Consider the following 56297-nt stretch of genomic DNA (forward strand, 5'->3'; position numbering starts at 1 on the left):
GCAGATCGCGCCCACGGTGATGGCGCTGTCGGCGATGTTGAAGGACGGGAAGTACCAGCCGCCCCAGTGGAACTGCAGGAAGTCCACCACATAGCCGTGCAGCGCGCGGTCAATCACGTTGCCCAGCGCGCCGCCCAGGATGCAGGCCAGCGCGAAGCAGAACAGCTTTTGCCCCGCATGCGAGCGCAGCATCCACAGGATGAACAGGGCCGCCGCGACGCCTATGGCGGTGAAGAACCAGCGCTGCCAGCCCGAGGCTTCGGCCAGGAAGGAAAAGGCCGCGCCGGTGTTGTGCACCCGCACCACGTTGAAGAAGCTGGTCACGTAGGTGGAGTCGCCCAGGTGGTAATAACCCAGGATCAGCACCTTGGTGAACTGGTCGGCGATCAGGATGATGAGCGCCAGGCCCAGCCAGGGCAGCAGCGAACTGGGGGAGCGCGTGAAGGTGGTTTTGGCCATTACGCGAACTTCCGCGCTTCGCCGGCGCCGAACAGATTGCTGGTGCAGCGGCCGCAGATCGTCGGGTGGGCCGGGTCATGGCCCACGTCGGCGCGGTAGTGCCAGCAGCGCTCGCATTTGGCGTCGGTGCTGGGCGTCACCCTGGTGGCAACCGCGCTGGCGGCGGCCACTTCGATGGCGGAGGTGATGAAGACGAATTTCAGGTCTTCACCCAGGCCGGCCAGCAGCGCATGGTCCTCGGCCGGCACTTCGAGCACCACATTGGCCTGCAGCGAGGAGCCGACCTTGCCGTCGGCGCGCAGGGTTTCGATGTCCTTGTTGACCGCGTCGCGCAGTTCGCGAATGCGCGACCACTTGGCCAGCAGCGCAGCGTCGGGCGCGGGAAACTCGGAGTATGTTTCCATGAAGATGGACTCGGACGCACCGAACACCTTCCAGGCCTCTTCCGCCGTGAAGCTCAGGAAAGGCGCCATCCAGCGCAGCATGGCGTGCGTGATCTGCCAGAGCGCGGTCTGCGCGCTGCGGCGGGCCAGCGATTTGGGGCCGGTGGTGTAGAGCCGGTCTTTCAGGATGTCGAGGTAGAAGGAGCCCAGGTCTTCGCTGCAATAAATCTGCAGCTTGGAGACCACCGGGTGGAATTCATAGACCTCGTAATGCGCCAGGATGTCGGCCTGCAGCTGCGAAGCACGGCTCAGCGCGTAGCGGTCGATTTCCAGCATCTGGTCAAACGGCACGGCGTCTTTCGCCGGGTCGAAGTCGCTGACGTTGGCCATCAGGAAGCGCAGCGTGTTGCGGATGCGGCGGTAGGCATCGACCACGCGGGCCAGGATCTTGTCGTCTATGCCCAGGTCGCCCGAGTAGTCGGTGGAGGCACACCACAGGCGAATGATCTCGGCGCCCAGCTTGTCGCTGACTTCCTGCGGCACCACGACGTTGCCTTCGCTCTTGCTCATCTTGCGGCCCTTGCCGTCCACGGTGAAGCCGTGCGTGAGCAGGCCCTTGTAGGGCGCGCGGTCGTACATGGCGCAGGCGGTGAGCAGCGAGGAATGGAACCAGCCGCGGTGCTGGTCGTGGCCCTCGAGGTAGAGGTCGGCCGGCCAGGTCGATTGCGCGGCGTGGCTGTGGCGCAGCACATGGTCGTGCGTGGTGCCCGAGTCGAACCAGACGTCGAGGATGTCGGTGCTCTTGATGTAGTCAGCCGCCTCGGCGCCCAGGATGGATTCGGCGCTGGCCTTGCTCCAGGCCTCGATGCCGCCGGCTTCCACCATGCGGGCGGCCTGGTCCATGATCTCCATGGTGCGCGGGTGCAGCTCGCCGGTGGCGGTGTGGATGAAAAAGGGCAGGGGCACGCCCCAGTTGCGCTGGCGGCTGATGCACCAGTCGGGCCGCCCGGCGATCATGTCGCGCAGCCTGGCCTTGCCGTTTTCGGGGTAGAAGCTGGTTTCCTCGATGGCGGCCAGGGCCAGCTCGCGCAGGGTCTTGCCGGCCTTGTCGCTGGCGAACACGCCCTGGGTGCCGGCGGTTTCGCCGTCCATGCGGATGAACCACTGGGCCGCCGCGCGGTAGATGACCGGCGTCTTGTGGCGCCAGCAGTGAGGGTAGCTGTGCTGGATGTCCTGCGTGGCGAAGAGGCGGCCGTGTTCGCGCAGCTTGTCGATGACCAGCGGCGCGGCCTTCCAGATATTGAGGCCGCCGAAAAACGGCAGCTCGTCGACATAGCGGCCGTTGCCCTGCACCGGGTTGAGGATGTCCTCATGGGCGATGCCGTTGGAGACGCAGGAGTTAAAGTCTTCCACGCCGTAGGCGGGCGAGGAGTGCACGATACCGGTGCCGTCGTCGGCGGTGGCGTAGTCGGCCAGGAACACCGGGCTGAAACGGCGATAGCCCGGGTCGGCGTCGTAGAACGGGTGCTCAAAGTTGATCTTCGCGAGGTTTTCGCCCTTGGTGACGGCGATGACGCGGCCTTCCAGCTGGTAGCGTTCCAGGCATTTGTCGACCAGCACCGAGGCCAGCACCAGCAGGCCGCGCTCGGTGTCCACCAGCGAATACTCGAGATCGGGGTTCAGGTTCAGCGCCTGGTTGGCAGGGATGGTCCACGCGGTCGTGGTCCAGATGACGGCGAAAGCATCCTTGCTGAGCGCGGCCTGGCCGAAGGCCAGCGCCAGCTTTTGCGGCTCGGCGCATTTAAAGCCGACGTCCAGCGTGCTGGACTTCTTGTCGGCGTATTCGATCTCAAACTCGGCCAGCGAGGAGCCGCAGTCGAAACACCAGTACACGGGTTTCAGGCCGCGGTAGACAAAACCGCGCTCCATGATGCGTTTGAGCGCGCGGATTTCATTGGCCTCGTTGCCGAAGTCCATGGTGCGGTAGGGATTGTCCCACTCGCCGAGCACGCCCAGGCGCTTGAAGTCGGCCCGCTGGCCCTCGATCTGCTCGGTGGCGAAGGCGCGGCTCTTGGCCTGCACCTCGTCGCGCGGCAGGTTGCGGCCGTGCAGTTTTTCGATCGCGTTTTCGATCGGCAGGCCGTGGCAGTCCCAGCCGGGCACGTAGATCGCGTCCAGGCCCTTGAGCTGGCGCGCCTTGACGATCATGTCCTTGAGGACCTTGTTGACGGCGTGGCCGATGTGGATCTTGCCGTTGGCATAGGGCGGGCCGTCGTGCAGCACGAACTTGGGCTTGCCGGCGCGTACGTCGCGCAGCTTTTTGTAAATGCCTTTGTCGTCCCACTCCTTGGCCCAGCCGGCTTCGCGTTTGGGCAGGTCGCCGCGCATGGGAAACGGGGTGTCTGGCAGGTTCAGGGTGCTGCGGTAATCGGTTTTGGTCTCGGACATGGGATGCTCTTGTTAGGGCGGCCCGGGAAAGCGGGGCGCCGGCCATACGGTGGGGAGGAAAGCCATCCGCCGTGAAAGCAGGGCGGGGCCAGAGGCGACGAGATCGTCTAAATTCGGTCGCGCGTGGTCTGGCGGCTGGTTTCCGTGTGCATGGCGGCTGAAAACGACTGGGGCACCTGGGCAAAAAACGCCCGCGCCTCGTCGCAGTCCTTGGCGATGCCTGTTTTCAGGCTCTCCAGGCTGTCGTATTTCAGTTCGTCGTGCAGTTTGTGCAGCAGTTCCACACGGATGATTTTACCGTATGCCCCCTCGGGGCCCAGGCCGGCGGGCCATTCGAGGCAATGGGTCTCCAGCAGTACCCGCCCGCCGTTGACGTCGGCCGGGTCCAGCGAGGGCCGTATGCCCAGGTTGGCTACGCCCGGGATGGCCTTGTCGGCCAGGCCGTGCACCTGCACCGCAAAAATCCCGCCGGCGGCCGGTTTCCAGTGGGAAAAACGCAGGTTGAGGGTGCGAAAACCGAGGTCGCGCCCCAGTTTGCGGCCATGCACCACATGGCCGGAAACGCTGTAAGGCCGGCCCAGCAGGCCGGCGACGCGGTCCATGCGGCCCTGGGCCAGGGCCTCGCGCACGGCGGAGCTGGAGACCCGGGTGCCGTGCACCTCGTAGCTGTTCATGCGGGCCACGTCAAAACCCAGGTGCTCGCCGGCGGCGTCCAGCATGGCGTAGTCGCCCACCCGCTTGGCGCCGAAGCGGAAGTCGTCGCCCACCAGCACGTATTTCACCCCCAGGCCGCGCACCAGCACGTCCTGGATAAAGGCTTCGGCCGGCTGGGAAGCCAGCGCGGCGTTAAAGGGCAGGACCACGCACTGGTCTATGCCGCAGCGCGCCAGTTCGGTGAGCTTGTCGCGCAGGGTGGCGATGCGGGCCGGCGCCAATTCGGGCTTGCGCGCCACGGCCGCGAAATAGTCGCGCGGGTGGGGTTCAAAGCTCATCACGCAGCTGGGCACCCCGCGGTGCTGGGCTTCGTTTTTCAGCAGCGCCAGCATGGCCTGGTGGCCGCGGTGCACGCCGTCGAAGTTGCCTATGGTCAGGGCGCAGTGTTCGGCCAGCTGGGGATGGTGGTAGCCACGGAAAACTTTCATGGGGGCAATTATCGTTTTTGTAGCGCCGGAGCCCGGTCAAGCGGGGCTTGAACGTGGTTAATGGGGGATTTGGGGGCGTTTTTCACAATTTCACTGTATATTGATACACAGTACCGTGTCTCATGCGTCGTCCACCTTGATGGAGGTTCGTTTTGAAGGTCTTGAAGCTCTCAGCCCAGGGATTGCCACAGTCGTGGATCAGCCTTGAACAAGCCGTGCTGCATTACGCGGCCGACGAGGTGCGCTGGGAGATGGGCGCGCGGGTGGTGGTCTTCCACGGCGGCCACAACGCGATCACGGGCCAGCAGTCCATCATCACGGTCAACAGCATCATAGGCACCAAGGGCGTGCCCAACATCAATCCCTTCGACCTCAAGCCGGGCCTGACCAACGGCAAGCTGTTTGCCCGCGACCGCAATGTGTGCGCCTACTGCGGCGGGCATTTCCATGAGGAAGACCTGACGCGTGAGCACATCATCCCCTTCGCCCAGAACGGGGTGGACACCTGGATGAACGTGGTGACGGCCTGCCGCGCCTGCAACCACCGCAAGAGCAGCCGCACGCCCGAGCAGGCCCACATGCCGCTGCTGTACACGCCTTATGTGCCCAGCCTCTGGGAAGACTTCATCCTGCGCAACCGCCGCATCCTGGCGGACCAGATGGAGTTTTTGATGGCGCATATCCCCAAAACCTCACGCCTGCACGCCTAGCGTCCGGGGCATGGGGAGGCGCCTCGGCATCCTGGCATGCATCGCGGCGATGGCCGCCGTAGCCGCGGTCGCGGCGCCCGACGAGGACGCGCTGGGCAAGCCGCGCGGCTACCCGGTTTCGTCTTTCGGCCCTCACTTCAGCCTGTTCGACGAAACCCACAAGGTGGGCACTTTCAGCCACATGGACGAGATCCTGTGGCCGCGCCGCGTGAAGTCGGGCGCCGCCTCGCCCTTACCGCCCTCGCCGTCCATGGCGGCGCAGGCCCTGGCGATCAGCTATCCCTTTGAGGGCAAGACCTACACCCTGGAGGACTTCCTGGCGCGCCAGCGCATCACGGGGCTGCTGGTGATCAAGGATGGCGCCGTCGTCATCGAGCGCTACCAGTACGAGCGCACCGCGCAGATGAAGCTGGCCTCGTTTTCCATGGCCAAGACCGTGACGGCCTTGCTCACGGGCATCGCGCTGCGCGACGGGCTGATCGCGTCGATCGACGACCCCGCGGAAAAGTACGCGCCCGCCCTCAAGGGCTCGGCCTGGGGGCCGGTCTCCATCCGCAACCTCCTGCGCATGTCATCTGGGGTGAAATGGAACGACAAGGTCATGCCCGGCGTGACGACGGACGGCGCGCGGCTGGCGGCGGAATCGTTTTACCAGCGCGGGCAGGGCGGCGCGGCCGCCGTCGCGTGGGTCAAGGACAGCGAATTCCCGCAAGGCACGCGCTTTAACTACAACTCCGCGGAAACCTTCGCCCTCGGCGTGGCCCTGCGCGGCGCCATCAAGCGGGACTTGGGCGGCTACCTCGCGGAGAAGATCTGGCAGCCCATGGGGGCGGAGGCGGATGCTTCGTGGCTGATCGACCGCTCCGGCCTTGAGGCCGCCAACTGCTGCCTGAATGCCCGGCTGCGCGACTATGGGCGGCTGGGTGTTTTGCTCGCCAACGACGGCATGGTGGACGGCCGCGAGATCATCCCCCGCGAGTTTTTGCTGGACGCGACCGATGCGGGCCGCCAGCCCGACCACCTCAAGCCCCGCAAGGCCACCCCCTTCTTCGGCTATGGCTACCAGACCTGGCTTTATCCCTACCACACGCGCACCTTCCAGGCGCGCGGCCTGTTCGGCCAGGAACTGATCGTGCAGCCGGAATCCAAGGTGGTGATCGTGATGACTTCGGTGCTCAAGTCGGCCGATGTTCCCGGCGACATCTTTGTCGAGCGCAACTACTTCACCGGCGCCCTTCTCAAGGCGCTGGGCGGGAAGACCGACCTCTACCAGCGCTGAGGGCCGCAGGGCTTCAGGCAAAAACCCCGGCGGTGTCCTGCATGCGGCTGGACACCTCGCCCAGGTGGTGCAGCGTGTCGCCAAAGGTCATTTCGAGCTGGGTCAGCTTCTTGAAGTAGTGGCTCACGATGTATTCGTCGGTCACGCCTATGCCGCCGTGCAGCTGCACCGCCTGCTGGCCGACAAAACGCATGGACACACCGAGCTGGTACTTGGCGCGGGCCAGGGCCCGGCGGCGCTCGTCGGCCGGGGCGTTGAGCTTGAGCGAGGCGTAATAACTCATGGAGCGGGCCAGCTCCAGCTGCATCTTCATGTCGGCCACGCGGTGGCGCAGGGCCTGGAAGCTGCTGATGGCTACGCCGAACTGCTTGCGGGTGTTCATGTATTCGACGGTGATGGACAGGGTCTTGTCCATCACGCCCACGGCTTCGGCGCAGGTGGCGGCGATGCCGATGTCGACCGCATGGGCCAGGGCGGTGAGGCCGTCCAGCGTGAGCAGGGCGGCGGGCGCGTTCTTGAGCGTGAGCTCGGCGGCGCGGCCGCCGTCCTGCGTGCCGTAGCCGCGCGTCGCCACGCCAGCTGCCGTGCGTTCGACCAGGAACAGCGCAAGCTTGCCCTTGGCCATCGCGGGCACGATAAAAGCCTCGGCCTGGTCGCCGGCCGGCACTATGCTTTTGCCGCCGTCCAGCGTCCAGGCATCGCCGGCCGCTATTGCCGTGGCCTGGCATTTTTCAAAGTCGTAGCGCGCCGCGCGTTCCTGGTGGGCCAGCACCACCAGGGCTTGGCCCGAGGCGATGTTCGGCAGCCAGGCGGCCTTGAGGGCTGCGGGCGCGTAGCCGGAGAGCACGGCGCCGGCGATCAGCGCCTGGGCAAAGGGCTCCAGCACGATGCCGCGGCCCAGTTCCTCCATCACCACCATGCCCTCGACCGGGCCCATGCCCAGGCCGCCGTCGGCCTCGGGGATGTAGAGGCCGGTCAGGCCCAGTTCGGCGATCTGGCCGTAGGCTTCGCGCGAGAAACCGCCGGCTTTGGCGATGCCGCGGCGGCGCTCGAAGCCGTAGCCCTTGTCCACCCATTTGCGCACGGCGTCGCGCAGTTGTTCCTGGTCGTCGGTGAAATCGAAATCCATGATGTGTTTCCTGTGTGCTTGTGCGACCGGTATCAGCCGAGAACGACTTGCGAGACGATGTTTCGCTGGACTTCGTTGGAGCCGCCGTAAATCGTGGTCTTGCGCAGATTGAAGTAAGTGGACGCCAGCGGCGCGTCGCCGGCCAGGCCGCCGGGGAAGTCGCCCTGCCAGCCGGCTTCCATGGCCTCCTCGATCAAGGGCAGGCTGAAGGGGCCTGCGGCCAGCATCATGAGTTCGCTGTAGCGCTGCTGGATCTCGCTGCCGCGTATCTTGAGCAGGCCGGCGATGTCCAGCGAGTTCTTGCCCGATTTCTCGGCCGAGAGCACGCGCAGCACCAGCATTTCGAGCGCCACCACATCGACCTCGAGCTTGGCGATCTCGTCGCGAAAACGCGGGTCGTCGTACACGCCTTCGGCCTTGGCGATGCGCTTCAAGCGCTCGAGTTCGCGCTTGGCGCGGTTCACGTCGGCGATGTTGGTGCGCTCGTGGCTCAGCAGGTGCTTGGCGTAGGTCCAGCCCTTGTTCTCTTCGCCGATCAGGTTTTCGGCCGGCACCTCGACATTGTCGAACCAGACTTCATTGACCTCGGCCTCGCCGTCCAGCAGCACGATGGGGCGCACCGTCACGCCGGGCGACTTCATGTCGACCAGCAAAAAGGAAATGCCCGTCTGCGGCTTGCCTTCATTGCTGGTGCGTACCAGGCAAAAAATCCACTCGCCGTACTGGCCCAGCGTGGTCCAGGTCTTCTGGCCGTTGACGATGTATTTGTCGCCCTGGCGCTCGGCCCGGCATTTGACCGAGGCGAGGTCGGAGCCCGAACCGGGCTCGCTATAGCCCTGGCTCCACCAGACCTCGCCGCTGGCGATGCCGGGCAGGAAGCGCTTTTGCTGTTCAGGGGTGCCGAAGGCCATGATCACGGGCGCCACCATCACCGGGCCGAAGGGCACGACGCGCGGTGCGCCGGCCAGGGCGCATTCCTCTTCAAACAAGTGCTTTTGCACCGCGTTCCAGCCCGGGCCGCCGAATTCCTTGGGCCAGCCATGGCCCAGCCAGCCTTTTTTGCCGAGTATCTTGGCCCAGCGCTGCATATCGTCACGCGTGAGCCGCAGGGCGTTGTGCACCTTGTGCGAAATGTCGGCCGGCAGGTTGGCGCGGACCCAGGCGCGAATTTCTTCGCGGAATGCCTGTTCTTCAGGGGTGAAAGCTAAATCCATGGCGGGATGTCTCCGGGGTTGTCGGGCTGCCGCAGCGACTTGCCTGCGGTGGATTTCTTATTTTTAGCACGGTCGTTCGCAATTTTATGTCTCAGTTGGGACATGCGCCTGAAGTCGGGCGGCAGGCCAGTCCGGCCCCTCTAAACTAGAGGGCTATGGCCAGCGCGAACAAACCGAACAAAAACATCGTCATCCTGATTTCCGGCAGTGGCTCCAACATGGCCGCCATCGCCCGGGCTGCGGACAAGGAAGGCTGGCGCGGGCTTTTCGGCGCCCAGGTGGCGGCCGTCATCAGCAACCGGGCCGACGCCGCAGGGCTGGAACTGGCCCACAGCCTGGGCATCGCCATCGACGTGGTGCCGCACAAGGATTTTGCGTCGCGCGAGGCCTTTGACGCCGAACTGATGGCGCGCATAGACGCCCATGCGCCGGCCCTGGTGGTGCTGGCCGGTTTCATGCGCATCCTGACGCCCGGCTTTGTGCAGCACTACGCGGGGCGGCTCATCAACATCCACCCTTCGCTGCTGCCGGCCTTCACCGGCCTGAACACCCACCAGCGCGCGATAGACGCCGGATGCACGGTGGCGGGCGCCACCGTGCATCAGGTGACGGCCGAGCTGGACCATGGCGCCACCCTGGCCCAGGCCGTGGTGCCGGTGCTGCCGGGCGACACGGCCCAGAGCCTGGCCGCGCGCGTGCTGACTCAGGAACATTTGATTTATCCGCGGGCCGTGCGCGGGTTTTTCGAACGCGGCGGCTGAGGCCTGCGGGCTTCCTGCGGCCGTGAAGGCCTTGAAAGTGTTGAAACCGAACCTGTTTTGAATCCAGCGGGCCGCGCGCCCCGTATTCATCACAGCCGCTTGAATCATGGTGATTTCGGCTCTTGGTTCAACTTCTTTCAAAGGACTTCACATGCAGACTCAACACAAACTCGCTTCCCTGGGCGTCGCGCTGGCCCTGTCGTTCGCGGCCCTTCCCTCCTTCGCGCAAGTCATGGTGGGCGGCGCGCCCATGCTGGCCAGCAAGGACATCATCGACAACGCGGTCAACTCCAAGGACCACACCACGCTGGTCGCGGCGGTCAAGGCCGCGGGCCTGGTCGACACGCTCAAGGGCCCGGGCCCGTTCACGGTGTTTGCGCCCACCAACGCGGCCTTCGCGGCGCTGCCCGCCGGCACGGTGGACACGCTGCTCAAGCCCGAAAACAAGGGCATGCTGACCGGCGTCTTGACCTACCACGTGGTGCCCGGCAAATGGGACGCCGCGGCCATCAGCAAGATGATTGCCGACGGCAAGGGCATGGCTTCGATCAAGACGGTGGCCGGCGGCACGCTGGTGGCCAAGTCGGCCGGCGGCAAGGTCACGGTGACCGATGAGAAAGGCGGCGTGGCCACCGTGAGCATCGCCGACGTTTACCAGTCCAACGGCGTGATCCACGTGGTGGACAAGGTGCTGCTGCCCAAGTAAAAAGGCAAGGCTTTGGGGCCCGCGCGCGGCATGGCTGTGCGCGGGCCTTGTTGCGCCCGCTGCCGGCCGGTATCAGCTTGCTGAAGGCAATGCCTCCATAGGCGCCAGCCGGGCCGCTTGCACCACCGACAAATAGGCTTCTTCCAAGCCGCCCGGCCCATGCTGCACCAGCCATTCGTCGACCGTGCCTATGAAGCGCAGGCTGCCCGCATGCAGGATGGCGACGCGATCGGCCAGGTCCTGCACGTCGGCCAGCGAATGCGTGCTCATTAGCACCGCGCAGCCGGCATCGCGCTGCAGGCGCAGCTGTTCGCGCACGCGTATGCGCGAGAGAGGGTCCAGGCCGCTCATGGGCTCGTCCAGCACCAGCAGGCGGCGCCGCGCCAGGAAGGCCGCGGCCAGGCCGATTTTTTGCGCCATGCCTTTGGAGCATTCGCGCAGCGGCCTGTCCAGCACGCTGGCCTCCAGGTCCAGTTCGGCCAACATGCCGGGCAGTCCCAGCTGCGGAAACGGCAGGCCGTGCAGATGCGCCGCCAGCCGGAAATAGTCGCGCGCATGCAGCCAGCCCGGCGGCGAGAAACGCTCGGGCACATAGGCCAGCTGCTCGCGTGAAATCGGCCGGCCGTGGTCCTGTCCAAAAATGGACAAGGTGCCCGAGGTCGGCGCGGCCAGGTCCAGCAGGCATTTGATCAAGGTGGTCTTGCCCGCGCCGTTCATGCCCAGCAAGGCCAGGCATTCGCCGGGATGGACTTGCAGTGACACGCCGGCCAGCGCCGTGCGCGCCCTGGATGCGCCATAACGTTTGTGAACCTCGCCGGCCTGCAGCGCCGGATGTTGTTGCGGGGCTTTCATTTCTGCTCCAGCTCCTTGAGGGTTTGCGTGAGAAAGCGCAGTTCGTTGTCGTCGTGGATCTGCCCGCTGGCCAGCAGCGCGCCCAGCAGTGCCCTGGCGGTGTCCAGGTCGTTCTGGCCCATGCGCAGGAAGATTTCCATCTGCCGTGCCCAGGCCGGCACCTGCGGCAAACCTTCGGCGTACTGCCGCAGCTCGGCGGCATAGCGCAGGGCCAGCGCCGGGTCTTTCATCTGCACCTTGGCCACATAGGCCACATGCGCCATCCAGCGCCAGCGGTGCAGTGGGTCTTGCGGATACTGGCCGGCGACGAAGTCGGTCATCAGGCGCTGGCGCTGCAGGTCGGGCACCTGGGTATAGAGCCGCGCGGCGGCCAGCAGCGGATACTGCCCCAGCGGGTCGAGCTGCAGGATGTGGCCCAGCCAGGCCACCACGTCGCCGTAGTCGAGTTCGCGCCAGGGCAGGCTGAGGCCGGGCTGCACGTCGTGGGCCTGCAGGTACAAGTCCAGCATCTTGGCCAGCGGCACGGGATCGTCGAGAGACGCGAGGCGCGATGCGGTGACGCTGGGCGGACGGCCCAGCGGCTGCGCGCCGGCCTCAGGCACGCCGCGCCATAGCGCCAGCGCCACCTGGCCGGCCAACAGCACGGCGAACACGGCCACCACACGCGCGGGCGCGCGGCGTGGGGTTCCGGTGCGGCGTAATTCAAACTTCACGGCGGTACAGGTCTATCAGGGAGGCACCCGCGCACAGCGCCGCATACCAGAGCGCCCAGCCGAACTGCAGCGCGAGCAGCGCGCCCTGCACAGGCCCGCCCAGCGCCCAGGGTGAGGGCGCAAAACCCGCCAGCGGCGGCAGCAGCCAGCCCAGCAGGTCAAAGACGGCGCGGCCCGCCACCACGTCCCACGAAGCGGCGTCCTGCCCCACCGGGTGTGCCGCCATGAAGCGCGCCACGTCCAGCAGCCGCGCCCACAGGTAAAACGCGCAACAGCCCGCATAAGCCGGCAACACGCGGCGCAGGCCCAAGGCAAAGAACAAGGCGGCCGCCACGACAATGCTGAGTTCCAGCGCCAGCGATGCGCCCCAGGCCAACACGGCGGCGTGGCCGCCCGGCACGGCCATGGCCAGCATCACGCCCGTGGCCCCCGCGGCCGCAAGCCAGGCCAGCAGCATGTAGCCGGCCTGCCGCCCCATCACAAACTGCGCGCGCGATAAGGGAAAAGCCAGCAGCACTTGGAAGAAGCCGCCTTCCATGTCACGCACCGTGCTGGAGACCACAATGAGCGCGAGCGCCAGCACCAGGCCCAGGCGGTAAAGATGCGCGGCCAGCGCGAGCCGGGTCTCCTGGCCTTCGGTCACCGCCATCGAAGCGGCGAAGGCACCGAGCGCGTAGACCGCTGTGAGAAAAAGCAGCAACAGCCGCGCGCTGCGGCCGCGCCAGGCTTCGATGAGGGTGAGGCGGATGAGGGCGGTGAGGGGGGGTAGCTTGGGTAGAAAGGTTTGCATCATCATGGCGTCCACTTTTCGGCGGCGAGGAGCTTGGCGGCCAGCAGGTTGGCGGGCATCCAGACCATGAGGTCGTCGAACTCGCCTGCAGGGTGTGTCGCGTCGGTACGAAATCGGAACACGAAGTTGCGGCGGCTGGCTGCGGTACCACCTGATGCACTCGGAAGGTTCTGGATTTCGTCGCTGAGTGCAGGAGGCGCGGCAACGTTGGTTTCGCCGTCCATCGAGATTGCTCCCCGCCCGTTTTTTCCGTGCGAATACACCACGAATGTTGCATTGGTTGCCGGTTGCATCGAGGTGGCGCCGGAAAAACAGCTGGGAATGTTACCGATCACCTGCGTGGTACACGTGATGGTCAGGTTGCTGTTACGGAGCTGGGTAGCCGTCAAGGCACCGGTATTGGTTAGTGGCGTTGAGACCGCGTAGCGCAACCTATTGCCCCACGCGTCCGCACCAGAGACACCCAAGGTCGCCCAGGGCAGGTACCCCCAGCTGGCGTCCGTGAGATCAGAAAATGTTGGAGCAGGGTGAGGAGCGCATCCGTTCACTGCATCGTACGTGCTTGCCACGCCATCACTTCCAGCAGCAGGGCAAGGCAGGCGCTGATTCAGCAAGGCGTAGCCCAGAATGGCCTGCTGAGCGGTTTCCAGTGCTGCCTGAGTGGTGGCTGTTGCCTTCTGCTCGAGCATTCGCGCCACCGGAACCATCAGCCCGCCTAGCAACAGAGCCACAATGCCCATCACAAGGGCCAATTCCACCAAAGTAAAGCCTTGCTGTCGCGGGCATGGAAGCACACGCACTGTCATTTCAACTCCTTCAGAACGTCGTTGGACTGGGGTTGTTTGTCGGGTGTGATTAGCTTTCTGGTTTGCGTCGAGACTTTTGGGTTGGTGACTAACTCTATGCCGTTGTCCGTGCCATTAACGCCAGCTTCGATGCACTCCAATTTCAGCACCGCATCGAAGAGCAATGTCTTACTACAGTCTTGACCGGACAACGCTCGGCCGCGCGCGAGAATCACGCCGCTCACAGGGAGGCTCGCGGCGCTCAGTAATGTGCCGGGGAGACAAGTCGACGCAGTAGTCGCCACCGGCATATCGAAGGCGCAACCCGGGGCAACCGCATAGAAGGCCAATTTGTGCCATTCATCCGTCTTCAGAGGTCCGCTGAGATCAAAACTCAGCATTGAGCCCACTGGTGCACCGGGGTCGGGATCGGGATAGTGACAATAAAGCGGGAAGAAGCCACTGTACTGCCCAGCCATGCAGCCACCTCCCGGTGTATTCGCCGCGAGCGGAAGCCGGCCCTTTGTTGTTGACGACAGCGAATTCAGCGCGGTTTTTAATGCCTCGGAATTAGCTCGCATGGCGACTGCCGCGAATTCCTCAGCGGTGATCCAGATGAGTTGATGGGTCAATGAGGCCTTGTCCGGTGCGAGTTCCGTCGCGCTCGAGAAATTGACCAAAGTAATCGCGTTAGTCGCGGGTGCGGCATTACTGGAACCCAGGTAGCCCGCCGCGTCCTGGGCTGCGTCTTCTGTCGGGCTTGTCGCGCAAGGCGGCGCGCCGCTGGTGCTGGTGCCGTGCGACTGCAAACCTGTCTGGGCTGACCGGGCAAACACTACCGCAACCACCTTGTCTGCCAGGATATGTCCCGCTTCATCTTTGATGGTGATCCCGCCATCGGTATCTGCGTTGACGCCGGTTGTTGTTTCAGATGCGGGGGCGTTCTTGAACTGGCCGTCAACGGCATACCAAAGACATTCACCATAAGCGTCCCGCAGGGGCGGCAAGCTCAGCGCGTTCCAGGGCAGCAGTCCCAACTGGGTATTGCCCGCGAGCCCGCAGGGCTTGGCCGTGCCTCCAGGAATTGGATCTACGTCGGCCTTGCCATCACCGGTAATGTTGGGGCAGGGCAAGCGCGTATTCTTGCTGCTCAAAGCAGTTTCCACCACATACGCCAGCAAGGCTTCTTTGGCCTGCCCCAGGACTACCCGGTTGATGGCTTGTTTCGACGGCGGCGGGTCACTCGCCACCCAGGCGGCCATGACGCCAAAAACGCCAACCGCGATCAGCACGATCATCAGCAGCGCGACAAACCCCCTTTGCGCTTTCATCTCGCAGCCTCCGGTTTCACCGCCCCCGATGGCGCTGAGGCCGCGGCGGCCGCGCTGCTGAGCGGCCGCATCAAGGTCTCGCCAATCGCCGCGCGTTCAATCTCGCCGTCCTGCAGCGGCATTTCCACGCCCAGCACCCGGCCCTTGGGATCGCGGCGCACGCGTACGCCAAAGGGCAGGTCGTGCTCCAGGTAGGGCGTGCCGTTGATCCAGACGGTGGTCTTGCCCTGGGGGCGGACCGCGATTCCGTCTATACGCAGCATGGAGGCCAGGGCGCGCGCGGCCGCTTCCTGCGGCGCGGGCTGGCCGAAGCGCCTGGCTTCCATTTCGGCCCGATCGGCTGCCGTGTAGAACAGCCGCCCCAAGCCATCCGGTGCGGCCGCGGCGTACAACGGCCATATGCAGCCGCCAAGCACCAGGGCCCTTGCTATCGCCTTCATGCTTTGCCCCCCGCCGCGCGCGCCGGCGGTTCATAGACGCGCAGTGTGTTCCAGATCAAGGTGCATTCGGCCTTGATGGCCGCGCCGCCGGAGCGGTTCATCTCGCAGCGCTCCACGCTGACGCGGCCCAGCTGCGCCTGTGCCAGTTCTTCCAGCACACGCAACATGTCGTCCTCATGCACCAGGGTCATGGTCAGGCGCATGCGGGTGGCGAACAGCTCGATGCGCCGGCCGCCTCCCGCCGCGCCGAGCGGGGACAGGGCCGCAGGGCCGGCCGCGGCTGTCTTTTCGGTGGGCTGCACGGTCTGGGCTTCTATCGTGTACTGCAGCTTGAGGCCCGGCCAGCGCCTTTCCATGCCGCGCAGGCGTTCTATCCATTCGAGCCGCTTTTCTTCGCCGTAAAGGCCTTGCGATTGCAGGTTTCGCAGCAGCGGCAGCAGGCGCTCGATGTTGTCCCTTTCCCGGCCGCTGTTGAGAAAGCGCTGGTGGCTGGTTTGTTCCGCCTTGCGCTGGCGATCCAGCCGCGCGGCTATATCCGCGCGCCACCAGTGGAAGGCGCCCGCCAGCAGCAGCCCCAGCGCTGCCAGGGCGCCGGCCTGCAGCGCGGCGCGCCGCAAAGGCGGCGGCCATGCGCCGGGGTGCCAGGCCTGGCGTGGTGCTACTGGCTCCATACCTTGACCTCAAAACCGAGTTCGGCCTTGTCCTGCTGGCCCGAACCGTTGATGCTGGCGCTGCTTTGCAGGTCTAGCGGTACCTTGAGCACCTCGGCTGTCAGGCCGGCGGAGGCCAGGCTGGCGGTAAAGCGCGCCATGGCATCGCGCGTGCCGCGCAGGTCGTCGGGCTGCAGGCCGCGCACTTCGCCGCGTATCCGCAGCGCGGGAGGATTTGCGGGACCGGAGGCGTCCTGTTCCCAGTGCAGTTGGTCCAATTGCAGCTCGGGGTGTTTCTCGAGCACCTTGCCCGCCGCGGCCAGCAGCGCGCGCGGGCCGGGCGGGGAAGGCGCCAGGGTCCTGGTTTTTTGCTCCAGTGCGAGTAGTTCGTCCGCCTTCAAGGGGGATGCGGGAAAGGTGGCGGCTTCGCGCTGGTAGCGGGCATCGAACTTGCGCGTGCTGGCGGCCGCGTCGTTGAGCTCACCGGCCAGCGGCCACAGCGATACGGCCAGTCCGGCCGCGTAAAGCAGGCAAGCGCCGCTGAGGCCGCACCCTGCCAGGCGCATGTTGCGCGCCATGCGTGCTACCCAGTCAATCCGCAGCAGCGCGGGCGGCGCCAGCTGGTCCGGCGGCGTGCCGCGGGCGAGGGCAAACACGAACAGCAGCCGGGACAGCTCGGGTGAATCGGCCCAGGCCGGCGGCAGCTTGAGCGCCCGGGCGACGGCATCGGCCCGCAGCAGGTGATGGATGTTGTGCGCCGCGTCCGGGCCGGACGCGGCCTGGCTGTCCATGCCGGGAGGACCGACACTCACCACGTGCAGCGGTGTCTTGTCGCGCATGAGGATGCCGTTCTCAAACAGGTATTCCTTCAGGCGCGCGGTTTCCTCGCGAAGGGCGGGCAGCCAGCCGGCGCCGGTGGCGTCGGTGCGCAGCGCCAGGCGCGAGAAGCAGGGCCGGCCGTCTATCACCACACATTGCCGCAGCCCGGACGGGTGGGCCGTGGCCAGCACCACCGGCCCGCGGCGGGGCAGCTTGAGCCGGCGCAGCAGCGGTGCCGCCAGCATGATGGGGGTGTAGACGCCGCCCAGCCGGGCCTGCGCGCCCTCCAGCGCCTCCAGCCAGGGCATCACGCGGCCGGCGTTGCCCAGGCTGTAGCCTAGCACCCGCAGCTTGCCGGGGCGGGAGCGGCTTGCGCCTTGCAGGGAGATCCAGCGAAACGGCGACTCCATCGCGAAACGCTGCTGCATGCGGGCCAGCCAGGCCTTGCGCGCCGCGCCGCGCAGGGGCGGCATCACGTCGCCCCAGAATTCTTCTTCGGCATAGTCGGCCAGCACCAGCCAGCGGCAGGCCGGGTCGCTTCGCGCATGGTCGGCCAGGGCTTCGGGCTGCGTCCATCCCTGTTGCGGGCCTTCTTCCTCGAGGCCGTGGCGCGCCACGGCATAGACGCGCGGCTGCTCGCCTTCCAGGTGCAGGATGCGCAGCGGTGCAGGGGCGGCTTCAGAACTTCGCATTGGTGATCACCGAGTCGTACAGGGGGCCCAGCGTGCAGAAGATCACGGCGCCCAGCATCAGCCCCAGCACGACGGTGAGCACGGGTTGCAGCGTGGCCTGCAGGTTTTCAACGGATTCGCGCGCCTGCCGGGTGTAGAAATAGCTGACGTTTTCTAGCGCTGCGTCCAGCGAGCCGGTGGCTTCGCCCACGCGCAGCATGCTGACCACCATGGGCGGAAACATGGTCATGCCGGAAAACGCGGCACTCAGCCCCCGGCCCTGCACGATGCTGCCGTGCGCCACGGCCACGGCCTGTGCCACGGCGCGGTTGCCGACGGCGATCTCGACCACCTTGAGCGCTTCCACCACCGTAATGCCGGCCGCGTAGAGCAGCGCCAGCACATAGGCAAAACGCGCCAGCGCGATCTGGCGCAGCACCGGCCCCACGACGGGCAGCTTGAGCTTGAGGCCGTCGACCACACCGCGCAGGGGGCCGGGTATGCGCGCGAGCGTGGGCAGCAGCACGGCCGACAAGACCAGCCCCGCCACGATCTTGCCCACATGGGCCTCGACAACTTCCGATATCTTGATCATGAGCACCGTCTGCCAGGGCAGTTCGATGCGCATGACCTTGAGCAGGCTGGCGACCTGGGGGACCAGGTAACTCATGAGGAACAGCGTGACGCCGGTGATGATGACCAGCGCTGCGCAGGGGTAGATCAGCGCCTTGCGCGTCTGCGAGGCGATTTCGTGCTGCCACTTGAGCGTCTCGGTGAGCTTGGCGAACACCTCGGGCAACTGGCCGCTGCTCTCGCCGGCGCGCACCAGGCTGATATACACCTCGTCGAATGCCGAAGGATGATCGGCCATGGCCTGCGACAGCGTTTTGCCCGAGCTCAGGCCCTCGGCCAGCCCGCTGATCACCTGGCGCAGCGCCGGGTTGCCCTCGGCGCTTTCCATGTCGTGCAGGGCTTCCATGAGCGGCACGCCGGCGCGCAGCATCATGGTCGCCTGGAAGCTGAAATTGACGAGGTCCAGCAGGCGGATACGGGCGCGCAGCAGGCGCAGCGAGCCACCCTGGGAACGTGCCTTGACCAGTAGCAGGCCGGATTGCTCCAGCTGCGCGGCCAGCGCGCCCGCGTCGGTCGCGGCGGTCTGGCCGCTGACGCGCGCGCCGTCGGCAGCCAGTGCGGTCCATTTGTATCGCGGCATGGCGGTCCCTGTCCTCTTTTTGTCTGCCGCGCGTCAATGCGCCGCGAGGTTGACCACGCGGCCGACCTCTTCGACCGTGGTGTGGCCGGCCAGCACGTAGCGGATCGCATCGTCGCGCAGCGAGGTGAAACCCTCGGCGCGCGCATGGCGCGCGAGCTCGATGTGGCTGGCGTGCTTGGCCACCAGGTGATCCAGGGTTTCGTCGAAACACAGCACTTCCATGAGCAGCACCCGGCCCAGGAAGCCGCGCTGGCTGCAATGCGCGCAGCCCGCGGACTGGTACAGGGGGTGCTCGTCGTCGGGCAGCTCGAGCAGGATTTTTTCGTGCGCGGTGGGCGGGCGGCGCGTCTTGCAGTGCGGGCACAGGCGCCGCGCCAGGCGCTGGCCTATCACGCCTATCATGTTGCCCGCCAGGATTTCGGCCGACACGCCGATGTCGCGCAAGCGCTGCACTGCGCCCAGGGCCGAGTTGGTGTGCAGTGTCGCGAACACCTGGTGGCCCGTCATGGCGGCGCGAAAAGCCATTTCGGCCGTTTCCGAGTCGCGGATCTCACCGACCAGGATCACGTCCGGGTCTTGCCGCATCAGGGCACGCACGCCTTCGGCAAAACCAATCTTGTCGGTCACCTGGGTCTGGCGTATCAGCGGCAGGGGGTATTCGATGGGGTCTTCCAGCGTCATGACGTTGACCGCTTCGGTGCTGATCTCGGCCAGCATGGAATACAGCGTGGTGGTCTTGCCGCTGCCGGTGGGGCCGGTCACCAGCACAATGCCCTCGGGCCGGTTCATCAGCGAGTGCAGCCTGTCCATGACGGTTTGGGTCAGCTGAAGCCGCTCCAGCGGGACTATGCTGCGGCGCCGGTCCAGCAGGCGCAGCACGATGTTCTCGCCATGGGCCGTGGGCAGGCAGGCGGCGCGAAAGTCGATGCGGCTCGCGCCCACCTCCATGGAGAAGCGGCCGTCCTGCGCGGCCCGGCTTTCGGCGATGTTCATGCCGGCCATGACCTTGAGCTTGACCGCCAGGGCCGGCCACATCGAGGCATGCAGCAGGTGCGCCTGCACCAGCACGCCATCCACGCGGTTGCGCACGCGCAGCAGATGTTCGTCGGGCTCGAAGTGGATGTCCGAGGCGAGGCTGTCGTAGGCGTTGTGGACGATGGCTTCGATCAGCTTGTCCACCGGCGGCTCTTTGCCGCTGGCGGCGAGCAGGGCGTCCACGTTGGGGCGTTCGCCGTAGACGCGGTCGATCTCGCGTACCAGCTCGTCCGGTGTCGCCAATGCCAGGCGCACACGGGGCACGCCCTTGGCGCGCAGGTGGGCGCTGATCTGGTCCAGCGCCACCAGGTTGTCGGTTTCGTCGACGGCCAGCAGCAGCTCGCCCTGGGCCGTCATCTCCACCGGCAAGACGCCGTGCTTGCGCGCCAAGGGTGCGGCCAGCAGTTGCAGCACGGTGGGGTCGGGGCGCCGGGTCAGCAGGTCGACTTCGGGCAACTGGTGCAGCTGCGCGCGCAAGGCACGCAGCTCGAGTTCGCCCACAAAACCCAAACCGGCCAGTTGGGCATGCAGGCTGCCACCGCGCAGGCGTTTTTCGGCCAGGGCGATGGCCAGCTGGGAGGACGAAAGGCGCCGCTGCTGGAGCAGGGCTTCGGCCAGCTCACGCTCCGCCTTGCGCATGGCCACCGGCTGGTCCTGCTGGTGGGGTGGGGGTGCCAAGGACATGGGCGGCTACTGTTTGAGTTCAGGAGGCCGGCGCGGCTAGCGCGCGCAGGCGGTTGCGCACCGCTTCCTGGTTAAAGGCGGCGGGCTGGCGGTAGGAAAGGTTCAGGGCCTTGACATAAGCCCGCATGGCCTCGGGTCCCTGGCCCAGGCGGTCCAGCGCCAGCGCGAAGTTGTAGAGGTAATCGGGCTGGCCGGGCTCCAGTGCCGCCGCGCGCTCGAAAGACAGGCGCGCCTCGCCCCAGCGGCCTTGCTCGGCATGGATCACGCCTAGCGCGAAATGCAAGGGGGCGTTGCGTTCACTGCGCTCGGCCAGCAGCTTGAAACGGGCGGTCGCATCGCCGGGAATGCCGCCTCCCACCAGGTATTGCGCGGCCAGTGCTTCGGCATCGCGCGGGTACAGCTCGAGCAGGCGGCGTAGCGCGGCCTGCGCACCCTGGTGGTCTTCCAGCCCTTCCTGGCTCCAGGCCAGGCCTATCAAGGCATCGCGCAAGGCACCGTCGCGCTTCAAGGCCTGCTCATAGGCGCTTCGTGCTTCACCGTAACGTCCGGCTTGCAGGGCTTCATAGCCGCGTTTGACGTCGGCGTCCACCACGGGTGCGGGCTTGCGGCGGGTGATGCGGATGTCCGGCTCGCGCGATACGGCCGCGGCCTGGGCTGGCGCGGCGGCATTTGGCTTGGCTTGGCCCCACGCCAGGGGAGCGGCGCACAGCAGCAGGAGGGGCAGGAGGCTAAGGGAGGGCTTCATGGGCTTTGTCGAGTTAGCGGGATGGCGGCGTTTCCAGCGGCTTTCGGCCCATGGCCTCCGGCGCCGCGTCCTTGAAGAAGCCGGACGTGGGCAGCAGCGGTTTAAAGGCCTTGTAGTCGCCGTTCAGCGAGGCATCGCCCACCACCACGGGCCGCAGAAATACCACCAGCTCGGTCTTGCTGCGCGTCTGCTGCTTTTGCTTGAAGGCCTCGCCCAGCAGCGGGATGCGGCTAAGGCCGGGCACCGCGTCTTCGCCGTCATTGCTCGCGTCCTGCATCAGGCCGCCCAGTACAGCGATCTCGCCGCTTTGCACGCGCAGCACGGATTCGAGTTCGCGCGACTGCACCACCGGAATGCGGTTGACGATGGGTGGGGTCGCCGTCAGCAGCGCGGGGTTGGGGTCTATGATTTCGCGCACCACGCGGCTGATGGTGGGTCGTACGTTGAGCGTGACTTCTCCGCTCTCGGCTACCTGCGGCGTCACGGTCATCACAAAACCCACGGGCACCGAATTGAGGTTGGAGGTGTAGGTGGGGGGCGAAGTCTCAACCAGCTGCCCGGTAGTACTGAGCGTGCGCACGGCCGGCGTGAAACCGATGGTGACGTAGACATAGTTGTCCACCACCTTGAGGGCGGCCGTTTGGTTGTTGAGCACCGATACCTTGGGGCTGGACAGTACCCGCGTCTGGCCGAAGGATTCGAGCAGCGAAATAATGCCACTCCAGTCACCGCTGCCGCTGGTGTAACTCATGCGCAGCAGCGAGGCATCCTGCGTGCCGGAAAACGAGCCCGTGCCCGAGGGTAACATCTGAAAACTCAGGCCGCGCAGCAGCCCTCCCTGCACCACTTTTTGCCAGTTGACGCCTTGCTGGGAGGCATTGGACAGCGTGACTTCAACAATGGTGGCCTCAATCAGCACCTGGCGCCGCGCGCTGGCACTGATTCTGTCAAGGAATTGCCGGAACTGCTCGTGGCCGCGTGATGTGGTGTAGACCGACAACTGGCCGGTTTCGCGGTTGACCACGATGTTGTTGGCGCTGGAACCGGAGCTTGCCGTAGCGTTTCCGGACGCGCCAGCCGAAGACGCTGAACCGCTGCCGCATTCGACTTTGTCCGCGGTGTCTTTTGTCCCGAGCACTTGCTTGAGGACATCGGACGTTTCGTTGGTGGCTGATCGGGTCGTGGCGGTACCGGTGGCGGAAACGCTGGCCGGCGCGGCGCGCGTAAGCTCCATTGCGATGCGCAGCCTGTCGTCGCGTTCTCGGTCGCGGTCCTGCTTCTGGGCCGCGTCTTCTCTTTGCTTGAACTCCAGGTTGGCCGCACCGATGATCAGGCAGGCATTGTTGATCAGTGTGTCCCAGAACTGATTGTCGGCGGCATTGCTGATGTTGGCGTTCGACGAGCCTGCGGTGGTTCCATTGTTGAGTTGGGAAGATACGGAAGTCTGGCTGGACGATTGTCGCTTCAGGTTCACATAGTCCACCGCATAGTGGGCCAGGTAGGGCGTGTCGCGCTGCAGGCGCACCGTGTTGCCCGTCATTTCATAACGCAGCTCGGCCTGCTGCGCGATGCGTTCAAACAACTGGGGCAGGGTCTGGTCGGTGGCATTGAGGGTGACCTGGCCGGCCACCGAGGGCGCGATGTCCACGTTGAGCCGGTTGTCGCGCGCCAGCGCGAACAGCAGGGTTTTGACCGGCACCTCGCTGACCACCACACTGAACAGTTCCTGCTGCGCCTGTGGCTGGGGCGCCGCCGGCAGCGCCGGCAGGCGCACGGGCCGCAGCGCCGTTGGGGCTGCGGGTGCCTTGGCCAGTTCGGCCATGCCTATGTGCTGCTGGCTGGCGGGTGGCGGCGGCACCGCGCAGCCGGCCAGCAGTGCGGCGGCAAAGCCGCTTATGGCGCGGACAGGGTTCATTGGGACATCCTGCAGAAAATCAAAGCAGCCAGGCACCCTGGCAATTAGCCTGGCTGGGGTTGGCCCATAAGCCATCGGCAGGAGTGGCGCCAACTGGAGGGGGAACGGGAACGGGCGCGCAAATTGCGCCAGTTGCGGTCGTACCTGCCGTCTCGAAAAACCGGAGCTGACCGTTTCCGGGCACTCCGTCGTCGGCTTTTCGATCCACTTCGGCCAGAACTTGTGAGGGGACGGTTTCTCCTGTCGTGAGAATCAGGCGGTTAAGGCCTGCATTCGTATCAAGCCAGCCACCGTTGATTGCGTTGACGCTGGCGACGAAACCGGCGCTGACGAGACCGCCGTACACATTGGTGGGGCTATTGGCGATGGTGGCCGCACCATTGCCGAGTACAGTCATACATGCACCGCAGGAAAGAAAACCCGCAGCCGTGAGATTCTGAAAAAAGAGAATGCCTTCGGAACCCCATGTGATGACTCCAGTCCCTGGATTGACAGCCGAAGCCACTGCACCATTTCCCACGGTTGCGGCTTGGGCCCCCGTCAAATCACCCGGTAGCATGCGATAGCGGTCCATAAAACCGATATAGGCCGTCTGGATAGCCGACTTCTGGTCAATGATGTTGCGCACGCGCGCCGACTGGATCAGCTCCTGGCCGCGCAGGATGCCGCCTATGAGCAGGCCGACGATCATCAGCACGATGGCGATTTCGACGAGGGTGAAGCCGCCTTGGCGGCGGGTATTGGATGAACAATGTTTCATGATGCTTGGCTCCTGTTGATGTTGGCGATGGCAAGGGAACTGAGGGGGAAACCAGAAAGAGAAGGCGAGGCCAGGCGGCGGCCGGGCGGGCCGCAGGCCTGAGTGAGACAAGGAGGAGGGGCGCAGCTCATGCGGGGCGTGCTCCATAGGCCGTGGCCATGCGCAGCGCGTCGTCGACGGCGCTGCTGGCGCTGCTGGGCACGGTCGGTTTCTGGTGGTCCGGTGGCGCCGCCTGCGTCGCAGGCGATACAGGCCGCTCCTGGGGCGGGGGCTGGAGTATGGCTGACTGGTAAAGCGGATTGGCGGGGTCCAACTCGTGGCCGAGGACCAGTACGCGGTCCCACAGTTCGCCGGTTTCGCCGGTGAGCTTTTTGATCAGGGGCATGCGCCGCGCAAGGCCGGCACTGTCGCCTTGGGCGCACAGCACACGCGCCTGGAGGAACCAGGCCTCATGGTTGCGCGGGTTCTCGCGAAGCACCGTGTCCAGCTGCTGTTGTGCGTCGCCGAAGCGGCCAACGACAAACAGCGCGCGGGCTTCTTCCAAGCGGGATGCATCCGCGCGTACCGGCGCCTGCCGTTGCTGCGTGTAGTCGCTGTAGGCGCGTTCGGCTTCGTCCGGGCTGAGTTCGAAGACCGAGCCCGCAGCGCCCACGCTGTCGGTGAATTCGGGGCGGCGACGTGCAAGCCAGAAACGCAGGGCCCAGACGGTGAACAGCGGTATGGTGAGCCCCGCGAGCACCCAGGGCCAGATGGATGCAGAGGTGCGTTGGACGGGATGGGCAGGCTTTTGGGGTGGGAGGGGTGCGGCCTTGGGTGCCGGCGCGACGGCCGATGAGACTGCTGCGGAAGCCGCGACAGGTGCGGGGGCCGGCGGCGTCGCGGCCGCGACCTGGTCGGCAAGTTCGCGCATTTGCCGTGCGTTGAGTTCCAGCTCCCGCATGCGTGCCTGCTGGTCGGCCTCGCGGCGCTCCTGCGCGATGCGGTCGGCCTGGGCGGATCTGGCTTTGGCAAGCCGCAGGCGGTCTTGTTTGGGTTGCGAAGAGGATGGCTTGCCGTTTCGCGCCGAGACCACGCCGGCATGCTCGCGATTCTTGAAGGGAAAGCGCAGCGCCGTTTCGAACGTCATGCCTTTGAGCAGGCCGGGTCGCGTTGCATCGGCCGCCGGGGTGAGGTCAGGGCTGTTGGGAGCAGGCTCAGCGATGCTGTCCGCCGGCGGCGCGCTTATCGCAGGGACCGGGACTGCGGCAACTTCTGCTGTATCCCTGGGCTGGGTCGGGGCATCCAGCATCAGCACATAAAGCTGCTGGCTGCTGCCGGTGGGCCAGGAAAATTCCAGCACCAGTTCGACCATCTGTGTCTGCGCCGCCTGCGGAGCCTGCAGCAGCAGCGCGGCGCGCCTGCGCAGGCCCTGCGCCTGCAACAAAGAGACTTGCGCATTGCCCAGCCAGGTCGGGTAGGCGATGCCGTTTTCACGGAATGCCTGCTCGGAGGCCAGCTTGACCTGCAGGCCGGGCTGCATCTCCGAGGCGAGTTCAATCTCCACGCGCAGCGGCTGGGCCGGGCTGGACAGCAGCGTGGCGTCCCCGAGGCTGACCGCGCCGCAAGGCAGGGCGCAACCCACCAGTGCGGCAAGCATCATGCGGATCAGGAGGCGGGAGCGATGCGTGAAATGGGCCAAGCCATGGCCATCGTTTTGGAATGAAACACCAGTGTCGAACGCAAGGCGCCTGGGCCAGTGCCGGGACATCATCAGGGCGGCCGCCATGGCCGCCGAGCACTGAAGCTCGATGGCGACGCTGTGGGTATAGCCACTGATGTTTCCCATGATCATGTGAAGGAGCTTGCGCGGAAAGCGTGTTTGTTCGCGATACAGAATGTTTTGAAGCTTACTGAGCGCACCCTTCGAAGAGAGGAGAGATGGTCTTTGTGCGGACAATCTTTGTGGGATGTTCTGGTTTCTTTTGTTTGCGTTCACGAATCCTGTGCGAGGCGCGAGCATTCGTCGCGGGCAGGCGTAGGCCCGCGCGAAGTCACGAAGCAGGGGTGATGTGTGAAAGCGTGCCCTGGGGGCACGCTGGAGCCGGGGCCGGTGCGGCCCGGCCGCCCAGCTGACCGGCTAAGAACCTCAGGCCGGCTTGAGCAGGTGCAGCGCGGCCTTCACGATGCTTTGCGCATCGACGCTGAAAAACTCGCGCAGCGCGGCGCGCGTGTCGCTGCGGCCGAAGCCGTCGGTGCCCAGGGTCAGGTAGCGCCGGCCTTCGGGCAGGAAGGCGCGAATGCTTTCGGGAACGGCGCGCACATAGTCGGTGGCGGCGATGATGGGGCCGGTGCTGGCCTTCAACTGTTGCGCGACGAAGGCTTCTGCGTGCGCTTCACCGTTGAGCGCCGCTTGCTGGCAGGCCGCGCCGTCGCGCGCGAGTTCGCTCCAGCTGGTCACGCTGTAGACCGTGGCGGCGATGCCCTGCTGCGCAAGTTGCCGCGCGGCTTTGATGACTTCGGTGAGGATGGCGCCCGAGCCCATCAGGGTCACTTCGCCGGCAGCCTTGCCGCCTGCGGGCGCGAAACTGTCGAAGCGGTAGCAGCCGCGGATGATGTCGGCCTCGGCGCCGGGCCGCAGGTCGGGCTGGGCGTAGTTTTCGTTCATCAGCGTGACGTAATAGAAGACGTCTTTCTGCTCGACCATCATCTCCCGCATGCCGCGGTCCAGGATCACGGCGAGTTCGCCCGCGAAGGCCGGGTCATAGGCCTTGCAGTTGGGGATGGTGGCGGCGACCAGGTGGCTGGTTCCGTCCTGGTGCTGCAGGCCCTCGCCGCCCAGGGTGGTACGGCCCGAGGTGGCGCCCAGCAAAAAACCGCGTGCGCGCTGGTCGGCGGCGGCCCAGATCTGGTCGCCCACGCGCTGGAAGCCGAACATGGAGTAATAGATATAGAAGGGCAGCATGGCCAGGCCATGCACGCTGTAGCTGGTGGCGGCGGCCGTCCAGCTGGCCAGCGCGCCGGCCTCGCTGATGCCTTCTTCCAGGATCTGGCCGTCCAGCGCCTCGCGGTAGCTCAACACCGAGCCAATGTCTTCGGGCGCGTAGCGCTGGCCCACGCTGGAGTAAATGCCGACCTGCTTGAACAGGTTGGCCATGCCGAAGGTGCGCGCCTCGTCGGCGACGATGGGCACGATCTTGGGGCCCAGCGCAGTGTCCTTGAGCAGGCCGCCCAGCATGCGCACAAAGGCCATGGTGGTGCTCATGTCCTTGCCGTCGGCGGCCAGCGCGAACTGGGCGTAGGAGGGCAGGGCGGGGATGTCGACGACGTCGGATGCGGTTTCGCGGCGCGGCAAATAGCCGCCCAGCGCCGCGCGCCTGGCATGCATGTACTGCATCTCGGCGCTGTCGGCGGAGGGTTTGTAGAAAGCCAGGTTTTTGGCCTGCTCGTCGGACAACGGCAGGTTGAAGCGGTTGCGGAATTCGATGAGATCTTCGCCGTCGAATTTCTTCTGAGAATGCGTGGTCATCTTGCCCTGGCCGGCGCTGCCCATGCCGTAGCCTTTTTTGGTGTGGGCCAGGATCACCGTGGGCTGGCCCTGGTGGTTGGCCGCCGCGGCGTAGGCGGCGTGGATTTTCACGAGGTCATGGCCGCCGCGTTTCAAGCGGTCTATCTGCTCGTCGGTCATGCCCTGGGCCAGGCGCGCGAGTTCGGCGTTCTGGCCGAAGAAGTTGTCGCGGTTAAAGCGCCCGTCCTTGGCGGCAAAGGTCTGCATCTGGCCGTCCACCGTCTGGGCGAAGGCTTGTGTCAGCGCGCCGGTGAGGTCGCGCGCAAACAGGCCGTCCCAGTCGCTGCCCCAGACCAGCTTGATGACGTTCCAGCCGGCGCCAGCGAACAGTTTTTCAAGCTCGTCGATGATGCGGCCGTTGCCGCGCACCGGGCCGTCCAGTCGCTGCAGGTTGCAGTTGACGACCCAGACCAGGTTGTCCAGGCCTTCGCGCGCGGCCAGGGTCAGCGCGCTCATGGATTCGGGCTCGTCCATCTCGCCGTCGCCGAACACGCCCCAGACCTTGCGTCCCGCGCAGTCCAGCAAACGCCGGTGCGTGAGGTAGCGCATAAAGCGCGCGTGGTAGATGGAACTGATCGGCCCTATGCCCATGGAGCCGGTCGGGAACTGCCAGAAGTCCGGCATCAAATAGGGATGCGGGTAGCTGCACAGGCCTTGCGCGCCCTGGCCCGGCGCGCTGAGTTCCTGGCGGTAAAAGCCCAGGTCTTGTTCGCTGAGCCGGCCTTCGAGGTAGGCACGCGCATAGACGCCCGGCGCGCTGTGCGGCTGGAAGAACACCAGGTCGCCGCGGTGCTGGCCTTCAGCCACCCCTTCGCGCGCGTGGAAGAAGTGGTTGAAGCCGGTCTCAAACAGGTCGGCCGCGCTGGCATAACTCGCGATATGGCCGCCGAGCTCGGCGGAGCCGCCGGTTTCGGCCTGGTTGGCGCGCACCACCATGGCCAGCGCGTTCCAGCGCATCAGCGAGGCCAGGCGCTCTTCCAGTGCGAGGTCGCCGGGAAACACGGGCTGCTCGTCCACCGCGATGGTATTCATATAGGGCGTGGCCAGCTCGGGCTGCCAGCCTATGCGCTGCTTGCGCGCGACGCGGCTCAATTCATTGAGCATGTGGCGCGCGCGGGCTGGGCCGTGGGTGAGGGCCAGGGCCTCGAACGCTTCACGCCATTCAGCGGTTTCCTGCGGATCGGTATCGGCGGGCATCTCGGCCTGCGCCAGCAAATGATGGGGGATGGAATGGTTCATGGCAAAAATAACTGTACGCAGGTTTGTCCAGAACTTGTAGCCTCAATATCGTGGTATTTGGCTGTTCAGAGGCATAAAATGCCGTGAAAACCGGTTTTTACAGATCATGCAGCTTGATGCCCTCGATTTAAAGATCCTCGACGAACTGCAGCGCGACGGTTCGCTGTCCAACGTGGAGCTGTCGCGGCGTGTGCACCTGAGTCCTTCGCCCTGCCTGGCCCGTGTCAAGGCGCTGGAGGCCGGCGGCGTGATTGACCGTTATGTGGCGATTGCCAATGCCGCGGCGCTGGGCCTGGGCCTCAATGTGTTTATTTCGATCAGCCTGCGCACGCAAAGCAAGGAGTCGCTGGCCGACTTTGAGCGGCGCATCGCCGAGCACGACCAGGTGATGGAGTGTTATTTGATGTCGGGCGACAGCGACTACCTGATACGCGTGGCGGTGGCCGACATAGGCGCGCTGGAAAAATTCATCCTCGAGCAGCTGTCGCCGATTTCGGGGATCGAAAAAATCCGCTCGAGCTTTGCGCTCAAGCAGGTCCGGTACAAGACGGCCCTGCCGCTTCCCAGTCGCTGACCGGGGCGACGCTCCGGCGCGCCGCCGTCACCCCAGCGTGGGATGCGAGGTCTCGATCGCGTTGATCTTGGCCACCAGGTCTTCGCGCCGGCTGGCTTCTTCGGCCGCGGCGCTGCCGGGTTCCAGCGGCGAATCGACAAACTGCACGGGCCGTTTGGTGCCCGACGCCATGTGGTGCAGGCGTATCTTGAGCAGGTCGGTCACCTCCGCGGCGGTCTGCGTGCGCGGGGTGTCGTGCCATATGGCGATGTGCAGGGTGAAAGCGTCGCCCTCGCCCTGCTTTTCGGAGGCGCGTATGCAGTCCGCCAGGATTTTGGTGGAAATCTCGGAAAGCACGGCGCGGCTGACGGGGCCTTCGACCAGCACCATGAAATGGTTTTCGTCGCAGCGTGCCACGGTGTCCACGTCGCGCGCGGCGCGGCGCAGGATTTCGCCGATGCGCGACAGCGCGGCGCCGCGTTTCAAGTCGCCCACCTCGTCATGGCTGGGCGCCTGGTTGAGCCAGTGCAGCATCATCGCGCCGCAGGCCAGCTTCTGCCGGCGGCCGCGCAGCAGCATGCCTGGCAGCCTGGCCTCGATGATGCGGGGCAGCATCAGGCCGCTGGCCGCATCGTAGGTCGAGAGGGCGGCGCCGCGGTGGTTGGAAAACAGCGCCGCCCGGCTGCGCCAGGCGAGCACCCCGAAAATCCACAGCAGGCCCACCATGGCCGACAGCACGCCCGCGGCCTGCGCCGATTCCACGTTGAGCACCCAGCCGGCGTTATAGGAAAGCCGCGCCAGCGCGGCCCCGCCTATGGGCGCGGCGCCTATCAATAAAAGGAGGTTCCAGGCCTGGCCGCGCAGCGATATCCAGACCAGGCTCGCGAGGATCGCCACGGTGGCCAGCGCCAGCCACAGGTTGCGCAGGTCGCGCGGCACGAAGTCCAGGCGGACCATGAACGCGCAGGCCATGAGCAGGCTGCCCACCGTGACGCCGGCCAGCAGCCGGTACACGCGCGGATGGCCGTCGCGCGCATAGCTGGCCTGGGCGCAGAACCAGGCGGCCGCGGCCATGGTCACCGTGGCCGACACCCAGCCCATGACCTGGTTGAGGTGCACGCTGTAGGGCCAGATGCGCCAGCCGCCGTAGCCGATCAGCACCAGCTGCGTGAACATCAGCGTGACCACCACGGCGCCGAACCAGAGGAAGACCTTGCTGCGCGACATGCTGAAGGCGGCCAGGCACAGCACGGCCAGCACGCTGAACATGCCCCACATCAGGCCTATCACCACGCCGACCCGCGAGGCGCCGTCTATATATTCGACGGGCGTGAGCAGCATGGGCCGCTCGGTGATGGGCCGGCGGTGTTCGAAGCGCAGGTAGTAGGTCTGCGGCTGGTCGGTGTGCGATTGCAGCTCAAAGCTCGGGACGCGGGTGCGCAGCGCCCAGTAGGCGGGGGCGATTGCCTCGCCGGCGGCATGGACCTGCCAGCCGCCCTGCGTGTCGCGCGAGTAAAGGCTTACCTTGTAGACCGCCTGGCCCGCCAGCCGGATGTACCAGGTCTGCAGGGTTTCCGTGGTGGGCAGGGCAAAGCTGGCCCAGACTTCCTGCGTGTCCGAGGTGGGAAGAACGGTGTCATCGGTGTAGGGCTGGAAGGCGCGTTTTGCGGTGGCCGCGAATTCGCCGGTGGCGAAGGCATCGGGCGATGCGATGGAATCCCTGGGCACCGCGATCCATTGCAGCGGCTGGGCCAGGGTGATCTGGGCGCTGCTTTCATACAGGCGGTCAAACACCTGTGCATGGCCCGCGCCGCAGAAGGCGCACAGCAGCATGAAGAAGAAACGGCGACACAGGCTGGCTTTGGGCGACATGCGCATAGCTTATTGCAAAAGCCCGGCTTAAACCGGAATCACCGTGGTCTCGAACACCTCCTTGAGGCAGACAAAGGTGCGAATCTGCCGTACCCCGGGCAGGCCTATCAGCTGCGACGCATGCAGTTCGTTGAAGGAGTCGATGCTCTGGATGCGTAGCTTCACGAAGTAGTCGAACTCGCCGGTCACCAACTGCACTTCCAGGCAGCCGGTGAGGCCGGCCGCGGATTTTTCAAACGCCGCGAAGGAATCGGTGGTGGAGCGGTCCAGCACCACGCCAATGATGACCAGCCCGTTGTAGCCAAGTGCGCGCGGGTTCACCAGCGCCACCGTCTTGCGGATCAGGCCGGCTTCCCTGAGCCTGGCCACCCGCCGCGAGCAGGCGGGCGGGCTCAAGCTGGTTTTTTCGGCCAGCTCGATATTGGGCAGGGAGGCGTCCTGCTGCAGCAGCTTCAGGAGTTTGCGGTCAATGCGGTCCAACGTGTGTTCCATGGGGGGATTCTACAAATATTGCGTAAAAAGCCGAATTTATGGAATTAATTATTCAAATTCTAAAAAGGAAGATTTTTTGGATCATTTTATTGCTTACTTAAGCAACTCATTGCAGGAGGGCCTGGCTACGATTTGATTCATCGTCGCTTCAAGCTTCAGTTTTACTTCCAACCGGGAACTTCCTTCATGTCCACTTCGCTCAAGCATCCCCTTCAACACCCGCTGCAGCTGCAGAAATTCGCCAGGCATTCGCTGACCTTCGGCCCCACGCCGATCCAGCCGCTCAAGCGCCTGAGCGCCCACCTGGGCGGCAAGGTCGAGCTCTTTGCCAAACGCGAAGACTGCAACAGCGGCCTGGCTTTCGGCGGCAACAAGACCCGCAAGATGGAATACCTGATCCCCGAGGCCCTGGCCCAGGGCTGCGACACGCTGGTGTCCATAGGCGGCATCCAGTCCAACCAGACGCGCCAGGTGGCGGCGGTGGCCGCGCACCTGGGCATGAAGTGCGTGCTGGTACAGGAGAATTGGGTCAATTATTCCGACGCGGTCTATGACCGCGTGGGCAATATCGAGATGTCGCGCATCATGGGTGCCGACGTGCGGCTGGACGCGGCCGGTTTTGACATCGGCATACGCCCCAGCTGGGAACAGGCCATGGACGACGTGCGCAAGGCCGGCGGCAAGCCCTTCCCGATTCCGGCGGGCTGCTCGGAGCATCCTTACGGCGGCCTGGGCTTTGTCGGTTTTGCCGAAGAGGTGCGCGCGCAGGAGGCCGAACTCGGCTTCCAGTTCGACTACATCGTGGTCTGCTCGGTCACCGGCAGCACCCAGGCCGGCATGGTGGTGGGCTTTGCGGCCGACGGCCGGGCCGACCGCGTGATCGGCATCGATGCGTCGGCCAAGCCGGAAAAAACCCACGCGCAGATTTTGCGCATCGCGCAGAACACCGCCAAGCTGGTGGAGCTGGGCCGCCCCATCACCGCGAAGGACGTGGTGCTGGATACCGCTTACGGCGGCCCCGAGTACGGCCTGCCCAACGAAGGCACGCTGGAGGCGATCCGCCTGTGCGCGCGGCAGGAAGGCATGCTGACCGACCCGGTGTACGAAGGCAAGTCCATGCACGGGATGATTGAAAAAGTGCGGCGCGGCGAATTTCCCGCCGGCTCGCGCGTGCTGTACGCGCACCTGGGCGGCGTGCCGGCGCTCAATGCCTACAGCTTCCTGTTTCGCAACGGTTGATCAACGCGGCCCGTGCCGTATCAAAAAGGAGCAGTACGATGATGAAACCAAGGTATGAGAAGCGCTTCCTCCTGGCCATGGCGCTGGTCCTGCTGGCTCCCTGGGCCGGTGTCCACGCGCAGGGCTATCCGTCCAAGCCGGTCCAGCTGGTCATCCCGTTTCCACCGGGAGGCGCCACCGACATCGCCGGGCGGCTGGTCGCCAAGAAGCTGGGCGAGCGCCTGGGGCAGCCGGTGGTCATCGACAACCGTCCGGGCGCCGGCACCGTCGTCGGCGCCGCCTTCGTCGCCAAGGCCGCGCCGGACGGCTACACGCTGCTGATCAGCTCTGGTTCCACCTTCACGGTGAATCCAGCGCTCATGCCCAAGCTGCCCTACGACCCGATCAAGAGTTTTGAGCCTGTCGGGATGGTGGCACGCGTTCCCCTTGTTTTGCTGGCCAACGTTGATGTCCCGATCAACGACCTGAAGCAACTCATCACAGCAGTGCGCGCCGCGCCGGACAAATACATGTATGGCTCGTTCGGTAACGGCACCACGGGGCACTTCGCAGGCGAAATGCTGTGGAGCACCACGGGCATCAAGCTGCAGCACATCGCTTACAAGGGCAGCGCACCGGCGATGAACGACTTGATGGCCGGGCAAATCCCTTTCACGATTGACACCGTCGCGGCGGCGCTACCGCAGCTGAAGGCGGCGAAGCCGAGGATCAAGGCCATCGCCGTCACCGGCGAGAGCCGCGCGACGCAAATGCCCACGGTGGCGACCGTGGCGGAGAGCGGCTTCAAAGGTTTCTCGGCCGACTCCTGGCTGGCCATTGCCACGCCCAAGGGGGTGCCGGCGGATGTCAAAGCCAAGTTGCAGAAGGCGCTGGCTGACACCATGAAGGACCCGGAAATTCGCGAAAAACTCGTCGCGAACGGACTCGAGTCCGCCTGGGAGCCCGCTGCCGCGGTCGCCGCGCGCATCGAAAACGAGCTGCCCCGCATGCGCGTGATCGCCCTGCGTTCCAACATCCGGATTGATTGACGGTGGCGAGCCGCAAGGAACTGGTAGCTCTCTCGGCGGTGGAGCTACGGCGCCTGATAGAGGCCAGGCAGGTATCGCCCGTCGAACTGCTGGAAGCCTGCATCGAGCGCATCGAGGCGGTCAACCCTTTTGTCAACGCCGTGACGGCCACCTGCTTTGAACGCGCCCGCGCCGAGGCCAAGGCGGCTGAGCGCGCGGTGATGCAGGGCCGCCCGCTGGGCTTGCTGCACGGCCTGCCCATGGGCGTGAAAGACCTGGAGGCCACCGAGGGCCTGCTGACCACCCTGGGCTCGGCGCTGTACCGCGACCATGTGCCCGCGGCCGACAACGTGCTCGTGGCGCGGCTGCGCGCCGCCGGCGCCATCGTGGTCGGCAAGACCAATGTGCCCGAGCTGGGCGCCGGCGCAAACACCCGCAATGCGGTCTGGGGCGCCACCGGCAATCCCTTCGACCCCCGGCTCAATGCCGGCGGATCGTCGGGTGGCTCGGCGGCGGCGCTGGCTTGCGACATGCTTCCGGTATGCACCGGCTCCGACACCGGCGGGTCGCTGCGCATTCCGGCGGCCCTGTGCGGTGTGGTGGGTTTTCGGCCCTCGCCGGGCCTGGTGCCCAGTTCGCGCAAGCCGCTAGGCTGGACACCGATCTCGGTGGTCGGGCCCATGGGCCGCACCGTCGCCGACACCTGCCAGCAACTGGCCGCCTCGGCCGGCGCCGCCGTGGGCGACCCACTCAGTTACCCGGTCGATGCGGCCGGTTTTCTGAATCCGCCGGCGCTGGACCTTGGGGCCTTGCGCGTCGGCTGGACCGAGGACTTCGGCGCCTGCGATGTCGATCCCCTGATCCGGGAGACCTTCGGCCGCAAGGTCCGCGCCATGTCCCACCTGTTTCGCATTTGCGAAAAGGTGGAGTTCGACCTGGGCGAGGTGCACCGCTGCTTTGACGTGCTGCGCGCGGAGGCCTTTGTGGCCGCGACCCGCGACGCCTACGCACGCGACCCCGCCAGCCTGGGGCCCAACACGCGCGCCAACTACGAGATAGGCGCGGCGATGAGCCTGCTGGACAGCGCCTGGGCCCAGGCCGAGCAGACACGCATCCTGGCCCGCTTCAACGCCACGATGGCGGGTTATGACGTGATCCTGGCGCCGACCACGCCGCTGTCGCCCTTCCCGTGGACAACGCTGCACGCCGACACCATCGCCGGCAAGCCGCAAGCCAACTACTACCGCTGGCTGGCCTTGACCTACGTCGTGACGCTGGCCACCTTGCCGGCGCTCAGCCTGCCTTGCGGGGTCGACCATGCGGGCATGCCCTTCGGCCTGCAAATCGTCGGCCACTTCCGCGCGGACCACCATGTGCTTGGCGTGGCGGCGGCCCTGGAGCAGGCCTTTGCCGGATCGGATGAGCTGCGGCGGCCGCGCCCCGCGCTGGACCGCCTGCAGGCCGTCGAGCCCGCCTTGACATCGATCGTCTCGGCCCCGCCGCATCCCGGCGGCTCGCCAACGACGGCAGGCGGTGCCGGACATCGCATCAGTGCCGGTGCGTGAATAAAGAAAAATCAATGGCCGGTCCAGGCGATTTGGACTTCGTTGAGGGGCCGAGGATAAGAACGAGATAAGAACGAGGATGAGGGCAAAGATGAGAAAAAATCAATTGATCGGCCGTCTGGCCGGTCTGGCTATCGCAAGCGGTATCACGTCGTCAGTACTGGCCGCGCAGCTTGTCATTGGACAAGTGGCACCATTGACCGGTACTGAAGCAAGCCAAGGGCGCGCATATGCAGCGGGAATGCGCTTGCATTTCAACGCCGTGAACAAGGCGGGCGGAGTGAACGGAAACACCTTCATTCTGGCGCGCCGTGACGACGCCGGCCAGCCCGACGAAACGCTGAACCAGACGCGCGCGCTTCTGGCCGAGGACAAACCCGTGGTGCTTGCCGGCTACTTTGGAAGCCGCAATATCGCCCAGCTGGTCAGCGCGGGCGTATTGGAGCGCGAGCGCATCGCACTGGTCGGCTTCCGCGCGACCGAACTGAATCTGGAGGCCCCGCAACTTTATGGCGTGCGTGCCACCTTGCGAGACGAAATCACCAGAATCGCGGCGCACCTGGCGACGGTGGGAATCACCAGGCTCGGCTTGTTCCACGAAAATGGCCCGAACGCTGCGCCGCTCATCGCGGCGGCAAAGGAGGCAGCCGCGAATGCCAAGGCCACGATCGTGCAAACGGCGGGTTATGACGCCGGAACCAGCCGCGTGAGCGCGGCCGCCGATGCCATGCTGGCAGCCTCACCGCAGGCGATCATCATGATTGCAAGCGGAAGCGCCTGTGCCGGCTTCATTGAAAAATACCGCTCGGCGGGAGGCACGGCCCAGCTGTTCGCGCATTCAGGCGCGGACATTGAGCAGATGGCGAAAAGGCTTTCTGAAGAGCAGATGCAAGGCATCGCGATCGCCCAGGTCACGCCCAGCCCCTACAAATTGACAAACCGGCTTTCCAAGGAGTTCAACGACATCGCGGCAACGTCCGGAGCGCAGGATGTTCCGATCAGCTACGCCATGATGGAAGGCTTCATCGCGGCAAAGGTGATTGTTGAAGCGGCTCGGCGACAAGGCTCGCGTGTCACCCGTGAAGGTTTTACTTCCGCCCTGGATGGCATGGAGAACTTCGACCTGGGAGGGTATGTCATCGGATTTCGCCCGGGGATGCGCAGTGGTTCGCGTTTCGTGGAGATGACCATCGTCAGCGGAAACGGAAAAATTCGACAATAGGGCAAAGCAGGGGCGATTTCCCGCTTGCCGAGGCCGGGAGCGAGCACCCTGTGTCATCGCGGCGTAACACCGGGTGGCGACCATGCGTCTTCCTTTAACCCTGGATGACACATGTCCTTATCTGACCTGGGCGGCACCACCCGCCCCTTGCCAAAGCGCCGTACCGGCCTTCTTTCTTCCCTGATGCTGGTGCTGCTGGGCTCCCCCCTGCCCACGCTGGCACAGTCGCCCGCTGCTTTCCCGGCCACCTTGGCCGGCCATGCGGTGATGCCCGCCCAATCCTTTATCCCCGCGCCCAAGGATGCGCCGCAGGACCTGCAGGTCAGCGGCAAGTTCACCAACGGCCAGCGCACCGAGGCGCTGGGCACGGTGCCGGGCCTGTCGGCCGGCCGCCCCACCGGCGTGTCCCTGCCTTTCAAGGGCCAGCCGCTGCAAGGCCATTCCGGCATCAAGAAGATGGCCGACGGCACGTTCTGGATCATCACGGACAACGGCTTTGGCGCCAAGGCGAACTCGCCCGACGCCATGCTCTACCTGAACCGCTACAAGGTCGACTTCAAGGGCGGCAGCATGAAGCGGCTGGAAACCGTCTTCCTGCACGACCCCGACAAAAAAGTGCCGTTTCGCATCGTCCATGAAGGCAGCAAAAACCGCTACCTGACCGGCAGCGACTTCGACACCGAGAGCTTCCAGTTCGCCGGCGGCGCGCTGTGGATTGGCGACGAGTTCGGCCCCTTCCTGATCAAGGCCGACCTCAAGGGCAAGGTGCTGGCGGTGTTCGAAACCCTGGTGGACGGCAAGGTCGTGCGCTCGCCCGACCACCCGGCCGTGACCACGCCAGCCGCGCCCGGCGGCACGGTCGACTTCCAGGTCAAGCGCTCCAAGGGCTTTGAAGGCATGGCCTCGTCGAAAGACGGCAGCAAGCTCTACGCCCTGCTCGAAGGCCCGGTGTGGAATGCCGAGGCCAAGGACTATGAGCGTGTGGCCGGCAAGGAAGCCCTGCGCGTGCTGGAGTTCGACGTGCAGGCGGGCAAGTGGAGCGGCCGCTCGTGGATGTACCCGCTGGAAGCCAACGGCAATGCCATCGGCGACTTCAACATGATTGACGGCACCACCGGCCTGGTCATCGAGCGCGACAACGGCGAAGGCACGGCCGACAAGGCCTGCCCCGAAGGCCAGAAGCGCAGCGACTGCTTCCACGACATCGCCAAATTCAAGCGCGTCTACAAGATTGAAATGACGGACGCCAACGTCGGCGGGCCGGTGCGCAAGGTCGGCTACATCGACCTGCTGAACATTGCCGACCCCCACAAGCTGGCGCGCAAGCCGCTCAATGACGGCGTGCTCAAGTTCCCCTTCTTCACGATTGAAAACGTGGACGTGGTGGACGCGACCCACATCGTAGTCGGCAACGACAACAACCTGCCGTTTTCGAGCAGCCGCGAGCCTAACAAGGCCGACGACAATGAGCTGGTATTGCTCGAAGTCGGCGAGCTTTTGAACGCCAAATAAAGCGGCGAAAAAACCACGGGCGCCAGAAGCTATCCGGTGGATAGCGGCTGGCGCCCGTTTTGCGTTCTGGCGAAGCGCCGGCGTTTACATCTTCGACTGGAACACCAGCCCGGCGTGCTCGCGCAGCGCGTGAAACTTGATCTTGGGCCATTGCTGCTCCACGGCGCGCAGCGTGGCGCTGTGGTCCACCAGCAGGGTGGGCGCATCGACGGCGTCCAGTGCCACGCGGTGGGCATTGGCGTCCATGAATTTTTTCAGCTCGTTGGCGTCGTCGCTGGTGACCCAGCGCGCCAGGTTGAAATTGCTGCCCATGATGCGCGCCTTGACGCCGTACTCATGCTCCAGGCGGTGGGCGACCACTTCAAACTGCAGCTGGCCGACCGCGCCCAGCAGCAGCAATGAGCCGGCAATCGGGCGGAACACCTGGATCGCGCCTTCCTCGCCGAGCTGGGTGAGGCCGGCGCGCAGCTGCTTGCTGCGCAGCGGGTCGGCCACCTCGACGGCGCGGAACATTTCGGGCGCAAAAAAGGGCAGGCCGGTGAACTGCAGGGCCTCGCCTTCGGTCAGCGTGTCGCCCAGCTGCAGCACACCGTGGTTGGGGATGCCGATGATGTCGCCGGCAAAGGCGGTGTCCAGCAGCTCACGGCGCTGGCTCATGAAACTCACCACGGTGTTGGGCCGCAGCTCTTTGCCGCTGCGCACCACTTTCAGGCGCATGCCGCGCGTGAACTCGCCGCTGGCCACGCGCAGGAAGGCGATGCGGTCGCGGTGGGCCGGGTCCATATTGGCCTGGATCTTGAACACCACGCCGGAGAATTTTTTCTCCTCGGGGTGCACCACGCGCTGGATGGCTCCGCGCTCGGCGGGCGCGGGTGCCAGGTCGACCAGCGCATCCAGCACTTCCTGCACGCCGAAGTTGTTGATGGCCGAGCCGAAAAACATGGGCGTCTGCTTGCCGGCCAGGAATTCGGCGCGGTCGAACTCGGGCGTGGCGCCGGCCACCAGTTCGATCTCGCCCTGGGCCTGGGCGTATTCGGCGCCGAAGCGTTTGGCGGCCTCGGCGTTGTCCAGGCCGGCCAGGATTTCGTCGTCGCCGCCGGCTTTTTCCTCGCCGGGGCTGAAGACGCGCATGCGGTCCTCGCGCCTGTCATAGACGCCGTGAAACAGCTTGCCCATGCCGACCGGCCAGGTGAAGGGGATGACCGTCATGCCGAGTTCGCGCTCGATCTCGTCCATCACGCTCATCGGGTCCTGCACCTCGCGGTCCATCTTGTTGACGAAGGTCAGGATCGGCGTGTTGCGCGCGCGGCAGACCTGCAGCAGGCGGCGCGTCTGCGGCTCGACGCCGTTGGCCGCGTCGATCACCATCAGCGCCGCGTCCACGGCGGTCAGCACGCGGTAGGTGTCTTCCGAGAAGTCCTGGTGGCCGGGGGTGTCCAGCAGGTTGATGACGCAGTCGCGGTATTCCATCTGCATGACCGAGCTGGCCACCGAGATGCCGCGCTGCTTTTCGATCTCCATCCAGTCGGAGGTGGCGTGGCGCGCGGCCTTGCGGGCCTTGACGCTGCCGGCGATCTGGATCGCGCCCGAGAACAGCAGCAGCTTTTCGGTCAGCGTGGTTTTACCCGCGTCGGGGTGGGAGATGATGGCAAACGTGCGGCGGCGTTTGACCTGTTTTTCGATTTCGGTGGATTCGGACATAACCCACGATTATCGATGACGGCGCTTAATCGGGCACCGGGCCGGGTTGCAGGGTAAATCGCGGCTGCTTCACCCCGTCTATCACCACCTCTTCATTAAACATGGCGGCGGGCCGCACCCACAGGCCTTTTTCGCCGTAAAGCGCGCGGTAAAGCGTCATGGGCTCCAGGCTTTCGCTGTGGCGCACGGTGCCGACCACCTCGTAAAGCATGCCTTTGTAGTGGCGGTAGAGGCCCGGCGGGGTCTCAATCAGGGGCGGCAGGCGCTGGGGGTCTTGGTCTCGGTTCATGGGTAAGATTGTCGCCAACAAAAAATGGGAGGGCCGATGGACCGGGCAGATTTCATCCATTTGGTGCGCCTGAGCGAGCATGCCAGCGCCGACGACAGCAAAGCTTACCGCCGCAGCGTGGCGGCGTTCGCAGCGCTTGGTTACGCCTGGGTCGTCGGTTGCCTGCTGCTGTCCGCCGGCATCCTGGCCTGGGTCGCCAGCGCCATGATGCACGGGCGCATCAAGGGCTTTTATGTCGCCCTGGTCGTCGCGGCCGGGGGATTGCTCTGGACCTGCCTGCGGGCGCTGTGGTGCCGTTTTGACGAGCCGGAGGGCGTGGTGCTGCAGCCGGCCGACGCGCCGGCCCTGTTTGAGGCGCTGGAGCGCATTCGCAAAAAGATCAAGGGCCCGCCCATACACCGCGTGCGGCTGGACGCGGACTTCAACGCCAGCATCCGGCAGCACCCGCGCTTTGGCCTGTTCGGCGGTGGCGTCAACCACCTCAATATCGGCCTGCCGCTGCTGATGGCCCTGGACCGCCCGCGTTTTCTGGCCGTGCTGGCCCATGAGTACGGCCATTTGCGTGGCGACCACGGCCGTTTCGCCGCCTGGATTTACCGCACCCGCCTGAGCTGGGCCATGCTCAACCACGGCCTGCGCAACGACGAAGGCCCGGTGGCGGCGGCCACGCAGGCCTTTTTGCGCTGGTACTTTCCGCGTTTCTCGGCCAAAACCTTTGCGCTGGCCCGCCAGGATGAATATGAAGCCGACCGCATCTCCGGAAAGCTGCTGGGCAAAGATGTGGCCGCCGCGGCGCTGACCGAACTGGCCGTCAAGGGCGACTGGGTCGCCAGGGAGTTCTGGCCCGAGCACTGGAGCGCCGCCGCGGCCCAGCCCCTGCCGGTGGGGCCGTACGCGGCCATGCGGCCCTTGCTGGGCCTGGCGCCGCCCGGGGATTTCGCCCGCGAGTCGCTGCGCCAGGCCCTGCGCCGCATCAGCGACGTGGACGACACCCACCCGGGCCTGCGCGACCGGCTGGAGGCGCTGAAAGCCGGCAAAAACCTGCCGGCATGGTCTGCTTCTTCGCGCTCCGCGCTGGCGCTGCTGGGCGACGGCGGCGCGAAATGGATCGCGCATTTCGACAAGCAATGGTGCAGGGACAACGCCGGCGACTGGAAGCAGCACCACGCCTACCTGGGGCGGGTGCGCGCCCGTGCCGATGCTTTGGCCTCCAGCGAAAAGCGCAACAACGCCGACGAAATGGTCGAACTGGGCAACCTGCGGCGCCGCCTGGACGCGCGAGCCGATGTGCGCGGCCACTACGAGCGCGCGCTGCAGATGACGCCCGGCCATGCCGGGGCCCTGCGCGGCCTGGCGCAATGCCTGCCGGCCGCGGAGCGCGCGCTGCGCATGGATTGCCTGGGGCAATTGTTCGAGCACAGCTCGGCCAACCGCTGGTGGGCTTGCCGGGTGGCGGTGGCTGAGATGGAGCAGCCCGCGGTCGACGGCAGTTTTGACGAAAAGGCCCTGGCCCTGTGGCGCGAGCGGCTCAAGCAGGCGGAAGAAGCCGAGGGGCGCGCCTGGGAGGAACTGACCGAAACGCCGTTTTTCCAGGCCATAGGGCGCCACGATCTCAGCCAGTTTGAACAGGGCGAGTTGCAGGCCCAGCTCGCGCGTTGCAAGCCGGTGGCGCGGGCCTGGCTGGTGCGCAAAAACCTCAAGGAATTTGCGCACAGGCGCTGCTACCTGCTGTTCCTGGAGTTGCCGGGGCTGGACGATGAATCGCGCTACGCGCTGTGCCGCGACCTGGAGCGCTCGCTGGACCTGCCGGGCCCCGTGCTGGCCCTGTGGGCCGGTTATTCGCCCACGCTGGGCGACATCGAACGCAACGCTTTTGAGGCCGTCTACCTGCGCACCATGGACTGAACCGGATTGAGCCGCGCGGCAAGGGTGGGACAATGGGGCCATGCACCCCAAAGCCTTACTCGACAGTTGTTCCGAGCTTCTCAAGCAGGTCCTCAAATTTGATCATCCCGCCGACATGGTGGTTTCGCGCTACTTCCGCGACTACCGGCTCGGCCCACGCGAGCGCGCCACCGTGGCGGAAACCATTTACGGCGTGCTGCGCAAAAAAAACCTCTATACCTACCTGGCCCAGCACGGCAGCGGCCCGCTGGAGCGGCGCCTGGCAATCCTGGGTTTTGCCGCCGAGCGTGATTTTTTGCTGGGCGCGCTGACCGACCAGGAGAAAGACTGGCTGTCCCGTTGCGACCAAGTCAAGCCAGGCGACTTGATGGAGTTGCACCGCCACAACCTGCCCCAGTGGCTGGTGGAGCCGCTCAAGGAACAGCTGGGTGACGATTTCTGGCCGCTGGTGGAAAGCCTCAATGCGCCGGCCGGGCTGGATTTGCGCGTCAACGCGCTGAAAGACAAGCGCGCCGACGTCCAGAAAGAGTTGTCGAAGGCTGGCATCAAGACCGTCGCCACGCCGTATTCGCCCTGGGGCCTGCGCATAGACGGCAAGCCCCAGCTGGCCAAGCTGGACGCCTTCACGCGCGGTGCCATCGAGGTGCAGGACGAGGGCTCGCAACTGCTGGCCCTGCTGGTGGACGCCAAGCGCGGCGAGATGGTGGTCGATTTCTGCGCCGGCGCCGGTGGCAAGACGCTGGCCCTGGGCGCGTCCATGCGCAACACCGGGCGCCTGTACGCCTTTGACACCTCGGGACACCGGCTCGATGCGCTCAAGCCCCGGCTGGCGCGCAGCGGGCTGTCGAATGTGCACCCCGTGGCCATCGCCCATGAGCGCGACGACCGCATCAAGCGCCTGGCCGGCAAGATAGACCGGGTGCTGGTTGATGCACCGTGCTCGGGCCTGGGCACTTTGCGGCGCAACCCTGACCTCAAGTGGCGGCAGACACCCAAGGCCATCGAAGAGCTGCAGGCCAAACAAACCGCGATTTTGCAGAGCGCCGCGCGGCTTTTAAAGCCCGGCGGCCGGCTGGTTTACGCCACCTGCAGCGTTTTGCGCGAAGAAAACGAGGCGATTGCCGAAGCCTTCAGCGCGGCCAATACAGGGTTTAACGTCCTTGAAATCGGGCCTTTGTTGACCCATCTGGGGGTGGAACATGCCGAAAAACTCTGTCGTGGCCCCTACCTTCGCCTCTGGCCCTACTTGCACCAGACTGACGGGTTTTTCGCTGCAGTATGGCAAAAGTCCTGATATTTTTGCCGGCAAATGACGACAGATAGGCTTGTGTTACATATTTATTCGTGATTTTTCGCACTGATTTGCCCCTTCGCTTGTACCTCAGGCGACTTGGTGTTTGCAGGGCTTCGCCTTACAATAAGACCTTGTCTGGTGCAGCGCCTGGAGACAAATTTGGATGGGCGGCTGGAGCAGGTTGTTTAAAGGATTTTTATGATTTTGTTTGATGCCGCCCTCGACTGGCTGGCAAATGGCCTGCTCGCCGCCAGCTGGTGGCAAATCGTGTTGTACACCCTGGTGACCACCCACATCACCATCGCCAGCGTGACGATTTACCTGCACCGCCACCAGGCGCACCGCGCCATGGACCTGCACGCGATTCCTTCGCATTTTTTTCGCTTCTGGCTGTGGCTGGGCACGGGCCAGGTGACCAAGGAATGGGTGTCCATTCACCGCAAGCACCACGCCAAGTGCGAAACCCTTGAAGATCCGCACAGCCCGCAAGCCCACGGCATCAAAAAGGTGTTCTGGGAAGGTGCCGAGCTGTACCGCGCCGAAAGCAAGAACAAGGAAACCATGACCAAGTACGGCCATGGCACGCCCAATGACTGGCTGGAACGCAATGTCTACACCCGCTACAGCTGGCAGGGCGTGGGCCTGATGATGATCATCGACCTGGCCCTCTTCGGCGCGGCCGGCCTGGCGGTCTGGGCGGTTCAGATGGCCTGGATTCCCGTGACGGCGGCCGGCATCATCAACGGTATCGGCCACTACTGGGGCTACCGCAACTTTGAGGCGCCCGACGCCAGCACCAATATCTCGCCCTGGGGCATCATGATCGGCGGCGAAGAGTTGCACAACAACCATCACACCTACCCGACCTCGGCCAAGTTCTCGGTCAAGCCCTATGAGTTCGACATCGGCTGGATTTACATCCGCGCCCTCGAAAAAATGGGCCTGGCCGCCGTGAAGAAGGTTCCGCCCAAGCTCCAGTTGGGTTCCATCCAGCCCGTGGCTGACGAAAAAACCCTGGAAGCCCTGATCGCCCACCGCTACGAAGTGATGGCCGGCTTTGCGCGCGAACTGCGCCGTGCCGGCAAGGCCGAAATCGAAGTGCTGAAGGCTAAAAAAGCCGACGTGTCCGTGCTGCGCGCGGCCAACCGCTGGCTGCACCGCGACGACGACAAGGTGCCCGCGGCCGCCAAGCCGCAACTGGCCCAGGCCCGCGCCGAGCACCCCGTGCTCGACAAGATGGTCACCATGCGCGAAGAGCTACGCCAGATGTGGATGAGCACCTCGGCCTCCCGCGAACAGCTGGCGACCGACCTGCAGGCCTGGTGCCACCGCGCGGAAGAAAGCGGTATTGCCGCCCTGCGCGAGTTCTCGCTGAAGCTGCGCGCCGCCCGCGCCTGACGCCACCCACCCCGCCTGCCGGCTTGGGCCGGCGTGCCGTATCTCCTCAAACCGCCCCCGTGTTGATCCACGGGGGCGGTTTTGTTTTGGGCGCGTCAGCCCGGGCCGGCGACCGGCAGGAGAGGGTGGCGAGAAAATCGCCGGCCATAAAAAAACCCGCCGGGATGCGGCGGGTTTTTTGCGGAAACAGCCGAATTACTTCAGCTTGATTTCCTTGTATTCCACGTGCTTGCGTGCCTTGGGATCAAACTTCATGATCAGCATCTTGTCGGGCGTGGTCTTCTTGTTCTTGGTGGTCGTGTAGAAGTGACCGGTGCCGGCGGTGGATTCCAGCTTGATTTTTTCGCGTGCGCCTTTAGCCATGATGGTGCTCCTTAAGCTTGGCCGCGTGCGCGCAGGTCTGCGAGCACGGAATCAATGCCGTTTTTGTCGATCAGGCGCAGGGCGGCGCTGGAAACGCGCAGGCGGACCCAGCGGTTTTCGCTTTCGACCCAGAAACGACGGTATTGCAGGTTCACGAGGAACCGGCGCTTGGTTTTGTTGTTGGCGTGGGAAACATTGTTGCCCACCATCGGGCGCTTGCCCGTGACTTCACATACGCGTGCCATATTGCACTCCAGTATTTTCAACAGCAGCCACGCCGAAAGCACCCTGTGCCCGTCGTCATGCCTGCCTCACCTCGCCAGAATAGGGTGGCGGTAACCCGAGACTGCCAAACCGGCCCCTTTTGTTGGAACTAAGGGGCAAATTTAGCAAAGCCTTGAATTATAAGGGATTTTTGACTTACTCCGCTTGTTCGAGGAAACGCTGGGCATCCAGGGCCGCCATGCAGCCGGTTCCGGCGCTGGTGATGGCCTGGCGGTAGACATGGTCCTGCACGTCGCCGGCGGCGAAAACGCCGGGCACGCTGGTCATGGTGGCAAAGCCCTGTAGCCCGGTTTTGGTGATGATGTAGCCGTCCTTCATCTCCAGCTGGCCGGCAAAGATGTCGGTGTTGGGCTGGTGGCCGATCGCGATAAAGCAGCCCTTGAGGCTGAGGTCCTGCGTGGCGTCGCTCTGGGTGCTTTTGAGGCGCACGCCGGTCACGCCGGAGGCGTCGCCCAGCACCTGGTCCAGCGTGTGGTGCAGCTTGAGCTCGATCTTGCCGGCCTTGACCTTCTCATGCAGCTTGTCGATCAGGATGGCCTCGGCCTTGAATTTGTCGCGGCGGTGCACCAGGGTGACCTTGCTGGCGATGTTGGACAGGTACAGGGCCTCTTCCACGGCGGTGTTGCCGCCGCCCACCACGCAGACTTCCTGGCCGCGGTAGAAGAAGCCGTCGCAGGTAGCGCAGCCGGAAACACCGCGGCCCATGAAGGCGCTTTCCGACTCCAGCCCCAGGTATTTGGCGGAAGCGCCGGTGGCGATGATCAGCGTGTCGCAGGTGTAGGTCCCGCTGTCCCCGGTCAGGGTGAAGGGGCGCTTGCTGAAATCGACCTTGTTGATGTGGTCAAAAATAATCTCGGTCTTGAAGCGTTCCGCGTGTTCGAGGAAGCGCTGCATCAGGTCCGGCCCCTGCACGCCGTGCACGTCGGCCGGCCAGTTGTCGACCTCGGTGGTGGTCATGAGCTGGCCGCCCTGCGCGATGCCGGTGATCAGCACCGGGTTGAGGTTGGCGCGCGCCGCGTAGACGGCCGCGGTGTAGCCGGCAGGCCCCGAGCCAAGGATTAAGACACTTGAATGTTTCATGTTGAAAAACTGATTGGGAAAGTGTAAGAACTCGGGTAGAGTCGTGCCGCATAAGCGCAGCGCAAGGTAAAACCGTCGAGGTAGTACTTTTGCGGCATTTGGTTTTATAAATTACGTGCCATTGTAAGAACTCACGCGACGTCCCGTTGTTTGTGAGGTTGGGAGATATCAGATATGACGACGATGGTGTCCAACCTGGAATTGATTCGCCGGGTACCCCTTTTCTCCGTTTTGACGGCCGCTCAGGCCGCCTCGGTCGCCGATACGGTGGTCAAGCGCCGCTTCAAGCGCGGCGAGCCTATCGTCGAGCAGGGCAAGAAGTCCAACGCGCTGTCCATCATCCTGACGGGCCGGGCCCGCGTCGTCACCACCGATGCCCGCGGCCGCGAGGTCATCCTGGCCACCATGCACCCCGGCGACTACGTCGGCGAGATGAGCCTGATCGACAACGAACCGCATTCGGCCACGGTACGCGCCGAGATCCAGACCGACGCCCTGATCCTGGGCCGCCTCGAATTCGCGCGCTGCCTGCCTGAGAACAGCTCCATGGCCTATGCCGTGCTCAAGGGCCTGGTGCAGCGCCTGCGCCACGCCGACCGGCAGATCGAGTCGCTGGCCTTGATGGACGTGTACGGCCGCGTGGCCAGGGCCTTGCTGGAGTTCGCCAGCGACGACGGCACCGGCAACACCGTGATCCGCGACAAGGTCTCGCGCCAGGATCTGGCCAAGATGGTCGGCGCCTCGCGCGAGATGGTCAGCCGGGTCATGAAAGACCTGGAAGAGCGCGGCTTCATCGAGACCCGGGACGACGGCTCCGTCCTCGTGAAAGAGCGCCTGCATACCCTGGGTTAACACGCCCAGGCCGATCGCCCGCCACCCGTTTGGCGCCCGTGGCGCTCCTTCAAGGCTTGCACTCAACTGCGGTAAGCTTCAAGTGAGCCATGACTTACTCACTCGACACCCTGAACTCCAGAAATTCCCCCGCCACGGGCGCGCCCGGCGGCATCAAACGCTTTGCCCATGAAGTCAGCCTGATCCTGGGCCTGCTCGGCCTGGTTTTCTGGCTGGCCGCCTTGCTCAGCTATTCGCCGCAGGATGCGGCCTGGTCGACCTCCGGCACCGCGCAAGCCGTGGCCGGCGGCCATGCCGCGACCCTCAACTGGGGCGGGCGCGTGGGCGCCTGGCTCGCCGACGCCAGCTATTACCTGCTGGGCTTTTCGGTCTGGTGGGCGCTGGCCGCGGGCGGCCAGGCCTGGCTGAGGTCGCTGGCGCGCTGGTTGCGCGGCGAACCCCTGGCGGCCGGGGAGTCTCACCGCATCCGCTTCTGGCTCAGCCTGCTGCTGCTGCTGCTGGCCAGTGCGGCGCTGGAGTGGTCGCGGCTTTACCGTTTTGAATTCAAGCTACCCGGCCATGCCGGCGGGGTGCTGGGCTACCTGGCCGGCGCCCAGGGCGAGAAGTGGCTGGGATTTGCCGGCTCCGGCCTGGTGTTTATCGCGCTGGGTGTGATTGCCGTGTCGGCGGTCTTTGGTTTTTCCTGGGCCCATGTGGCGCTGCGCGTCGGCGCCTGGATAGACAACCTGATCGATTCGCGCCGCGAAAAGCGCGAAATCGCCCAGGACCTGGCCTTCGGCAAATTGGCCGCCCGCGAGCGCGAGGAGACACTGATCGATGAACGCATCGAAATCGAGGAACACCACCCGGTACCGGTGCTGATTGAGCCAGTGCTGGTCGACATTCCCAAAAGCGAGCGCGTGGCCAAGGAGCGGCAAAAACCGCTTTTCAGCGAAATGCCCGATTCCAAGCTGCCGCAGGTCGATCTGCTGGACGGCGCGCTGCAGCGCCAGGAAGGCGTGGCGCCCGAGACGCTGGAGATGACCTCGCGCCTGATCGAGAAAAAACTCAAGGACTTCGGCGTCGAGGTGCGTGTGGTCGCCGCCGCGCCCGGCCCGGTCATCACACGTTACGAGATTGAGCCGGCCACCGGCGTCAAGGGCTCGCAGGTCGTCAACCTGGCCAAGGACCTGGCGCGCGCATTGAGTTTGGTGTCGATCCGCGTGATCGAAACCATTCCGGGCAAGAACTACATGGCGCTGGAGCTGCCCAACGCCAAGCGCCAGTCCATCAAGCTCAGCGAAATCCTGGGTTCGCAGGTCTACAACGAGGCCAAGTCCCTGCTCACCATAGGCCTGGGCAAGGACATCAGCGGCGCCGCGGTGGTGGCCGACCTCGCCAAGATGCCGCACTGCCTGGTGGCCGGCACCACCGGCTCGGGCAAGTCGGTCGGCATCAACGCCATGATCCTGAGCCTGCTTTACAAGGCCGATGCGCGCGACGTGCGCCTGCTGCTGATAGATCCCAAGATGCTGGAGATGAGTGTCTACGAAGGCATTCCGCACCTGCTGGCCCCGGTGGTCACCGACATGCGCCAGGCCGCCCACGGCCTGAACTGGTGCGTGGCCGAGATGGAAAAACGCTACAAGCTCATGAGCAAGCTGGGCGTGCGCAACCTGGCCGGCTATAACGGAAAAATCGATGAGGCCAAGGCCAAGGGCGAGTTCATCTACAACCCTTTCAGCCTCACGCCCGAGCAGCCCGAACCGCTGGAGCGCCTGCCCTACATCGTGGTGGTGATTGATGAATTGGCCGACCTGATGATGGTGGTCGGCAAGAAGATCGAGGAACTCATTGCCCGCCTGGCGCAAAAAGCCCGGGCCGCCGGCATCCACCTGGTGCTGGCCACGCAGCGCCCCAGCGTCGACGTGATCACCGGCCTGATCAAGGCCAACATCCCGACCCGTCTGTCCTTCCAGGTCAGCAGCAAGATCGACAGCCGCACCATCCTGGACCAGATGGGCGCCGAGGCTTTGTTAGGAATGGGTGACATGCTTTACATGCCGAGTGGTACAGGCTTTCCAATCCGGGTGCATGGTGCGTTTGTGAGTGATGACGAAGTGCACCGCGTGGTGGCCTACCTCAAGCAGCAGGGCGAACCCAATTACATCGAAGGCGTGCTCGAAGGCGGCACGGTCGACGGCGAAGACGGCGACCTGCTGGGCGAGGGCGGCAACGGCGGCAGCGGCGAGAAAGACCCGATGTACGACCAGGCCGTGGAGGTCGTACTGAAGAACCGCAAGGCCAGCATCTCGCTGGTGCAGCGTCATCTCAAGATCGGCTACAACCGCGCCGCGCGGCTGGTCGAAGACATGGAAAAAGCCGGGCTGGTCAGCGCCATGAGCGGCAGCGGCCAGCGCGACATCCTGGTGCCCGCAAGGGCGGAGTGACGATCATGAAGAAATACCTTGCGATGATGCTGGTGGCGGCTTGCGCCCACCCCGCCTGGGCCGACGGCCTGGACAGCCTGGAGGCGTTCGTGAAGACCGTCAGCAGCGGCCGCGCCGAATTTACCCAGGTCGTCACCGCGCCGGCCAGGGACGGGCAGGCCGCGCGCAGCAAGACCTCCACCGGTACCTTCGAGTTTTCGCGGCCCAACCGCTTTCGCTTCATTTACAAGAAGCCCTTTGAGCAAAGCATCGTGGCCGACGGCCAGACCTTGTGGCTGCACGACGTGGACCTGAACCAGGTCACTTCGCGCAAGCAGTCCAGCGTGCTGGGCTCCACCCCCGCGGCCCTGATTGCCGCGGCGCCCGACTTGCGCGCCCTGCAGGCCGATTTCACGCTGGCCGCCGCGCCCGATGCCGGCGGCCTGCAATGGGTGGTGGCCACGCCCAAGACCAAGGAAGGCCAGCTCCAGTCCGTGCGCGTGGGCTTTCGCCCCGGCGAAAAATCCTCCGGCCTGGCCGCGCTGGAGATCACCGACAGCTTCGGCCAGCGCTCGGTGCTGAGCTTCAGCAAGGTTGAGGTCAACCCCAATCTGCCGGCCGATACCTTCCGCTTCACCCCACCCAAGGGCGCGGACGTGATCCGGCAGTAAACAAAACCGGTTCTAGGCGACCGGGGGCTTGGGAAGGCGCTGCGCGGGATCGTAGAAAAAGGTTTCTTCCGCGATCCGCTCGCCTTCCCAGCGCTGCCAGGCGAGTTCTTCCATCTCGGTGCGGCTGCCGTCCTGCCATTCAAAGCGGAAGATCCAGCGGATCACCACGTGGTCGCCGTCGAGCAGGGCGGGGCGCACGCAGGTCGAGGTCAGCGATTTCGCCCTTTCCATGACCTTGCGCTCGCCGGTGACCAGGTTGGTACGTCCCACGCGCGGCGCGGCCTGGTTTTCCTGCATGGACGCGTTCTCGGTGTAGAACTCTTCAATGGCCTGGGCATGGGCGTTTTCTTCAACGCGGGCGATAAATCGTTCCAGGGTTTCGCGGCTTGGCATGGGGTTTCCTTCAAAGAGTGGGGAGTCATTGACCCGTTCTTTTGTGTTGTACACGACTTGGCCGAGCCCTGTAGTCCATCGGGGCATAGGCTCTCAACCCAATTCAAACGTGGTGATACCGTACAGCTTTTGCAGCGGCAAGGCCGGCGCCGGCCCGGTGTACATGCGGGCGGTCTCGAACACCGGCGCCATGCCGTGCCGGCGCGCCAGTGCCATGGCCTCGGGATTGGCTTGCGGTGTGTCGAGGTAAATCTTCGCATCCCTGCCCGCGGCCGACTTCAGGGCGTTGAACAGCCCATCGGCCACCGCCGTGCTGTCGGCAAACAGCGGGCCGACCTTGAAGCCCGAGCGGCAGGGCCGCAGCACGCCATAGCCCTGGAGCGTGCCGTCCTCAACCCAGCCCAGGGCCGTGCCGCCCGGCTGCTGGATCCAGCAGCGCAGAAAGTCGACCCGCCCATCCGGAAAGAAGGCCTGGTCATAGGCGAGCACGGCGGTCAGCGGCACACCGGCCAGCGGCACTGCGCGCGCATCGATGGGCACCGAGTCGCCGCCAGCACCCTCCTGGCGGATATTGCGCCATGCCAGGGAATAGCCCGACTTGCGGTAGTTCTGCTGCTGTACCACCACGCCGTCCAGCCCCACATTGCGACCGGCCACCGTGGCCATGCCTGCCTGCCAGAGCCTCAGGCCGAGGCCGCGGCCCCGAAAGCCAGGCCTCACGATGTACAGGCCCAGAAAGGCGAAAGCACTGCCGTATTTCACGACCGAAATGCCGGCCACTGCTTCGCCGTCCAGCCGCCCCAGCAGAAAGCCGCCCGGGTCCGCCGCATAAAAGCAGCCCGCATCATGCAGCCCGGGGTTCCATCCCTCCTCGGCCGCCCATCCCAGCAGGACGTCCAGCTCTTCACGCTTCGCGGGTGTGATCGTGTAGGGGTCTGTCATTTGGTTGCCTGCGGCTTCTGGAATCCGGTGGGTGGCTTAGACTCTAGCATCGCAGCCGTCAGTCTTGCTCCCGCTTTTTCCTCCGCTTTTCGCTTCCAAACCCAGCCCTTTGTGAAAGCCGCGTCCTCCACCCACCAGCCCCTGGCCGAGCGCCTGCGCCCGCAAAACCTGGGCGAAGTCATAGGCCAGCAGCATCTGCTGGGCGAAGGCATGCCGCTGCGCATCGCGTTTGAGTCCGGCCAGCCGCACAGCTGCATCCTCTGGGGCCCGCCCGGTGTGGGCAAGACCACCATCGCGCGGCTGATGGCCAGCAGCTTTGACGCGCACTTCATCACTATTTCGGCGGTGCTGGGCGGCGTCAAGGACATCCGCGAAGCGGTGGAGCAGGCCAGCATCTGGCAGGCCCAGGGCGGGCGGCGCACCATCGTGTTCGTCGATGAGGTGCACCGCTTCAACAAAAGCCAGCAGGATGCCTTTTTGCCGCACGTGGAGAGCGGCCTTTTCACCTTCATAGGCGCCACCACCGAAAATCCCTCGTTCGAGGTCAACTCGGCCCTGCTGTCGCGCGCCGTGGTCTATGTGCTCCAGCCGCTGGGCGAGGCGGACTTGAAGCAGATCGTGGACAAGGTGCTGGCTGAAAACGCGCTGCCGGCCATCGCCGCCATCGACGCGCAGGCGGTGGACCGCCTCGTGGCCTATGCCGACGGCGATGCGCGGCGCCTGCTTAACACGCTGGAGTCGCTCAGCGTGGCGGCCAGGGCCGAGAAGGTCAGCGAAGTCACCGACGTCTGGCTGCTCAAGGTGCTGGGCGAGCGCCTGCGCCGCTACGACAAGGGCGGCGAGCAGTTCTACGACACCATCTCGGCGCTGCACAAGTCGGTGCGCGGCTCGGACCCCGATGCCGCGCTCTACTGGTTCATGCGCATGCTCGACGGCGGCGCCGAGCCGCGCTACATGGCGCGCCGGCTGGTGCGCATGGCCAGCGAGGACATCGGCCTGGCCGACCCGCGCGCGCTGCGCCTGGCGCTGGACGCGGCCGAGGTCTATGAGCGCCTGGGCTCCCCCGAAGGCGAGTTGGCCCTGGCCCAGTGCGTGATCTACCTGGCGGTGGCACCGAAGTCCAACGCGGTCTACAAGGCCTTCAACGAAGCCAAGGCGTTTATCAGCAAGGACGGCACCCGACCGGTGCCCCTGCATTTGCGCAATGCACCAACAAAGCTCATGAAGCAGCTCGACTACGGCAAAAACTACCGTTACGCGCACGACGAGGAAGACGGCTTCGCGGCCGGAGAAAACTATTTTCCCGAAGGCATGCAGGCCCCGGGCTTTTATCGGCCGGTCAACAGAGGGCTGGAAATGAAAATTGCCGAAAAGCTCGAGCAATTGCGTGTAAAAAACGACTCGAAGAAATGAGCCGCGCGCAGGCGGCCCGCGTCGATTGCCGCCGGTGGACCATGAAACAGGCCTGCCATGGTCCGAGCCGGCGTTCCCCAAAACAGCGCATACGCTTTCTGCATGGCATGCTCCGTCTGCGCATGCCTCAAGGGGAAACCTCCGCTTGATACTACCGACTCCTCAATTCATCAGGAGTCGTCATGTCGTCAAGTTATTGCGTAAAAAGCGCTCTTTCCGTACTGGTCGTTGTTTCGGCAGCTTCGGCTTTCGCCCAGGACAAAGTAAAAATAGCCATCGTCGGCCCGCTGTCTGGCCCAGCCGCAAATTACGGCAAGGACAACGAGCGTGGTGCGCAACTTGCCATTGAAGACCTCAATGCCAGCCAGTTCAGGATTGGCGGCAAGGCCGTGAAGTTCGAGCTGATTTCAGAAGACGATCAGGCCGACCCGAAACAGGGGACCGCCGTTGCGCAAAAATTGGTTGATAGCGGTGTCAATGGCGTCGTGGGGCATAACAACAGCGGCACCACCATTCCCGCCGCCCGGATCTACAGCGAAGCAGGCCTTCCGCACATCACGCCTGCGGCTTCCAATCCGAAACTCACCCAACTGGGCTACAAAACCACATTCCGCACCATTGCCCACGACGGAATGATAGGTAGCGCATTGGCTGTTTATGCGGCCACCAAGCTCAAGATCCACAACGTCGCCTTGATTGACGACCGTACGGCATATGGCCAGGGCCTGGCGGACGAGTTTGAAAAAACCTTCAAATCGCTGGGCGGAACAGTCGTCGCGCGTGAATTTACCAGCGACAAGGCCACTGATTTTTCCCCCATCCTGACGACGATCAAGGGCAAGAAGGCGCAGGCCGTCTTTTTTGGAGGCCTGGATGGACAGGCGGGGTCCATGCTTCGCCAAATGGCCCAGTTGGGGATGGGGCAGCTTCCCTTTATGGGTGGTGACGGTGTCTGCACCGGCGATCTGCCCAAGCTTGGTGCGCAGGCGGTCGGAAAAAACGTGATCTGCGGCGACGGCGGCGAAGCCTTGATGGATATGAAGGGAGGCCCTGGTTTTGCCCAACGCTATAAGGCCGCCTACAGCACCGATGTCGTGGTTTACGCACCTTATGCCTATGACAACGTCATGATATTGGCCAATGCCATGCGGGCTGCCGGTTCTGCGGAGCCCGCCAAGTACCTGGCCTATGTCGGCAAGACAAAGCATGAGGGCATCACCGGGCATATTGAATTTGACGGAACGGGCCAGCGCAAGAACGCTGCCGTCACGCTGTCCACCTATCCGCAGGGTGTCAAAACCACGCTTGTCACCATGAAGTGACAGCGCTTGGCCAGTCAGGCGCCAAGCGAAAAGACAGCGGCGGATTCCCGCTGCTGCCCTCCTGGTACCCGTCCCGCGGCGCGACCCATAGTGTGATCACCAGCGGGGCGGCTCCATCATCTTTAACGCAATGGTTGAAACATTGATGCGAAAAACAAGGATTGCCGTCCTGGGCACCGGGGGCACCATCGCGGGCGAAGCCAGTTCCGCCTCCGACGTACTCAGCTACCAGGATTCGCAGCTTTCCGCGGCCGACACTTTGGCGCCGCTGGCCCCTTACCTGCCCAAAGAGGTCGAATTGCTCGCGCTGCAGATCAGCCAGTTGGGCAGCGAAAACTTTTCCACCGATACCTGGCTTCTCCTGGCCCACGCGATTTCCCGGCTCGACGAGACCGAAGAGCCGGACGGTTTTGTGCTGACGCAGGGAACCGATACGCTGGAGGAAACCGCCTACTTTCTGCATCTGGCTTTGAAGACGGCCAAGCCGGTCGTCGTGGTGGGGGCCATGCGGCCCGCAACCGCCATCAGTGCGGATGGGCCTTTGAATCTCCTGCGGGCGGTGCAACTCGCGGCCAGTCCCCAGGTGCGAGGATTTGGTGTGATGGTCGTGGCAAATGAACGGATCTTTTCGGCCCGGGAGGTGACCAAATCCCATACCTCATCGATCGACAGTTTTTGCAGTCCGGAATTTGGATGCGTCGGCTATATGCAAAACGGGGACGTCAAACTTCATCGGATGCCGTCGCGCCACCACACGCTTAATTCGCCTTTCAGTGTGTCGGGCCTCCAAAGCCTGCCCAAGGTGGATATCGTGTATGCCTATGCGGGCGCGGGTAGCGAAAGTATTCGGGCTTTCCTGGACGGTGGCACACGCGGCCTTGTCCATGCGGGCACCGGAAACGGGTCGATTTCCAGCATTCACCAGATGGCTTATCGTGAAGCGATTTTGCGTGGCGTCGCGGTCGTCAGGAGCTCCCGCACCGGAAGCGGCCTTGTGTCGCGCAACGGCGCAGTAGACGACGATGCTTTCGGCAGCATAAGTTCTGACACGCTCAGCCCGCAAAAAGCCCGTGTATTGCTCAGCCTGGCACTGACCCTGAAGCAGGACGCCACGGAACTGCAGCGCTACTTTGATCACTACTGAGCCCGATTTGCGATGTCAACCAGCTTGAATCAGGCGGGCCTGGGCCGCGAAATGCTCAACAAACTTTTTCTCATGCAGTGTGGCCTGGTGTGTGACCAGGTGCATCGCGGCCACCCGTATGGGCACTTCGGGGCTAAAGGGCAAAACCTGCGCGCCGTGCAGCTTCCCCAGTGCCCCCGTCAGGGAGTCAACCAGGGCGACGCCCATCCCTTGTGCGGCCAGATGCATGGCCACCACGCTGGTTTCGACCGAAACATTGCGGGTGAGCGCAATGTCCGCCATCCCGTCCGTCTGGGCAATCAGCGACGCGACAAGGTCGTCCTTGCTCAATCCGATGATGTTGCAGGAAGCAAGGTCCTGGACGGTGATGGATTTTTTGGCTTTCGAAAAATAGCTGGATGTCGACACCGAACAGAAGAAGGCCTGCAGCAGGTCTGTGGTTGCCAACGCCGCATGCGCTACCGGTTCATAAACAAATCCGATATCGACGTGCCCGGCCAGAAGCGCATCAACAAGGGAGTCGTAATGGTAGGTTTCCAGTGTCAGCTTGCATTTGGGATATTGCCCGATGAATGATTTAACCGCTCTCGGCAATACGGCTGTGGCCAGCGAAGGGACGGCTGCGATTCTTAATTGCCTGGTACCGCCGTTGCGCAAGCCTGCGGCCAACGAGGCGGCGTGGCTCATCGATTCCATGATTTTCAAAATCGCCGGACGCAGCTGCTGGGCTTCGTCTGTCGGTGCCATTCGCCCTTGCTGGCGATGAAACAAGAGGAAGCCGAGTTCAGTCTCCGCGCTTGAAATAAGGCGGGACACGGCCGGCTGCGAAAGATTGAGCATCTTTGCCGCCCCTGTGACGGTGCCGCAAAGGAATACCGCGTTGATAGCCTCGTATTTATGAAACCGCATGTCGCAATCCAAAAATGGAGAAATTTCCGCTATTCAAGCGGCTCGGCGA

The 56297-nt window shown here is 64.7% G+C and carries 49 protein-coding genes (1 of these 49 running past the window's edge); 19 read left to right on the plus strand and 30 right to left on the minus strand.

From position 1 onward, the window contains the following. The 3 genes from lspA to BLQ85_RS15685 form a co-directional block, all read right to left on the minus strand. Nucleotides 1-459, minus strand: partial view of a signal peptidase II gene (lspA, locus tag BLQ85_RS15675; protein ID WP_074578152.1) — the 5' portion only. 42 nt of this gene lie to the left of the window's left edge; only the first 459 of its 501 coding nucleotides appear in the window; its start codon is at nt 457-459; its stop codon lies off the left edge, out of view. Then, complete coding sequence (gene ileS / locus BLQ85_RS15680) at nt 459-3290, minus strand: isoleucine--tRNA ligase (protein WP_074578153.1); 2832 nt, start codon at nt 3288-3290, stop codon at nt 459-461. Before ileS ends, lspA begins: the two co-directional genes overlap by 1 nt. Before the next feature lie 107 nt (nt 3291-3397). After that, the gene (locus tag BLQ85_RS15685) at nt 3398-4432 is read right to left on the minus strand and encodes a bifunctional riboflavin kinase/FAD synthetase (protein ID WP_074578154.1); all 1035 of its coding nucleotides are present in this window, start codon (nt 4430-4432) and stop codon (nt 3398-3400) included. Between the two features lie 152 nt (nt 4433-4584). On the opposite strand from BLQ85_RS15685, the gene BLQ85_RS15690 reads away from it, so the two are divergent. Together BLQ85_RS15690 and BLQ85_RS15695 are read left to right on the plus strand one after the other, a co-directional pair. Then, nucleotides 4585-5142, plus strand: a complete 558-nt coding sequence (locus tag BLQ85_RS15690) for an HNH endonuclease (protein WP_007863332.1) — start codon at nt 4585-4587, stop codon at nt 5140-5142. Between the two features lie 49 nt (nt 5143-5191). Beyond that, complete coding sequence (locus BLQ85_RS15695) at nt 5192-6421, plus strand: serine hydrolase domain-containing protein (RefSeq protein WP_074578155.1); 1230 nt, start codon at nt 5192-5194, stop codon at nt 6419-6421. A gap of 13 nt (nt 6422-6434) precedes the next feature. Here BLQ85_RS15695 and BLQ85_RS15700 read toward each other — a convergent pair whose 3' ends face one another. Beyond that, nucleotides 6435-7550, minus strand: coding sequence for an acyl-CoA dehydrogenase family protein (locus BLQ85_RS15700; RefSeq protein ID WP_074578156.1), 1116 nt, complete (start codon nt 7548-7550; stop codon nt 6435-6437). Between the two features lie 32 nt (nt 7551-7582). Continuing rightward, nucleotides 7583-8764, minus strand: a complete 1182-nt coding sequence (locus BLQ85_RS15705; protein WP_074578157.1) for an acyl-CoA dehydrogenase family protein — start codon at nt 8762-8764, stop codon at nt 7583-7585. Between the two features lie 155 nt (nt 8765-8919). Between BLQ85_RS15705 and purN the strand changes: the two genes are divergently transcribed. Together purN and BLQ85_RS15715 are read left to right on the plus strand one after the other, a co-directional pair. Then, a complete protein-coding gene (gene purN / locus BLQ85_RS15710; RefSeq protein ID WP_074578158.1) occupies nt 8920-9525 on the plus strand; it encodes a phosphoribosylglycinamide formyltransferase in 606 nt (201 codons plus the stop codon). Between the two features lie 151 nt (nt 9526-9676). Next, entirely contained in the window at nt 9677-10231 is a 555-nt protein-coding gene (locus BLQ85_RS15715) for a fasciclin domain-containing protein (protein WP_139201010.1), read from the plus strand. Nucleotides 10232-10303: 72 nt separating this feature from the next. Here BLQ85_RS15715 and BLQ85_RS15720 read toward each other — a convergent pair whose 3' ends face one another. The 15 genes from BLQ85_RS15720 to mdeB all read right to left on the minus strand — a co-directional run bounded on the left by BLQ85_RS15720 (nt 10304) and on the right by mdeB (nt 28417). Further along, entirely contained in the window at nt 10304-11083 is a 780-nt protein-coding gene (locus BLQ85_RS15720) for an ABC transporter ATP-binding protein (RefSeq protein WP_074578160.1), read from the minus strand. Then, complete coding sequence (locus tag BLQ85_RS15725; RefSeq protein ID WP_074578161.1) at nt 11080-11796, minus strand: hypothetical protein; 717 nt, start codon at nt 11794-11796, stop codon at nt 11080-11082. Before BLQ85_RS15725 ends, BLQ85_RS15720 begins: the two co-directional genes overlap by 4 nt. After that, nucleotides 11786-12592: a hypothetical protein gene (locus tag BLQ85_RS15730; protein ID WP_139201011.1), complete on the minus strand. Its 807-nt coding sequence runs from the start codon at nt 12590-12592 to the stop codon at nt 11786-11788. The genes BLQ85_RS15725 and BLQ85_RS15730 overlap by 11 nt, the downstream gene beginning before the upstream one ends. Then, nucleotides 12589-13392 carry a type II secretion system protein gene (locus BLQ85_RS15735; RefSeq protein WP_074578163.1) on the minus strand — a complete coding sequence of 268 codons (804 nt, stop codon included), beginning with the start codon at nt 13390-13392 and terminating at the stop codon, nt 12589-12591. Before BLQ85_RS15735 ends, BLQ85_RS15730 begins: the two co-directional genes overlap by 4 nt. Then, nucleotides 13389-14702 (minus strand): hypothetical protein, encoded by a 1314-nt coding sequence (locus BLQ85_RS15740; RefSeq protein WP_074578164.1) that lies wholly within the window; start codon nt 14700-14702, stop codon nt 13389-13391. Before BLQ85_RS15740 ends, BLQ85_RS15735 begins: the two co-directional genes overlap by 4 nt. After that, on the minus strand, nt 14699-15142 hold the full coding sequence (locus BLQ85_RS15745; protein WP_139201012.1) for a hypothetical protein: 444 nt from the start codon (nt 15140-15142) through the stop codon (nt 14699-14701). Before BLQ85_RS15745 ends, BLQ85_RS15740 begins: the two co-directional genes overlap by 4 nt. Then, nucleotides 15139-15813 (minus strand): hypothetical protein, encoded by a 675-nt coding sequence (locus BLQ85_RS15750; RefSeq protein ID WP_074578166.1) that lies wholly within the window; start codon nt 15811-15813, stop codon nt 15139-15141. The genes BLQ85_RS15745 and BLQ85_RS15750 overlap by 4 nt, the downstream gene beginning before the upstream one ends. Then, the gene (locus BLQ85_RS15755) at nt 15801-17303 is read right to left on the minus strand and encodes a hypothetical protein (protein WP_074578167.1); all 1503 of its coding nucleotides are present in this window, start codon (nt 17301-17303) and stop codon (nt 15801-15803) included. Before BLQ85_RS15755 ends, BLQ85_RS15750 begins: the two co-directional genes overlap by 13 nt. Then, nucleotides 17290-18495 carry a type II secretion system F family protein gene (locus BLQ85_RS15760; protein ID WP_074578168.1) on the minus strand — a complete coding sequence of 402 codons (1206 nt, stop codon included), beginning with the start codon at nt 18493-18495 and terminating at the stop codon, nt 17290-17292. The genes BLQ85_RS15755 and BLQ85_RS15760 overlap by 14 nt, the downstream gene beginning before the upstream one ends. A gap of 33 nt (nt 18496-18528) precedes the next feature. Beyond that, nucleotides 18529-20214: a GspE/PulE family protein gene (locus BLQ85_RS15765; protein ID WP_254806451.1), complete on the minus strand. Its 1686-nt coding sequence runs from the start codon at nt 20212-20214 to the stop codon at nt 18529-18531. Nucleotides 20215-20233: 19 nt separating this feature from the next. After that, nucleotides 20234-20959, minus strand: a complete 726-nt coding sequence (locus BLQ85_RS15770; RefSeq protein ID WP_074578169.1) for a tetratricopeptide repeat protein — start codon at nt 20957-20959, stop codon at nt 20234-20236. Between the two features lie 13 nt (nt 20960-20972). Beyond that, nucleotides 20973-22874, minus strand: a complete 1902-nt coding sequence (locus BLQ85_RS15775) for a type II secretion system protein GspD (RefSeq protein WP_074578170.1) — start codon at nt 22872-22874, stop codon at nt 20973-20975. Nucleotides 22875-22893: 19 nt separating this feature from the next. Continuing rightward, nucleotides 22894-23634, minus strand: coding sequence for a prepilin-type N-terminal cleavage/methylation domain-containing protein (locus BLQ85_RS15780; protein WP_074578171.1), 741 nt, complete (start codon nt 23632-23634; stop codon nt 22894-22896). Nucleotides 23635-23761: 127 nt separating this feature from the next. Then, nucleotides 23762-25459 carry a type IV pilus assembly protein FimV gene (locus BLQ85_RS15785; protein WP_139201013.1) on the minus strand — a complete coding sequence of 566 codons (1698 nt, stop codon included), beginning with the start codon at nt 25457-25459 and terminating at the stop codon, nt 23762-23764. A 300-nt stretch (nt 25460-25759) separates the two neighbouring features. Then, nucleotides 25760-28417 carry an alpha-ketoglutarate dehydrogenase gene (gene mdeB / locus BLQ85_RS15790; protein WP_074578173.1) on the minus strand — a complete coding sequence of 886 codons (2658 nt, stop codon included), beginning with the start codon at nt 28415-28417 and terminating at the stop codon, nt 25760-25762. Nucleotides 28418-28523: 106 nt separating this feature from the next. Between mdeB and BLQ85_RS15795 the strand changes: the two genes are divergently transcribed. Further along, nucleotides 28524-28991 carry an Lrp/AsnC family transcriptional regulator gene (locus BLQ85_RS15795; protein WP_074578174.1) on the plus strand — a complete coding sequence of 156 codons (468 nt, stop codon included), beginning with the start codon at nt 28524-28526 and terminating at the stop codon, nt 28989-28991. 27 nt (nt 28992-29018) lie between these two features. On the opposite strand, the gene BLQ85_RS15800 is transcribed toward BLQ85_RS15795, so the two are convergent. Together BLQ85_RS15800 and BLQ85_RS15805 are read right to left on the minus strand one after the other, a co-directional pair. Beyond that, nucleotides 29019-30842 (minus strand): sensor domain-containing diguanylate cyclase, encoded by a 1824-nt coding sequence (locus tag BLQ85_RS15800; RefSeq protein ID WP_175456131.1) that lies wholly within the window; start codon nt 30840-30842, stop codon nt 29019-29021. A 27-nt stretch (nt 30843-30869) separates the two neighbouring features. Next, on the minus strand, nt 30870-31334 hold the full coding sequence (locus BLQ85_RS15805; RefSeq protein WP_074578176.1) for an Lrp/AsnC family transcriptional regulator: 465 nt from the start codon (nt 31332-31334) through the stop codon (nt 30870-30872). Between the two features lie 222 nt (nt 31335-31556). On the opposite strand from BLQ85_RS15805, the gene BLQ85_RS15810 reads away from it, so the two are divergent. From BLQ85_RS15810 to BLQ85_RS15830, 5 genes are all read left to right on the plus strand, one after another. After that, a complete protein-coding gene (locus tag BLQ85_RS15810) occupies nt 31557-32573 on the plus strand; it encodes a 1-aminocyclopropane-1-carboxylate deaminase (protein ID WP_074578233.1) in 1017 nt (338 codons plus the stop codon). A gap of 41 nt (nt 32574-32614) precedes the next feature. After that, complete coding sequence (locus tag BLQ85_RS15815; protein ID WP_139201025.1) at nt 32615-33601, plus strand: Bug family tripartite tricarboxylate transporter substrate binding protein; 987 nt, start codon at nt 32615-32617, stop codon at nt 33599-33601. A gap of 2 nt (nt 33602-33603) precedes the next feature. Further along, nucleotides 33604-35145: an amidase gene (locus BLQ85_RS15820; RefSeq protein WP_074578234.1), complete on the plus strand. Its 1542-nt coding sequence runs from the start codon at nt 33604-33606 to the stop codon at nt 35143-35145. Nucleotides 35146-35236: 91 nt separating this feature from the next. Next, nucleotides 35237-36367, plus strand: coding sequence for an ABC transporter substrate-binding protein (locus tag BLQ85_RS15825; RefSeq protein ID WP_074578178.1), 1131 nt, complete (start codon nt 35237-35239; stop codon nt 36365-36367). Between the two features lie 183 nt (nt 36368-36550). Then, the gene (locus tag BLQ85_RS15830) at nt 36551-37879 is read left to right on the plus strand and encodes an esterase-like activity of phytase family protein (protein WP_074578179.1); all 1329 of its coding nucleotides are present in this window, start codon (nt 36551-36553) and stop codon (nt 37877-37879) included. A gap of 84 nt (nt 37880-37963) precedes the next feature. On the opposite strand, the gene BLQ85_RS15835 is transcribed toward BLQ85_RS15830, so the two are convergent. Both BLQ85_RS15835 and BLQ85_RS15840 read right to left on the minus strand, forming a co-directional pair. After that, nucleotides 37964-39580: a peptide chain release factor 3 gene (locus BLQ85_RS15835; RefSeq protein ID WP_074578180.1), complete on the minus strand. Its 1617-nt coding sequence runs from the start codon at nt 39578-39580 to the stop codon at nt 37964-37966. Nucleotides 39581-39605: 25 nt separating this feature from the next. Then, a complete protein-coding gene (locus BLQ85_RS15840; RefSeq protein ID WP_074578181.1) occupies nt 39606-39869 on the minus strand; it encodes a DUF1653 domain-containing protein in 264 nt (87 codons plus the stop codon). Nucleotides 39870-39905: 36 nt separating this feature from the next. On the opposite strand from BLQ85_RS15840, the gene BLQ85_RS15845 reads away from it, so the two are divergent. From BLQ85_RS15845 to BLQ85_RS15855, 3 genes are all read left to right on the plus strand, one after another. Continuing rightward, entirely contained in the window at nt 39906-41774 is a 1869-nt protein-coding gene (locus BLQ85_RS15845; RefSeq protein ID WP_074578182.1) for a M48 family metallopeptidase, read from the plus strand. Between the two features lie 40 nt (nt 41775-41814). Next, nucleotides 41815-43068 (plus strand): RsmB/NOP family class I SAM-dependent RNA methyltransferase, encoded by a 1254-nt coding sequence (locus BLQ85_RS15850; protein WP_074578183.1) that lies wholly within the window; start codon nt 41815-41817, stop codon nt 43066-43068. Between the two features lie 198 nt (nt 43069-43266). Continuing rightward, the gene (locus BLQ85_RS15855) at nt 43267-44466 is read left to right on the plus strand and encodes a DesA family fatty acid desaturase (RefSeq protein WP_074578184.1); all 1200 of its coding nucleotides are present in this window, start codon (nt 43267-43269) and stop codon (nt 44464-44466) included. A gap of 195 nt (nt 44467-44661) precedes the next feature. Here the strand turns inward: BLQ85_RS15855 and rpmG are convergent, their stop codons facing one another. From rpmG to trxB, 3 genes are all read right to left on the minus strand, one after another. After that, nucleotides 44662-44829, minus strand: a complete 168-nt coding sequence (gene rpmG / locus BLQ85_RS15860; RefSeq protein WP_007863188.1) for a 50S ribosomal protein L33 — start codon at nt 44827-44829, stop codon at nt 44662-44664. Nucleotides 44830-44840: 11 nt separating this feature from the next. After that, nucleotides 44841-45074 carry a 50S ribosomal protein L28 gene (gene rpmB / locus BLQ85_RS15865; protein ID WP_007863184.1) on the minus strand — a complete coding sequence of 78 codons (234 nt, stop codon included), beginning with the start codon at nt 45072-45074 and terminating at the stop codon, nt 44841-44843. A 175-nt stretch (nt 45075-45249) separates the two neighbouring features. Further along, the gene (trxB, locus tag BLQ85_RS15870; RefSeq protein WP_074578185.1) at nt 45250-46194 is read right to left on the minus strand and encodes a thioredoxin-disulfide reductase; all 945 of its coding nucleotides are present in this window, start codon (nt 46192-46194) and stop codon (nt 45250-45252) included. 174 nt (nt 46195-46368) lie between these two features. Between trxB and BLQ85_RS15875 the strand changes: the two genes are divergently transcribed. From BLQ85_RS15875 to lolA, 3 genes are all read left to right on the plus strand, one after another. Beyond that, entirely contained in the window at nt 46369-47046 is a 678-nt protein-coding gene (locus tag BLQ85_RS15875; protein WP_007863182.1) for a Crp/Fnr family transcriptional regulator, read from the plus strand. An 89-nt stretch (nt 47047-47135) separates the two neighbouring features. Continuing rightward, entirely contained in the window at nt 47136-49475 is a 2340-nt protein-coding gene (locus tag BLQ85_RS15880; RefSeq protein WP_074578186.1) for a DNA translocase FtsK, read from the plus strand. Between the two features lie 5 nt (nt 49476-49480). Further along, a complete protein-coding gene (gene lolA, locus BLQ85_RS15885; RefSeq protein WP_074578235.1) occupies nt 49481-50125 on the plus strand; it encodes an outer membrane lipoprotein periplasmic chaperone LolA in 645 nt (214 codons plus the stop codon). Nucleotides 50126-50137: 12 nt separating this feature from the next. Here lolA and BLQ85_RS15890 read toward each other — a convergent pair whose 3' ends face one another. Further along, on the minus strand, nt 50138-50518 hold the full coding sequence (locus BLQ85_RS15890; RefSeq protein ID WP_074578187.1) for a nuclear transport factor 2 family protein: 381 nt from the start codon (nt 50516-50518) through the stop codon (nt 50138-50140). Between the two features lie 93 nt (nt 50519-50611). Beyond that, the gene (locus BLQ85_RS15895) at nt 50612-51460 is read right to left on the minus strand and encodes a GNAT family N-acetyltransferase (protein WP_074578188.1); all 849 of its coding nucleotides are present in this window, start codon (nt 51458-51460) and stop codon (nt 50612-50614) included. A 111-nt stretch (nt 51461-51571) separates the two neighbouring features. On the opposite strand from BLQ85_RS15895, the gene BLQ85_RS15900 reads away from it, so the two are divergent. The 3 genes from BLQ85_RS15900 (at nt 51572) to BLQ85_RS15910 (ending at nt 55339) form a co-directional block, all read left to right on the plus strand. Continuing rightward, nucleotides 51572-52873, plus strand: coding sequence for a replication-associated recombination protein A (locus tag BLQ85_RS15900; RefSeq protein WP_074578189.1), 1302 nt, complete (start codon nt 51572-51574; stop codon nt 52871-52873). Between the two features lie 182 nt (nt 52874-53055). Continuing rightward, nucleotides 53056-54195 carry a branched-chain amino acid ABC transporter substrate-binding protein gene (locus BLQ85_RS15905; protein WP_074578190.1) on the plus strand — a complete coding sequence of 380 codons (1140 nt, stop codon included), beginning with the start codon at nt 53056-53058 and terminating at the stop codon, nt 54193-54195. A 130-nt stretch (nt 54196-54325) separates the two neighbouring features. Then, complete coding sequence (locus BLQ85_RS15910) at nt 54326-55339, plus strand: asparaginase (RefSeq protein WP_083336878.1); 1014 nt, start codon at nt 54326-54328, stop codon at nt 55337-55339. 15 nt (nt 55340-55354) lie between these two features. On the opposite strand, the gene BLQ85_RS15915 is transcribed toward BLQ85_RS15910, so the two are convergent. Continuing rightward, on the minus strand, nt 55355-56248 hold the full coding sequence (locus BLQ85_RS15915) for a LysR family transcriptional regulator (protein WP_074578191.1): 894 nt from the start codon (nt 56246-56248) through the stop codon (nt 55355-55357). Between the last annotated feature and the right edge of the window lie 49 nt (nt 56249-56297).

It is taken from the genome of Polaromonas sp. JS666, from assembly GCF_900103405.1.
In the GTDB taxonomy this organism is placed as follows: domain Bacteria; phylum Pseudomonadota; class Gammaproteobacteria; order Burkholderiales; family Burkholderiaceae_C; genus Polaromonas.

Excerpts from the sequence above, each read along its gene's own strand:
- ileS (WP_074578153.1), bottom strand. The coding sequence starts at position 3,290 with ATGTCCGAGACCAAAACCGATTACCGCAGCACCCTGAACCTGCCAGAC.
- BLQ85_RS15685 (WP_074578154.1), bottom strand. The coding sequence starts at position 4,432 with ATGAAAGTTTTCCGTGGCTACCACCATCCCCAGCTGGCCGAACACTGC.
- BLQ85_RS15695 (WP_074578155.1), top strand. The coding sequence starts at position 5,192 with ATGGCCGCCGTAGCCGCGGTCGCGGCGCCCGACGAGGACGCGCTGGGC.
- BLQ85_RS15700 (WP_074578156.1), bottom strand. The coding sequence starts at position 7,550 with ATGGATTTCGATTTCACCGACGACCAGGAACAACTGCGCGACGCCGTG.
- BLQ85_RS15705 (WP_074578157.1), bottom strand. The coding sequence starts at position 8,764 with ATGGATTTAGCTTTCACCCCTGAAGAACAGGCATTCCGCGAAGAAATT.
- purN (WP_074578158.1), top strand. The coding sequence starts at position 8,920 with ATGGCCAGCGCGAACAAACCGAACAAAAACATCGTCATCCTGATTTCC.
- BLQ85_RS15715 (WP_139201010.1), top strand. The coding sequence starts at position 9,677 with ATGCAGACTCAACACAAACTCGCTTCCCTGGGCGTCGCGCTGGCCCTG.
- BLQ85_RS15720 (WP_074578160.1), bottom strand. The coding sequence starts at position 11,083 with ATGAAAGCCCCGCAACAACATCCGGCGCTGCAGGCCGGCGAGGTTCAC.
- BLQ85_RS15730 (WP_139201011.1), bottom strand. The coding sequence starts at position 12,592 with ATGATGATGCAAACCTTTCTACCCAAGCTACCCCCCCTCACCGCCCTC.
- BLQ85_RS15735 (WP_074578163.1), bottom strand. The coding sequence starts at position 13,392 with ATGACAGTGCGTGTGCTTCCATGCCCGCGACAGCAAGGCTTTACTTTG.
- BLQ85_RS15740 (WP_074578164.1), bottom strand. The coding sequence starts at position 14,702 with ATGAAAGCGCAAAGGGGGTTTGTCGCGCTGCTGATGATCGTGCTGATC.
- BLQ85_RS15745 (WP_139201012.1), bottom strand. The coding sequence starts at position 15,142 with ATGAAGGCGATAGCAAGGGCCCTGGTGCTTGGCGGCTGCATATGGCCG.
- BLQ85_RS15750 (WP_074578166.1), bottom strand. The coding sequence starts at position 15,813 with ATGGAGCCAGTAGCACCACGCCAGGCCTGGCACCCCGGCGCATGGCCG.
- BLQ85_RS15755 (WP_074578167.1), bottom strand. The coding sequence starts at position 17,303 with ATGCGAAGTTCTGAAGCCGCCCCTGCACCGCTGCGCATCCTGCACCTG.
- BLQ85_RS15760 (WP_074578168.1), bottom strand. The coding sequence starts at position 18,495 with ATGCCGCGATACAAATGGACCGCACTGGCTGCCGACGGCGCGCGCGTC.
- BLQ85_RS15765 (WP_254806451.1), bottom strand. The coding sequence starts at position 20,214 with ATGTCCTTGGCACCCCCACCCCACCAGCAGGACCAGCCGGTGGCCATG.
- BLQ85_RS15770 (WP_074578169.1), bottom strand. The coding sequence starts at position 20,959 with ATGAAGCCCTCCCTTAGCCTCCTGCCCCTCCTGCTGCTGTGCGCCGCT.
- BLQ85_RS15775 (WP_074578170.1), bottom strand. The coding sequence starts at position 22,874 with ATGAACCCTGTCCGCGCCATAAGCGGCTTTGCCGCCGCACTGCTGGCC.
- BLQ85_RS15780 (WP_074578171.1), bottom strand. The coding sequence starts at position 23,634 with ATGAAACATTGTTCATCCAATACCCGCCGCCAAGGCGGCTTCACCCTC.
- BLQ85_RS15785 (WP_139201013.1), bottom strand. The coding sequence starts at position 25,459 with ATGGGAAACATCAGTGGCTATACCCACAGCGTCGCCATCGAGCTTCAG.
- mdeB (WP_074578173.1), bottom strand. The coding sequence starts at position 28,417 with ATGAACCATTCCATCCCCCATCATTTGCTGGCGCAGGCCGAGATGCCC.
- BLQ85_RS15795 (WP_074578174.1), top strand. The coding sequence starts at position 28,524 with ATGCAGCTTGATGCCCTCGATTTAAAGATCCTCGACGAACTGCAGCGC.
- BLQ85_RS15800 (WP_175456131.1), bottom strand. The coding sequence starts at position 30,842 with ATGTCGCCCAAAGCCAGCCTGTGTCGCCGTTTCTTCTTCATGCTGCTG.
- BLQ85_RS15805 (WP_074578176.1), bottom strand. The coding sequence starts at position 31,334 with ATGGAACACACGTTGGACCGCATTGACCGCAAACTCCTGAAGCTGCTG.
- BLQ85_RS15815 (WP_139201025.1), top strand. The coding sequence starts at position 32,615 with ATGAAACCAAGGTATGAGAAGCGCTTCCTCCTGGCCATGGCGCTGGTC.
- BLQ85_RS15825 (WP_074578178.1), top strand. The coding sequence starts at position 35,237 with ATGAGAAAAAATCAATTGATCGGCCGTCTGGCCGGTCTGGCTATCGCA.
- BLQ85_RS15830 (WP_074578179.1), top strand. The coding sequence starts at position 36,551 with ATGCTGGTGCTGCTGGGCTCCCCCCTGCCCACGCTGGCACAGTCGCCC.
- BLQ85_RS15835 (WP_074578180.1), bottom strand. The coding sequence starts at position 39,580 with ATGTCCGAATCCACCGAAATCGAAAAACAGGTCAAACGCCGCCGCACG.
- BLQ85_RS15840 (WP_074578181.1), bottom strand. The coding sequence starts at position 39,869 with ATGAACCGAGACCAAGACCCCCAGCGCCTGCCGCCCCTGATTGAGACC.
- BLQ85_RS15845 (WP_074578182.1), top strand. The coding sequence starts at position 39,906 with ATGGACCGGGCAGATTTCATCCATTTGGTGCGCCTGAGCGAGCATGCC.
- BLQ85_RS15850 (WP_074578183.1), top strand. The coding sequence starts at position 41,815 with ATGCACCCCAAAGCCTTACTCGACAGTTGTTCCGAGCTTCTCAAGCAG.
- BLQ85_RS15855 (WP_074578184.1), top strand. The coding sequence starts at position 43,267 with ATGATTTTGTTTGATGCCGCCCTCGACTGGCTGGCAAATGGCCTGCTC.
- rpmG (WP_007863188.1), bottom strand. The coding sequence starts at position 44,829 with ATGGCTAAAGGCGCACGCGAAAAAATCAAGCTGGAATCCACCGCCGGC.
- rpmB (WP_007863184.1), bottom strand. The coding sequence starts at position 45,074 with ATGGCACGCGTATGTGAAGTCACGGGCAAGCGCCCGATGGTGGGCAAC.
- trxB (WP_074578185.1), bottom strand. The coding sequence starts at position 46,194 with ATGAAACATTCAAGTGTCTTAATCCTTGGCTCGGGGCCTGCCGGCTAC.
- BLQ85_RS15875 (WP_007863182.1), top strand. The coding sequence starts at position 46,369 with ATGACGACGATGGTGTCCAACCTGGAATTGATTCGCCGGGTACCCCTT.
- BLQ85_RS15880 (WP_074578186.1), top strand. The coding sequence starts at position 47,136 with ATGACTTACTCACTCGACACCCTGAACTCCAGAAATTCCCCCGCCACG.
- lolA (WP_074578235.1), top strand. The coding sequence starts at position 49,481 with ATGAAGAAATACCTTGCGATGATGCTGGTGGCGGCTTGCGCCCACCCC.
- BLQ85_RS15890 (WP_074578187.1), bottom strand. The coding sequence starts at position 50,518 with ATGCCAAGCCGCGAAACCCTGGAACGATTTATCGCCCGCGTTGAAGAA.
- BLQ85_RS15895 (WP_074578188.1), bottom strand. The coding sequence starts at position 51,460 with ATGACAGACCCCTACACGATCACACCCGCGAAGCGTGAAGAGCTGGAC.
- BLQ85_RS15905 (WP_074578190.1), top strand. The coding sequence starts at position 53,056 with ATGTCGTCAAGTTATTGCGTAAAAAGCGCTCTTTCCGTACTGGTCGTT.
- BLQ85_RS15910 (WP_083336878.1), top strand. The coding sequence starts at position 54,326 with ATGGTTGAAACATTGATGCGAAAAACAAGGATTGCCGTCCTGGGCACC.
- BLQ85_RS15915 (WP_074578191.1), bottom strand. The coding sequence starts at position 56,248 with ATGCGGTTTCATAAATACGAGGCTATCAACGCGGTATTCCTTTGCGGC.